Here is a 54,320-nt window from a genome sequence, read left to right as displayed (position 1 = left end):
GCAGACCAGGGCTATCTCAACGCGGGGCACGGGGTGGTCACCCCGAACCGCACCCCGCGCAAACGCTGGGCCGAACCCGAACTGAATGCGGACCAGAAGACCCACGACCTGCTCCTGCGTGGTCTGAGAGGTCGAGGCGAGCGTGGGTTCGCGCTACTGGTCGGACGGTGGAAGGCGTTGCGCCACACCACCGCCAGCCCACGAAAACTCACCCTCATCGTCGCCGCCGCACTGACCTGCACCCACTACGAACACAACTGGAACACCGACCAGACACCTCACTGAGATCACCTCGAGTGTGCTTGCCTGAAAGGAGGCCAAACGGAGAAGAGGGACCCGGACCACCGCAGTAGTTCGCCGTAAACCGGCACCGAGCACTAACGGTCACCGGCCGACAGAGCTCGTCCCCCTCTTTTTTGGAGGCCTGCCCCGCCGGCGAGGCGAGCCCTTCAGCTTTTGACTTTCAGCTCTTCCTCTCTCCCCCCCACCCCCCAAACCCCTACCCCCCAGACCGCCGCACGATCAACCGCTGCAACACGATGAACGCCAACAACAACCCACCGATCACGATCTTCGTCCACCACGAGCTCAACGTCCCCTGGAACGAGATCAACGTCTGCACGGTCCCGAGCACCAGCACCCCGGCCACCGACCCGACCACGAACCCGACCCCGCCCGACAACAAACTCCCGCCCACCACCACAGCCGCGATGGCGTCCAACTCCATCCCAACCCCGTGCAGGCTGTACCCCGACAGCATGTACAACGCGAACAACAACCCCGCCAACGAAGAGCAGAACCCGCTGATCACGTAAACCCCGACCTTGACCCGCCCGGTCCGCAACCCCATCAGCCGAGCCGAGGCCTCACTCCCGCCAACCGCGTACACCGTCCGCCCGAACCGCGTCAGGTGCAGCACGTACGCGGCCACCGCCACCACCACCAACGCGATCACCACCGGCGGCGTGATCGTCACCCCACCCGGAAGCTCGATCGTCGCCGTGGCCAACGACCGAAACCCCTTGTCCTTGATGGAAATCGACTCCACGCTGATCACGAAGCACAACCCGCGCGCCAGGAACATCCCCGCCAGCGTCACGATGAACGGCTGCACCCCGAACTTGTGGATCACCACCCCCATCAGGAACCCCAACAACGACCCACTGGCCAGCACCGCCACCACGACCACCACCACCGGCCACCCGGCCCGCAACCCCGCCGCCGCGATCATCGTCGACAGCGCGATCACCGACCCGACCGACAGGTCGATCCCGCCGGTCAGGATCACGAACGTCATCCCGACCGCCAGCACGATCAGGAACGCGTTGTCGATGAACAGGTTCGCCACCACCTGCCCGCTGGCGAACCCCTCGTAGGCCACCGACCCGGCCCCGAACGTCAGCACGAACACCACGAACGTCGCGATCACCGGCAAGAACCGCGACGGCGCCCTCGGCCCGGCCTTCACGGGGAGCTGCGGCTCCAGAACGGTCGTCATGCCGCCACCGCCTCACGTCGCGCGAACACCCGGCTGAGCGCGGGCGCCTGGAGCAGGCACACCGCGATCACCACGATCGCCTTGAACACCAGCGTCACCTCAGGCGGAACGCCGATCGCGTAGACCGTCGTGGTGAGCGTCTGGATCACCAGCGCGCCCAGCAGCGTCCCGGTCAACGAGTACCGCCCGCCCGCCAACGAGGTCCCGCCGATCACCACCGCCAGGATCGCGTCCATCTCGATCCACAGCCCCGCGTTGTTCGCGTCCGCCGCGCTCACGTTCGAGCTGATCATCAACCCGGCCACGCACGCGCACACCGCCGCGAAGACGTACACCGTCCAGATGATCGTGCGGGCGCGCACCCCGGCCAGCCTGCTGGCCTCCGGGTTCACCCCCACCGACTCGATCAACAACCCCAGCGCCGTCCGGCGGGTCACCAGAGCGGTCGCGGCCAGCGCGGCCAGGCTGATCAGGATCGAGATCGGCAAGAACAAGAACCCCGTGCCGATCTCCCGGAACGCCGGGTCGTCGACGGTGATGATCTGCCCCTCGGTCACCAGCATCGCGATGCCCCGACCCGCCGTCATCAGCACCAGCGTCGCGATGATCGGCTGAATCCCCAGCACCGACACCAGGAACCCGTTCCACAGCCCCAGCACCGCGCACAGCACCAGCGCCAGCAGCATCCCGCTGACCGCCCCACCACCACCGGCGATGTGCGTGCAGGTCACCGCGCCCGCGATCGCCGCGACCGCGCCGACCGACAGGTCGATGCCCCTGGTGGCGATCACCAGCGTCATGCCGAGCGCGATCAGCAGCGTGGGCGCGCCGTTGCGCAGCACGTCCACCAGGCTGCCGAACAGGTGCCCGTCCTGGAGCCGCAGCGCGAAGAACGACGGGCTCACCACCAGGTTCAGCAGCAGCAGCGCGGCCAGCGCCAGCAGCGGCCACAGCAACCGCCGGTTCACGACGCGACCCGGTTGTCCGGGGTGGCGGCGATCAGCTCGACCACCTCGTCCACGCCCAGGTCGACCCCGGACAGCTCGGCGACCTTGCGCCGGTCGCGCAGCACGACCACGCGGTCGGAGACGCGCACGACTTCCTCCAGTTCCGCGGAGATGAACAGCACCGCCATGCCCTCGGCGGACAGCTCCGCCACCAGCTTCTGGATCTGCGCCTTCGCGCCGACGTCGATGCCCCTGGTCGGCTCGTCCAGGATCAGCAGCTTCGGCTCGGTCACCAGCCACCGCGCCAGCAGCACCTTCTGCTGGTTGCCGCCGGAGAGCGTGCCGACCAGCGCGTCCGGGTTGGCGGGCCGGATGTCCAGCATCGCCAGGTACTTCGCCACCAGCTCGTCGGCCTGCTTGCGCGGCACGGGCCTGGCCCAGCCGCGCGCGGCCTGCACCGCCAGGATCAGGTTGTCCCGGATGCTCAGGTCCGCGACGACCCCCTCGCCCTTGCGGTCCTCGGAGGAGAACGCGATCCCGGCCGCGATCGCCCCTCGGGGACCCCCGCTGGGACCGCTGAGCCGCAACGGCTTCCCGCCGAACACGATCGTCCCCGAGTCGGCCTTGTCCGCCCCGAACAGCAACCGCGCCAGCTCGGTGCGCCCCGACCCGAGCAGCCCGGCCAGCCCGACCACCTCGCCCGCGTGCACCTCCAGGTCGAACGGCTCGATGGCGCCCTTGCGCCCCAAGCCCTCCGCCACCAGCAGCGCGCCGCCGCTGCGGCCCTTGTCCGCCCGGTGCTCGATCTCCTCCAGCACGCCCAGCTCACGTCCGAGCATCGCGGTCACCAGGTCGATCCGGCTCAGCTCCGCGGTCTTCCACTCGCCGACCACCCGACCGTTGCGCAGCACCGTCATCCGGTCGGAGATCTCGTAGACCTGCTCCAGGAAGTGCGACACGAACAGCACCGCGACGCCCTCGTCGCGCAGCACCCGCACGATGCGGAACAGCTCGGCGACCTCGTCGGCGTCCAGGCTGGAGGTCGGCTCGTCCAGCACCAGCACCCGCGCGTCCACGGCGACCGCGCGGGCGATCGCGACCAGCTGCCGCACCGCGATGGGGTGGCTGGCCAGCACCGACTTGGGATCGATGTCGAGCCCGATGCGGGCGAGCAGCTCCCGCGCCCGCGCGCGCATCGCGCGCCCGTCGATCGCGCCGAACCGGCGGGGTTCGCGCCCCAGCAGGATGTTCTCGGCCACGGTGAGGTTCGCGCACAGCGCGACCTCCTGGTACACGGTGCTGATCCCGGCGTCCTGGGCCTGGGCGGGTCCGCTGAACGAGACCCCCTCCCCGCCGAGGGTGATCTCCCCGGCCGCCAGCGGGTGCACGCCGGTCAACGCCTTGATCAGGGTGGACTTCCCAGCCCCGTTCTCGCCCATCAGCGCGTGGACCTCGCCGGGCAGCAGCCGGAAGTCCACCTCCTGCAACGCCTTCACACCGGGGAACTCGACCGAGATCCCGCGCATGTCGACGACCGGTCCGGTCATGTGGTCAGCCTCCACCGCTGGGGGAGAAGTGGGCGCGGTCCCCGCCACCACACCCGGAGGATGGCGGGGACCGCGGCTCGGGGGGAGCCGCCCCGGTCGCGGGGACCGGGGCGGCTCGGCCGCGCTCGCGGCTGTGCGCGCGCCGGGCGCGGCGCCCGGAAGCGCGGCGGCCCGCCGTCGAGCCGCCGCGCGGTGCGGATCAGTACTTGCGGTCGGGCAGCGCGGCCTTGGCCTGCTCGCTGGTGAACGTGGTCTCCTCGGTCACCACGCGGGCCGGGATCTCCTCGCCCGCGACGACCTTCTTGGCCAGGTCCATCAGCTGCTCGCCCAGCAGCGGGTTGCACTCCACGATGAAGTTGATCTCGCCGTTCGCCAGCGCGGTCATGCCGTCCTTGACGGCGTCCACCGTGATGATCTTGATGTCCTCGCCCGGCACCTTGCCCGCGGCCTTGATGGCCTCGATGGCGCCCAGGCCCATGTCGTCGTTGTGCGCGTAGACGACGTTGATCTCCGGGTTGGACTTGAGGAACGCCTCCATGACCTGCTTGCCGCCGGACCGGGTGAAGTCACCGGTCTGCGAGGCCACGACCTTGATGTTCGACTTGCCCGCGATCTTCTCCTCGAACCCGGCCTTGCGGTCGATGGCGGGCGCGGCGCCGGTGGTGCCCTGGAGCTCCGCGACGTTCACCTCGCCCTGCACGTTCGCCACCAGCCAGTCACCGGCCTTGCGGCCCTCCTCGACGAAGTCCGAGCCGAGGAAGGTCTTGTACAGCGAGGTGTCGTCGGAGTCGACCGCGCGGTCGGTGAGGATCACCGGGATGTTGGCGCGCTGGGCCTCCAGCAGCACGGTGTCCCAGCCGGTCTCGACCACCGGGCTGAAGGCGATGACGTCGACCTTCTGCTGGATGTACGACCGGATCGCCTTGAGCTGGTTCTCCTGCTTCTGCTGCGCGTCGGAGAACTTCAGGTCGACACCCGCCGCGGCGGCGGCCTCCTGCACGGACTTGGTGTTCGCGGTGCGCCACCCGCTCTCGGCGCCGACCTGGGCGAACCCCATCGTGATCTTGTCGTCCCCGCCGCCCCCGGAGGAGCCGGAGTCGCCGGAACCGGACGACCCGCAGGCGGTGAGGCTGAGGGCGCCGATCAAGGCGGCGCACGCGGCGGCGGTGATCTTCTTCAGCACGGGCATCCTCCACGTGAACCACGGTGAACTCGCGGACGGCGGGACCGCGTGACCAGGGTCACCTCGGTCACCTGGTGGACAAGAGTGAACGCTCACATACGGTCCGTCAACCCCCCAGAAACCTTGATGTTGCACGCTTGACACGCAGGTTGAGGGCGACCTATGTTAGCGCTCACTTTTGTGACTCAGCGCACGTCAACACCCGGACGTACCTGTTCACGACGCGCGGCCACCTCTGCCGCGCACGACGAGAGCGATGCCCATGGCTCCCGTTCTGCCCCGTCCCCGTCCCCTCGCAGCGGTGTTGGCGCTCGCCCTCGTGCCGCTCGCCCCGGTCATCCCGACGGTCACCCCGGCGGTCGCCTCGGCGGCCACCTCGGGGCCCGGCGGCCTGATCGCCCACTACCCGCTCACCGAGTCCTCCGGGACCACCGCGCACGACGCCTCACCCTCCCGCCGCGACGCCGTGATCAGCGGAGACGCCGTCCCCGGCGGCGCGAACGGCCTCCGCCTCGGCGGCGTCGACGGCCACGTCGACCTGCCCGACGACCTGCTGCGCGGCCTCGACTCGGTCACCGCCTCCATCCAGGTCCGCATCGCGCCCGACCAGGCCACGCCCTACTTCGTCTGGGGCATCGGGAACACGAACGGCAGCGCAGGCGACGGCTACCTGTTCACCACCGGCAACGCCTACCGCAGCTCGATCGCCACCGGGAACTGGTCCACCGAGCAGACCACCACCTCGGGCCGCGACCTGCGGCGCGACGTGTGGAAGACGCTCACCTACACCCAGACCGGGAGCACCGCCGTGCTCTACGAGGACGGCGTGGAGGTGGGCAGGCGCACCGACGTGACGATCCGCCCCGGCGACATCGGCGGCGGGTCCACGAAGGCCAACCACATCGGCCGATCGGTCTACCCCGGCGACCACCGCCTCAAGGGCGAGGTGCGCGACTTCCGGCTGTACGACAGGGCTCTGAGCGCCGACGAGGTGCACGGGCTCGGCTTCACCTCCGACCGTGAACGCGTCCGCCGCGACAGCGCCTCGCTCAAGCTCGGCGACACCTCGCTGATCACCGAGGACCTCGCCCTCCCCACCACAGGCCCGCACGACACCACGATCTCCTGGCACTCCACCAATCCCGGCGCCGTCTCGCCCACCGGCAAGGTGACCCGCCCCCGAGCTGGCCTGCTGCCGTCGTTGGCGCTGCTCACGGCCACCATCGGCAAGGGCTCCGCCAAGCAGGTCAGGGTGTTCGCGGTGACCGTCCGTCCGCAGCCCACCGACCGCGAGAAGGTCGCCGAGGCCGCGCGGGCGCTGACCGTCTGGGACGCCGACGACGTGCGCGGCAACCTCACCCTGCCCACCACCGGCCTGCACGGCACGACGGTGACCTGGACCTCCAGCGCCCCCGCCGTCGTCACGCCCACCGGCGAGGTCACCAGACCCGCGCACGGGCAGCCCGCGCGGCAGGTCCGGCTCACCGCCGCCGTGGGATCGGGAAGCCGAACGGAGCTTCGGCACTTCGCACTCTCCGTCACCCCGATGCCGGAACCGGCCGCGTACGAGGGCTACTTCTTCGGCTACTTCACCGGCGAGGGCACCGCCACCGGCGAGCAGGTGCACTTCGCCGCCTCGCGCGGGAACACCCCGCTGCTCTGGGACGAGCTGGGCGGCGGTCAGCCGGTGCTCACCTCCACGCAGGGCGATCGCGGCGTGCGCGACCCGTTCGTCATCCGCTCGCCCGAGGGCGACAAGTTCTACCTCGTCGCCACCGACCTCAAGATCCACGGCAACGGGAACTGGGACCTGGTGCAGCGCAAGGGGAGCAAGCACGTCGAGGTGTGGGAGTCCACCGACCTCGTCACCTGGTCGCAGCAGCGGCACGTGCGCGTCGCCCCCGACACGGCGGGCAACACCTGGGCGCCCGAGGCCTACTACGACCCGAGCATCGGGGCCTACGTGGTGTTCTGGGCCTCCAAGCTCTACGCCGAGGACGACCCGGAGCACACCGGCAACACCCACAACCGGATGCTCTACGCCACCACCCGCGACTTCCGCACCTTCAGCGAGCCGCAGGTGTGGGTGGACCCCGGCTACTCGGTGATCGACTCCACCGTCGTCGAGCACGGCGGCCAGTACTACCGCTTCACCAAGGACGAGCGGAACAACACGTCCACCACGCCGTGCAGCAAGTTCATCCTCGCCGAGCGCTCCACCTCGCTGCGCTCCACCTCCTACGAGCACGTCGCCGACTGCATCGGCAAGGGGGCGATCGAGCGCGGTGAGGGGCCGACGGTGTTCAAGTCCAACACCGAGGACCGCTGGTACCTGCTGATCGACGAGTTCGGCGGTCGCGGCTACGTGCCGTTCGAGACCACCGACCTGGCGTCCGGCCGGTGGACCCCGTCCACCGACTACCACCTGCCCGCGCGCCCCCGCCACGGCACCGTCCTGCCGGTCACCAAGGCCGAGCTGGACCGGCTGCGCGCGGCGTTCCCGTGATCCCCCGGACCCCGCCGCCGCACCCGCACCGCCGCACCCCGACCGACGCTCCACGACTCGACCCACGACTCGCCGAGGAGTCCACCGGATGAACCGCGCACTGGCGGTCGCCCTTGCCACGAGCCTGCTCGTCGCCGTCCCCGCGACGGGGGCTGCGGCGGAGGCCGACTACACCATGACGATCGACCCGTCCGGCAAGGGCGCGACGATCGACGACACCATGTACGGCGTCTTCTACGAGGACATCAACCGCGCCGCCGACGGCGGCCTGTACGCCGAGCTGGTGCAGAACCGCTCCTTCGAGTACGACCCCGCCGACAACGCGGCCTACACCGGCCTGACCGCGTGGGCGCCCACCGGCGGCGACCCGCAGGTCGTCGACGACGACGGCCGCATGAACGAGCGCAACCGCCGCTACCTCAAGCTCGGGCTGCCCTCCGGCGTCATCAACTCCGGGTACAACAGCGGCGTCAACGTCGAGCAGTCCGCGCGCTACGACTTCTCCGTCTGGGCGCGCACCGACCAGCCCTCCGGCGCCAAGCTCACCGTCGCGCTGACCGACCCGGCGGGCAAGGACCTCGCCCAGTCGCTCAGCCTCACCGTGCGCGGTGACGAGTGGGCCGAGTACACCGGCTCCTTCCGCGCCCGCACCTCGTCCACCACCGGCAGGCTGCTCGTGGGCGGCGCGGGCGCAGGCACGCTGCGGCTGGACATGGTCTCGCTCATCCCGCAGGACACCTTCAAGGGCCACGGGCTGCGCAAGGACCTCGCCCAGAAGATCGCCGACCTCAAGCCAGGCTTCGTCCGCTTCCCCGGCGGCTGCCTGGTCAACACCGGCAGCCACTACGGCTACGACCAGGCGTCGAACTTCGAGCGCCGCCGCTCGTACCAGTGGAAGGACACCGTCGGCCCGGTCGAGACCCGCGCCACCAACTGGAACTTCTGGGGCTACAACCAGTCCTACGGCCTCGGGTACCACGAGTACTTCCAGTTCTCCGAGGACATCGGCGCCACGCCGCTGCCCGTGGTGCCCGCGCTGGTCACCGGCTGCGGCCAGAACCGAGCCACCGACGACCCGCAGCTGCTCCAGCGGCACGTCCAGGACGCGCTCGACCTCATCGAGTACGCCAACGGTCCCGCCGACTCCACCTGGGGCCGCAAGCGCGCCGAGGCGGGCCACCCCAAGCCGTTCAACCTCAAGTACCTGGCCGTCGGCAACGAGGAGAACCTGCCGAACGAGTACTTCGCCAGGTTCGTCGAGTTCAAGCGGGTCATCGAGGCGAAGCACCCGGAGATCACGATCGTCGGCAACTCCGGTCCCGACTCCTCCGGCGCCACGTTCGACCGGCTGTGGGAGCTGAACCGCGCCGAGGGCACCGCGCTGGTGGACGAGCACTACTACCGCGCGCCGGAGTGGTTCCTGGAGAACAACAACCGGTACGACTCGTACGACCGCAACGGGCCCAAGGTGTTCCTCGGCGAGTACGCCTCGCGGGACAACAAGTGGTTCAACGCGCTCTCCGAGGCCGCCTACATGACCGGCCTGGAGCGCAACGCCGACGTGGTCAAGATGGCCTCCTACGCGCCGCTGCTGTCCAACGAGGACTACGTGCAGTGGAAGCCGGACATGATCTGGTTCAACAACCACGCGTCGTGGGGCTCGCCCAGCTACGAGGTGCAGAAGCTGTTCATGACGAACACGGGCGACCACGTCGTGCCCAGCACCGCCTCCGGAACACCTTCCACGCTGGAGCCGATCACCGGCGCGATCGGCCTGTCCACCTGGGCGACCGCCGCCAGCTACGACGACGTCAAGGTCACCGCGCCGGACGGGACCACCCTGTTCTCCGACGACTTCTCCGCCGGGGACGCGAACTGGACCAGGACGTCCGGTGGCAGCTGGGCGGTGCGGGACGGGAAGTTCGCCCAGTCCGACGCGGTCACCGAGAACACCCTCGTCACGGCGGGCGACAAGAGCTGGCGCGACTACGACGTGACCGTCAAGGCCACCAAGCAGTCCGGCAAGGAGGGCTTCCTGCTCGCCTTCGGAGTCAAGGACACCGGCAACTACTACTGGTGGAACGTCGGCGGCTGGAACAACACCCAGTCCGCGATCGAGAAGCACGTCAACGGGGCCAAGAGCGCGGTCATCACCGACTCGACCTCGGTGGAGACCGGTCGCGAGTACGAGCTGAAGGCGCAGGTCCGTGGCCGGAAGGTGACGCTGTTCCTGGACGGCGTGAAGTGGGGCGAGTTCAGCGACGACAAGGTGGTCGAGCCGTTCCGCCAGGTCGTCACCCGCGACGCCAAGACCGGCGAGCTGATCGTCAAGGTGGTCAACGCCCAGGCGAACGCCGCCCGCACGAAGCTCGACTTCGGGTCCAAGGCCAAGATCTCCGGCACGGTCAAGGCCACCGTGCTCAAGGGCTACGCCGATGACGTCAACACCGAGTTCTCCCAGCCGATCCGGCCCACCGAGGAGAAGGTGAAGGTCTCCAACTCCTTCACCCACACGTTCCCGCCGCACTCCGTGACCTTCCTCCGCATCAAGGACAGGAGCCGTCAGTGAGCACGCTCGACCGCAGGTCACTGCTGCGCGCCGGAGGGGCGCTCGCCGCCGCGAGCACGATCCCCGCGCTCGGCGCCACCACCGCGTCGGCCCAGGAGTCGGCGGGAACCGCTGCCGCGCAGGGGGTCTCGGCACAGGGGATCTCGGCACAGGGGATCTCGGCGCAGGCCGTCCCCGGCCAGGCCGCCATCGACGTCACGCCCGCGCTGCCCACCCGCAGCCCGCTGGTCGAGCAGCGCGCCGACCCGTTCGTCACCCCGCCCACCGACGGCATGTACTACCTGACCGGTTCGGTCCCGGAGTACGACCGCATCGTCATCCGGGGAGCGTCCACGTTGGACGGTCTGACGACCGCCCGCGAGCGCACCATCTGGCGGCGGCCGACCTCCGGCAAGATGGGCGGCTACATCTGGGCGCCGGAGCTGCACCGCATCGACGGCAAGTGGTACGTCTACTTCGCGGCGGGCGACTCGAACGAGCCGTTCCGCATCCGCACCTACGTCCTCGAATCGGCCAACGCCGACCCGCGCGCCGACGGCTGGGTGCTGCGCGGTCAGATGACCACCGCCTGGGACACCTTCACCCTGGACGCCACCACGTTCGAGCACCGGGGCAAGCGGTACTTCCTGTGGGCGCAGAGCGAACCGGGCATCGCCACCAACAGCAACCTCTACATCGCCGAGATGGCCTCTCCTCTCGCACTCAAGTCCGCGCCGGTCCGGATCGCCGTTCCCACGCTGAGCTGGGAGGTCCAGGGCTTCAAGGTGAACGAGGGCGCCGCGGTGCTGATCCGCAACGGCCGGGTGTTCGTCACCTACTCGGCCAGCGCCACCGACTCCCGCTACTGCATGGGCCTGCTCACCGCCGACGAGAACGCGAACCTGCTCGACGCGCGCTCGTGGACCAAGACGCAGACCCCGGTCTTCGCCACCAGCGCCGAGACCGGCCAGTACGGGCCCGGCCACAACTCGTTCACCACGGTCGACGGCGCGGACGTCATGGTCTACCACGCCCGCGACTACCGGGACATCACCGGCGACCCGCTGTTCGACCCGAACCGGCACGCCCGCGTGCAGCGGGTGCACTGGAACGACGACGGCACCCCGTCGTTCGGCGTCCCGGTCGGCAAGGGCGGCCCCATCAGCCGCCTGTCGCCGCTCGACGCGCCGAACCTGTTCGTGCGGCACTACGACTACAAGCTGCGGGTGGACGGCAACGTGCGCACCGTCGCCGACTCGCAGTTCCGCTTCGTGCCGGGCTTCTTCGGCGCGGGCACGGTCGCGCTCCAGTCGGTCAACTACCCCAACCGGTACGCGCGGGTGGTCGACGGCGCGACCATCCGGGTCGACCCGTACGAGGACACCGACGCCTACGGGCGCGCGGCCAGCTTCGTCCGGGTCGAGGGGCTCGCCGACAAGACGGCGGTGTCGCTGCGACCGCACGGCAGCGCGGCGGGCTACCTCGCGCACGACAGCGGCAGGCTCGTCGTGGCCGAACCGGGCAACTCCGACGCGCGCAAGCGCGCGACGTTCAAGGTCGGGTGAGCCGGGTGCCGTTGCCGAGGAGGGGTTTCCTGCTCGCGGGAGGCCTCGCGGCGACGGCGCCGCTGGTGGGCGCGGGGGCGGCTTCGGCCGCTCCCGCGTCGCCCACCGGGGGCGCCCCGAACGCCACCGCTGCCGCTGCCGCCAGCGCCACCGCTGCCGCTCGGCCCGCGCTCGACGCCTTCCGGCTCGACCAGGTCGCGCTGCACGACGGCCTGCTCGCCGACAAGCGCGAGCTGGTGCTGGCCCACGCGCGCGGGTACGACGTCAACCGCCTGGTGCAGGTGTTCCGGGCCAACGCCAACCTGCCCACCCTCGGCGCGGTCGCCCCCGGCGGCTGGGAGGGTCTTGACGGCGAGGCGAACGGCAACCTGCGCGGCCACTACACCGGGCACTTCCTGTCGATGCTGGCCCAGGCGGGCGCGAGCACCGGCGAGCGGGTGTTCACCGACAAGATCGACACCATCGTCGGCGCGCTGCACGACAGCCGCGCCGCCCTGCGCGCCGAACCCGGAACCCTCGCCGCGCGGGGGAGGTTCGGCGGAGCGGTCGAGCACCAGCGCGGCTGCCACCAGTACGTGGAGCTGCCCGCGCTGCCCACCGAGCGGTTCACGTTCGCCGCCTGGGTCAAGCCGACCCACGCCTCCAACTGGGCGCGGGTGCTCGACTTCGGCGACGACGACACCCGCTACCTGTACCTGGCCGCCCGCAACGGGAACGGCGTGCCGCGCTTCGCGATCACCGCCACCGGACCCGGCGGCGAGCAGGGCGTCGACGCGCCGAACCCGCTGCCGGTGGGGGAGTGGAGCCACCTCGCGCTCACCGTCGGCGACGGCTCGGCCACCCTCTACGTCGACGGCGCGCCGGTCGGCGGCACCACCGTCACCACCCCGCTCACCGGCCTCGCGCACCACTGGCTCGGCCGCTCGCACTTCGCCGCCGACCCGGTGTTCGCGGGCGCGTTCGACGAGATCAGCGTGTGGTCGCGGGTCCTCGCGCCGGACGAGGTCGCCGCCGCGGCAGGTCGGCCCGCCGACGGCGACGTCGCCGCGTACCCGTGCGACGAGGCCGGTCCGGTGCTGCGCGACCTGCGCGGCCGGGACGCGCCCGTGCGCCGGACCTGGGGCGCGCCAAGCCATCCCGGCTTCCTCGCGGCCTACCCGGAGACCCAGTTCATCACCCTGGAGTCCATGACCTCCTCGAACTACCAGGTGGTCTGGGCCCCGTACTACACCGCGCACAAGATCCTGCGCGGCCTGCTCGACGCGCACACCGCCATCGGCGACCCGCGCGCGCTCGACCTGGCCGACGGCATGGGCGACTGGATGCACTCCAGGCTGTCCCGGCTCACCCCGCAGGTGCGGCAGCGGATGTGGTCGATCTTCTCCAGCGGCGAGTTCGGCGGCGTCGCCGAGGCCGTCGTCGACCTGCACGCCCGCACCGGCAAACCGGAGCACCTCGCGCTGGCGCGGATGTTCGACCTCGACTCGCTGATCGACGCGTGCGCGGAGAACCGGGACGTGCTCACCGGGTTGCACGCCAACCAGCACATCCCCGTCTTCACCGGCCTGGTGCGGCTGCACGAGGCCACCGGCGAGCGGCGGTACCTCGACGCGGCGCGGAACTTCTGGGACATGGTGGTGCCGCGGCGGCTCTACCGGATCGGCGGCACCAGCACCGGTGAGTTCTGGCGCGCGCCCGGCGCGATCGCGGAAACCCTGGCGGGCGACAACGCCGAGACGTGCTGCGCGCACAACATGCTCAAGCTCGGCCGCGCGCTGTTCCGGCACGAGCCGGACGTCAAGTACGCGGAGTACGGAGAACGGGCGCTGTTCAACCAGATCCTCGGTTCCAAGCAGGACTCGCCGAGCGCGGACGTCCCGCTGATGACCTACTTCATCGGACTGGCACCCGGATCGGTGCGGGACTTCACGCCCAAGCAGGGCGCCACGTGCTGCGAGGGAACGGGTCTGGAGAGCGCGACCAAGTACCAGGACTCGGTGTACTTCCACGACGCGGAATCGTTGTACGTGAACCTCTTCGCGCCGACGACCGCGCACTGGAACGGGACCTCGATCACCCAGGAGACCGGTTTTCCCTTTGAGCAGGGCACTTCGCTCAGAATCGGCGGGAGGGGCGGTCGGTTCACGATCAAGGTGCGGGTGCCGTCGTGGGCGCGCGGCAGCAGCGCGTCGCTCAACGGGCGGCCGATCGCGGTGCCCGCCGCGGGCTCCTACCTGTCGGTGGCGCGCGAGTGGCGGCGCGGTGACGTGCTGCGACTGCGCACGCCGTTCCGCCTGGTGGCCGAACCGACGCCGGACCGGCCGGAGGTGCAGGCGCTCGGCTACGGGCCGGTGCACCTGGTCGCCCGCGACGCGCGAGCGGAATTCCTCGAACTCGCGCTGCACCGGCACGCGTCGTTGTCCGGGGACCTCTCACGCGCGCTCGGCCCGATTTCCGGGAAACCGCTGCACTTCACCATCGGCGGGATCGAGTTCGCGCCGTTCCACGAGGGCACGGCCGATCCGTTCCACTCCTACTTCCGCCGGGTGGAACCGGTGATCGCGTTCGGCGGGGTGGATTCAGGGGTGCCCAACGAGAACGGTTTCCTGGACCGGGTGTGGGAAGCCGCGCCGTTCCCGGACCGGGGCGCGTTCCTGCGGCACGTGCACCGGTTGACGCGGGAGCACCCGGATCGGGCGCGCATCCGCGACGCGGCGGAGCGCGGCCGAATGTCGGAACGGGGTGTCCGAACGGTGGACAATGGACGGTGACGGCTCCTACGGTGGTAGACCGTTGTTATCGCTAACACTTGTGGCTTCCCGGCCGATTGGCTGAGTTGCTTGATCAGCTGAGTTGAAGGTGGGGCAGGAGTGGACAACAGGACCACGCGCGATCCCGCGATGACGGACGTCGCGAAGCTGGCGGGCGTGTCCCACCAGACCGTGTCGCGCGTGCTGAACGGCCACCCCAACGTCCGCGAGCAGACCAGGCTGCGGGTGCGGGCCGCGATCGCGGAGCTGGGCTACCGGCCCAACCGCGCGGCCCGCGCCCTGGTCACCGGGCGCTCGCAGGTCATCGGGGTGGTCGCGCAGAACTCCACCCTGTACGGGCCCGCGTGGTTGCTGGCGGCGGTCGAGCAGGCGGCGGCGGAGGCGGGCTTCGCGGTCAGCGTCGGGCTGGTCAAGAGCCTGGACCGGGCGTCGATCTCCGAGGCCATCGAGCGGCACCGGGACCAGCGGGTCGCGGGCATAGTCGTCATCGCGCCGACCGACTCGGCGAGCGAGGCGCTCGCCGACGTGCCGGACGGCGTGCCGCTGGTCGCGGTCGACGGCGATCCGGAGCGGGCCTCGGCGCTGGTGACGGTCGACCAGGAGGCGGGCGCGCTGGCCGCCGTGCGGCACCTGCTGGACCACGGGCACCAGACGGTGTGGCACGTGTCGGGCCCGCCGGACTGGTACGACAGCGAGGGCCGGGTGCGCGGGTGGCGCCGGGCGCTGGAGGAGGCGGGCGCCGAGGTGCCGCCGGTGGTGGCGGCGGACTGGAGCGCGGCGTCCGGGTACCGGGCCGGGCTGATGCTGGCGCGGATGCCGGAGGTGACGGCGATCTTCGCGGCGAACGACCACCTGGCGCTGGGCATCCTGCGGGCGATGAGCGAGCGCGGCAGGCGGGTGCCGGACGACGTGAGCCTGGTGGGGTTCGACGACGTGCCGGAGGCGGCGTTCTTCATCCCGCCGCTGACGACCGTGCGACCGGACTTCGACGCGGTGGCGCGGGAGACGCTGGGGCTGCTGCTGGCGCAGGTGGCGGGGACGGAACTGGGCGAGCCGAGGCGCACGATCGCCCCGAGCCTGGTGCTCCGCGACAGCGTCGCGCCACCTCGGGGGTGAGGGGGCTGGGGTGGGCCGCCTTGGGGTGAGTTGCCTTGGGGTGAGGGGCCTCGGGGGCGCCTCGACTGCGCGGGGCCTTGGGGGCTGAACTGCATCGGGGTGGGAGGTCTGGGGTGTGCGCCGCCTAGGGCGTGAGAGGCCTCGGGGTGAGGCGCTTGGGACGTGAAGGGCGGCGAGGCGTTGGACGCGGTGGCCGGGCGGGGGATGTGAACCGTGCGGCCTGATGTGCGGGGGAGTTGAACCCGACCGCTCCCGCTGTCCCCGCCGGGGGGATTTGAACCGCGCGACCGGGTCTCCGGGGGATTTGAACCCCGCTGCTCTCGCTGTCCCCGCTGGGGGAGAGTTGAACTGCGCGACCGAGTGCCTGGGGGAGTTGAACCCCGCCACTGCCGTCGCCCGCACCACGGGTGAGTTGAACCCCGCCGCTGTTGTCGCCCGCGCTACGGGGGAGTTGAACCGCGTCGTCCCGGCTGCGGGGGAGTTGAACCGCGTCGCCCGGTGTGGCGGGGACTTGAACCGGCGGGTCGGTTCATCGGCTGGGTGTACGCCGTCCCGGCTTCAGTCCGACCTCGTGCTGCCCGCCCGGCTTCGTGCTGCCCGGCCTTGCGCTACCCGGCCCAGCTCTGCCCGGCCTCACGTTGTTCGCCCAGCTCTGCCCGCCTGCGTTGCCCGCCCGGCGCTGCCCGACTCCGTGCGGTACGGCGTTCAAGTGCGTCCCTCCGCCCGTCATCCTCCGCCCGCCCCTGCCTGTCCCCGTCGTTCGTGTTCCGCGCCCGCCTCCCGCGCCCGCCTCCCACATCCCGCGCCCGCCTCCCGCGGTCCGCCTCCCGCTTCCCGCCGTCCGCGTCCGCCTCCCGCCTCCCGCGTCCCGCCATCCGCGTCCACATCCCGCGCCCGCCTCCCGCGTCCACACCCCAGTCGCCCCTACCCCGTTCGGCCGTCCCACCACCCATCCAGTCGTCCCCCATCCGAGGGTTTCTACCTCCACCCGGCGGGGAACCTGTGCCTGGAAGTGATCACGTCACCCCACATCGGTGACGCTTCCGACCCAACCGTCGCCCGTTTCGGTACCCAGCGTGACCAAGTTGTAGCCCTGGGGGAGTAGCGTGTGTCACACGCCCCCTGTCCAGGACCAACCGCGCCGGGTAACGCGCGGGTTACTCGTGTGCCCTCCGCAGCCGTGCGCGTTCACATCACGGTTAAGTCCACGTTGCACCGGGGTCTTGACGGGCCGAATGTTAGCGATAACACTCCTCGCTCATGGCGAATGATCCCCTGGTCGTGGGAGTCGATTTCGGCACGCTGTCCGGCCGCGCCGTCGTGGTCCGGGTCAGCGATGGCGCCGAGCTCGGCACCGCGGTGCACGAATACCGGCACGGTGTGCTCGACCGGACCACCCCCGGTGGACGGGCGCTGCCCCCCGAGTGGGCCCTCCAGGTCCCGCAGGACTACGTCGACGTCCTGCGCAACGCGATCCCCGCCGCGATCGCGGACGCGGGCGTCGACGCCGCCGACGTCATCGGCGTGGGCACCGACTTCACCGCCTGCACGATGGTCCCGGTGAACGCGCAGGGCACGCCGCTGTGCGAGCTGCCCGAGTTCGCCGACCACCCGCACGCCTTCGTCAAGCTCTGGAAGCACCACGCCGCCCAGGGCCAGGCCGACCGGATCAACCGGCTCGCCGAGGAGCGCGGCGAGTCCTGGCTGCCCCGCTACGGCGGCCTGATCTCCTCCGAGTGGGAGTTCGCCAAGGGCCTGCAGATCCTCGAAGAGGCCCCCGACGTCTACGCCGCGATCGACCACTGGGTCGAGGCCGCCGACTGGATCGTCTGGCAGCTCACCGGCACGTACGTCCGCAACGCCTGCACCGCCGGCTACAAGGGCATCTACCAGGACGGCGGCTACCCGTCCCCGGAGTTCCTGGCCGCCCTCAACCCCGGCTTCGCCGACTTCGTCTCCACCAAGCTGGACCACCCCCTCGGCCAGCTCGGCGACCGCGCGGGCGGCCTGTCCGCGCAGGCCGCCGCCTGGACCGGCCTGACCGAGGGCATCGCGGTCTCCGTCGGCAACGTCGACGCGCACGTCACCGCGCCCGCCGCGCAGGCCGTCGAGCCCGGCCAGATGGTCGCCATCATGGGCACCTCCACCTGCCACGTCATGAACGGCGACCACCTCGCCGAGGTGCCCGGCATGTGCGGCGTCGTCGAGGGCGGCATCGTCCCCGGCCTGTGGGGCTACGAGGCCGGTCAGAGCGGTGTCGGCGACATCTTCGGCTGGTTCGTCCAGCACCAGGTGCCCGCCTCGTACCACGAGACCGCCCGCGAGCGCGGCATCTCCACCCACGAGCTGCTCACCGAGCTGGCCGCCGAGCAGAAGATCGGCCAGCACGGCCTGGTCGCGCTCGACTGGCACAGCGGCAACCGCTCGGTCCTGGTCGACCACGAGCTGTCCGGCGTCGTCGTGGGCCAGACCCTGGCCACCCGCGCCGAGGACACCTACCGCGCCCTGCTGGAGGCCACCGCCTTCGGCACCCGCGTCATCGTCGACACCTTCACCGACGCGGGCGTCCCGGTGACCGAGCTGGTGATCGCGGGCGGCCTGCTGCGCAACAAGCTGCTCATGCAGATCTACGCCGACGTCACCAACCTGCCGCTGTCGGTCATCGGCTCCGAGCAGGGCCCCGCGCTCGGCTCCGCGCTGCACGCCGCCGTCGCCGCGGGCGCCTACCCGGACATCCGGGCCGCCGCGCTGGCCATGGGCTCCCTGCTCAAGGGCGTCTACCAGCCGATCGAGGCGAACGTGCAGGCGTACGAGCGCCTGTTCACCGAGTACCAGGAGCTGCACGACTACTTCGGCCGCGGCGCCAACGAGGTCATGCACCGCCTGAAGGCCGGCCGCCGCGAGGCGCTGGGGGAGGAGAGCTGACCGTGTCCGCCATCGCAGACATCCGGAAGACCGTCGCGTCCCTGCACGCCCAGCTGACCAAGTACGAGCTGGTCATCTGGACGGCGGGCAACGTCTCGGCGCGCGTGCCCGACCAGGACCTGATGGTCATCAAGCCCTCCGGCGTCTCCTACGACGACCTCGGGCCCGAGGCCATGGTCGTCACCGACCTGCACGGCAACCTCGTCGAGGGCGACCACTCGCCGTCCTCCGACACCGCCGCGCACGCCTACGTGTACCGGCACATGCCCCACGTGGGCGGCGTCGTGCACACCCACTCCACGTTCGCCGCCGCGTGGGCCGCGCGCGGCGAGTCGATCCCGTGCGTCATCACGATGATGGCCGACGAGTTCGGCGGGGACATCCCGGTCGGGCCGTTCGCGCTCATCGGCGACGACTCGATCGGCCAGGGCATCGTCGAGACCCTGCGGGACAGCCGCTCGCGAGCGGTCCTCATGCACGGCCACGGCCCGTTCACCATCGGCAAGGACGCCAAGGACGCGGTGAAGGCGGCCGTGATGCTGGAGGACGTGGCGCGCACCGTGCACCACGCCTTCCAGCTCGGCAAGCCCGAGCGGATCGCGCAGGAGCACATCGACAGCCTGTACGCCCGCTACCAGAACGTCTACGGGCAATGAGCCCGCGAGGAGGACGCACGATGCCCGCAGCGGCGACGCCCCAGGTCTGGTTCCTCACCGGCTCCCAGCACCTGTACGGCCCGGAGACCCTGGACCAGGTCGCCGACCAGTCCCTGCAGATCCAGCGGATGCTGGCCGACGCGGGCCGGATCTCGGCCGAGATCGTCAGCAAGCCCGTGCTCACCGACTCCGGCGCCATCCGCAAGGTGATGCTGGAGGCGAACGCCGACCCGAGCTGCATCGGCGTGATCGCGTGGATGCACACGTTCTCGCCCGCCAAGATGTGGATCACCGGGCTGGACGCGCTGCGCAAGCCGCTGCTGCACCTGCACACCCAGCTCAACGAGTCCCTGCCGTGGTCGACCATCGACATGGACTTCATGAACCTGAACCAGGCCGCCCACGGCGACCGCGAGTTCGCGTTCATCCAGACCAGGCTGGGCGTGCCGCGCAAGACCGTCGTCGGCCACGCCACCGACCCGCGCGTGCTCAGCCGGGTCGACGCGTGGGTGCGGGCGGCCACGGGCCACAACACGCTGCGGAACCTGCGACTGGCGCGCTTCGGCGACAACATGCGCGACGTCGCGGTCACCGAGGGCGACAAGGTCGAGGCCGAGCTGCGCTTCGGCGTCTCGGTCAACACCTACGGCGTCAACGACCTGGTGGCCGTGGTCGACGCGGTCGGCGAGGACGAGATCGACTCGCTGGTCGCCGACTACGCCGAGCTGTACCGGCTGGCGCCCGAGCTGGCCAAGGGCGGCGACCGGCACGACTCGCTGCGCTACGCGGCCCGCGTCGAGGCCGGGATGCGCCGCTTCCTGGTCGACGGCGGCTTCGGCGCGTTCACCACGAACTTCGAGGACCTGGGCGGGCTCCGCCAGCTCCCCGGCCTCGCGGTCCAGCGCCTGATGGCCGACGGCTACGGCTTCGGCGGCGAGGGCGACTGGAAGACCTCGGTGCTGCTCACCGCCATCAAGGCCATGGGCGAGGGCACCGGCAAGGGCACCTCCTTCATGGAGGACTACACCTACCACCTGGTGCCCGGCGAGGAGAAGATCCTCGGCGCGCACATGCTGGAGGTCTGCCCGACCATCGCCAAGGACACCCCGTCCTGCGAGATCCACCCGCTGGGCATCGGCGGGCGCGAGGACCCGGTCCGCCTGGTCTTCGACGCCGTCGAGGGCCCGGCCACCGTGATCGGCATGTCCGACCTCGGCGACCGCTTCCGCCTGGTGGCCAACGACATCGACGTCGTGGCCCCGGACGAGCCCCTCCCCGCCCTCCCGGTGGCGCGCGCGGTCTGGAAGCCCGCGCCGTCGCTGGCCGTGTCCGCCGAGTCCTGGCTGACCGCGGGCGGGCCGCACCACACCGTGCTGACGCAGGCCGTCGGCTCCGAGGTCCTGCGGGACTTCGCCCAGATGTCGGAAACCGAACTGGTGCTGATCGATCAGAACACCACCACGGAGCAGTTCGCGGACCGGCTCCGCTGGAACCAGGCGTACTACCGCCTGGCGCAGGGGCTCCGCTAACGAGCCCGGTCGAACCCCGCTGGTCCAGACCACTACTCTGCGTCGTCAGGAACGGTCGTCAGGACCGGCGGGGTTCGCCACCCTCGGCACCACCGCGCCAGCACCACCGGCGCGGGCAACACCGCCACGCAACACCCGGAGGAGAAACAATGAAGTTTCCGAAGATCGTCGCGGCGTTCAGCGCCGCGGCGCTGGCTGTGTCACTGTCGGCCTGCGGGTCGGCGGAGAAGACCGTGGACCAGAAGGGTGGGGACACCGAGGGCGCCCTCGTCGGCGTCACGATGCCCACCAAGTCGTCCGAGCGCTGGGTGCACGACGGGGACAACATCAAGAAGGCCCTGGAGGACAAGGGCTACAAGGTCGACCTCCAGTACGCCGAGAACCAGATCCCGACCCAGGCCAACCAGCTGGAGAACCAGATCACCAAGGGGGCCAAGCTCCTGATCGTGGCCTCCATCGACGGCAAGGCGCTCAGCAACCAGCTGGAGCAGGCCAAGGCCCAGAACATCCCGGTCATCTCCTACGACCGGCTCATCCTGGACTCGCCGAACGTCGACTACTACGCCTCGTTCGACAACTTCAAGGTCGGCGTCCAGCAGGGCACCTCGCTGCTGACCGGCCTCAAGGTCATCAACGCCGATGGCTCCCCCGGCTCCGCGACCGGCCCGCTGAACATCGAGCTGTTCGGCGGCTCGCCGGACGACAACAACGCGCCGTTCTTCTTCAAGGGCGCGATGTCCGTCCTCCAGCCGCACATCGACAAGGGCACCCTCGTCGTCAAGAGCGGCCAGAAGGACTTCGACATCGCGGCCACCCTGCGCTGGGACCCGGCCACCGCGCAGCGCCGCATGGAGGACCTGATCACCTCCACCTACTCCGGCGGTGAGAAGATCGCGGGCGTGCTGTCCCCGTACGACGGCATCTCCATCGGCATCCTCTCGGCCCTCAAGTCCAGCGGCTACGGCACGGCGGGCCAGCCCTGGCCGATCGTGACCGGCCAGGACGCCGAGGTCGCCTCGGTCAAGTCGATCATCGCGGGCGAGCAGTACGCCACCGTGCACAAGGACACCCGCAAGCTGGCCGACGTCACGGTCAAGATGGCGGAGTCGCTGCTCAAGGGCGAGAAGCCCGAGGTCAACAACGAGACCGACTACAACAACGGCAAGAAGGTCGTCCCGGCCTACCTGCTCGACTTCGTCGCCATCGACAAGTCGAACTGGGAGAAGGAGCTCGTGGAGACCGGCTACTACACGGCGGATGAGCTGAAGTAACGATGACCGACGACATCCTGGTGATGCGCGGCATCACCAAGAGGTTCGCGGGGGTCACCGCGCTGAGCGACGTCAACTTCGCCGTTCAGCGCGGTGAGATCCACGCGATCTGCGGGGAGAACGGCGCTGGCAAGTCCACGCTGATGAAGGTGCTCTCCGGGGTGCACCCGCACGGCTCCTACGAAGGCGAGATCGTCTACGACGGGCAGCCGGTCGCGTTCTCGACCGTCCGCGACAGCGAGCGGCTCGGCATCGTGATCATTCACCAGGAGTTGGCGCTCGCCCCGCAGCTCTCCATCGCGGAGAACATGTTCCTGGGCAACGAGCGCGCCTCCAAGGGCCTGATCGACTGGAACAGGACCAACCACGAGGCAGCCGAGCTGCTGGCCCGCGTCGGCCTCCGGGAGAACCCGGTGACGCAGGTCAGCGACATCGGCGTGGGCAAGCAGCAGCTGGTGGAGATCGCGAAGGCCCTGTCGAAGGAGGTGAAGCTGCTCATCCTCGACGAGCCCACCGCGGCGCTCAACGACGAGGACTCGGCCCACCTCCTCGACCTGCTCGAAGGGCTGCGCGACGAGGGGATCACCTCGGTGATCATCTCGCACAAGCTCAACGAGATCACGCGGATCGCGGACAACATCACGATCCTGCGCGACGGCAGGACCATCGAGACGCTGCCCGCCGAGGGGCTCAGCGAGGACCGGATCATCTCCGGCATGGTCGGCCGCGACCTGGAGAACCGCTACCCGCCCCGCGAGCCGAAGATCGGCGACGAGGTGCTGCGGATCGAGGACTGGACGGTGCACAGCCCCGTCCAGGCCGACCGGGTCGTGGTGGACAAGGCCTCGCTCACCCTGCGGCGCGGCGAGATCGTCGGTCTCGCCGGGCTCATGGGCGCGGGCCGCACCGAGCTGGCGATGAGCCTGTTCGGCCGGTCCTACGGCGCCAACATCTCCGGCAAGGTCTTCAAGAACGGCCAGGAGATCAGCACCAAGACCGTCGACCAGGCGATCGCCCACGGCATCGCCTACGTCAGCGAGGACCGCAAGCGGTACGGGCTCAACCTGATCGCCGACGTCCAGCGCAACATCTCCGCCGCCGCGCTCCGCAAGCTCGCGCCCAAGAAGTGGGTGAACGAGAACGAGGAGCACGCGGTCGCCGAGAAGTACCGGCGGAGCATGAACATCAAGACGTCCAGCGTGGCGACCACGGTCGGCACGCTGTCCGGCGGTAACCAGCAGAAGGTCGTGCTGGCCAAGTGGATGTTCACCGACCCCGAGGTGCTGATCCTCGACGAGCCGACCCGAGGCATCGACGTCGGCGCGAAGTACGAGATCTACACGATCATCAACGAGCTGGCCGAGCAGGGCCTCGCGGTGCTGGTGATCTCCTCGGAGCTGCCGGAGCTGCTCGGCCTGTGCGACCGCGTGTACGCGCTGTCGTCCGGTCGGATCACCGGTGAGCTGGACCGCGCCGAAGCAACCCAGGAACGCCTGATGCAGCACATGACCCAGGGACAGATGACATGAGCACCGCCAAACTCGATCCGCCGGTCGCCCCCGCGGCTCCCGGCGCCAGGAACAAGTTCTCGATCAACATCCGCCAGTCCGGCATCTACGTGGCGTTCGCGTTCATCGTGGTGCTGTTCTCGGTGCTGACCGACGGCGCGCTGCTCACGCCCCAGAACATCTCCAACATCATCGTCCAGAACTCCTACGTGCTGATCCTCGCGATCGGCATGATCCTGGTGATCATCGGCGGGCACATCGACCTGTCGGTCGGCTCGGTGGTGGCGGTGACCGGCGCGGTCTGCGCCGTGCTCACCGTGAAGATGGGGATGGCCTGGCCGCTCGCGGTGCTCATCACGCTCCTGGTGGGCGCGATGATCGGCGCGGCGCAGGGCTACTGGATCGCGTACTTCGGCATCCCCGCGTTCATCGTGACGCTCGCGGGCATGCTGGTCTTCCGCGCCCTCACCATGACCGTCCTGGGCAACCAGGGCATCGGCCCGTTCCCGGACCCGATCCGGACGCTGGCCAACGGCTTCACCGAGGGCTACCTGGGCAACGTGGCGCTCGGCCCGCTGGGCGGCGCGGACCTGGTGTCCCTGCTGGTCGGCCTCGCCTGCGTCACGGCCTACGCGTTCTCGCAGCTGCGCAAGCGCCAGGCGCGCCTGGGCTACAAGCAGACCGTCGAGCCGATGGGCGTGTTCATCGCCAAGATCGTCGGCATGGCGGTGATCGTGCTGGCCGTCGTGGTGCAGCTGGCCCGCTTCCGCAACCTGCCGTGGGTGCTCGTGCTGCTCGCGGCGCTGGCCCTGGGCTACTCGCTGCTGGCCAACCGCTCGGTGTTCGGCCGCCACATCTACGCGATCGGCGGCAACCTCCAGGCGGCGCAGCTGTCCGGCGTGAAGACCAAGCAGGTCACGTTCTGGCTGTTCGTCAACATGGGGATGCTGGCCGCGCTCGCGGGCGTCATCTTCGCGGGCAGGCTCAACCAGGCCGGTCCGACGGCGGGCAACTCGTTCGAGCTCGACGCGATCGCGGCGGCCTTCATCGGCGGCGCGGCCGTGCAGGGCGGTGTCGGCAAGGTGGTCGGCGCGATCACCGGCGGCATGATCATGGGCGTCATCAACAACGGCATGTCCCTGATCGGCTCGCCCAGCGAGCAGGTGATGCTCGTCAAGGGCCTCGTCCTGCTGGCCGCCGTCGCCTACGACGTGTGGACCAAGCGCCGCTCGTGACCTGACCCGGTCGGGTGTTTACCACCACCGCGCCCGCCGCGACAATCTCCCACATGAGATTGCTCGCGGCGGGCGCGGTGCTGTGCGCGGTGGTGTTGTCGGTGTCGGCGACGACCGCCGTCGCCGCGCGGTCGGGGGGATCAGTGGACTACCACGAGTGGAGCGCGGGCTCGCTGCGCCAGGGCGTGTTCGAGGGCGTCCTGGTCGGGCCCGGCGGGCTGGAGCTGGTCCGGCCGGTGGGGCGGGTCGAGCGGGAGGGGCGGGAGTACGAGTACGCGCGCTGGACCTCGCCGGTGCGGCGGCTCGGCTTCCCGGCGACCCAGGCGGTGGCCTCCTGGAACGCGCGCACGCCCGCCGGGACCTGGATCCAGGTCGAGTTCCGCTCGGTGGGCGGCGCCGGGCCCAGCGGGTGGTTCGTGCTGGGGCGCTGGGCCTACGGGGACGCGGACATCAAGCGCGCCACCGTGTCCGGGCAGTCCGACGAGCACGGCTCGGTGGACGTCGACACGTTCGTCGCGGGGGAACCGCTGGTGGCGCACCAGGTCCGGGTGACCCTGCACCGCGCGGTCGGGCAGGTCGCGGCGCCCTCGGTGTCGCTGGTCGGCGTGATGGCGTCGGCGGTGCCCGACCGGTTCACCGTGCCCGCCAGCAAACCGGGACCCGCGCGCGGGATCGAGCTGGCCGTGCCCCGGTACTCGCAGAACGTGCACCTGGGGGAGTACCCGGAGTACGACGGCGGCGGCGAGGCGTGGTGCAGCCCCTCGTCCACCGAGATGGTCGTGGAGTACTGGGGACGCGGGCCGACACCGGAGGAGACCTCGTGGGTCGACCCGGCGTACGCGGACCCGACGGTGGACCACGCGGCCAGGCACACCTACGACTACGACTACCGGGGCGCCGGGAACTGGCCGTTCAACACGGCGTACGCGGCGCACTTCGGGCTCAGGGCGCACATCACCCGGCTGACCTCGCTGCCCGAGCTGGAGCGCTACATCGCGCGCGGCATCCCGGTGATCACCTCGCAGGCGTTCCAGGCCGACGAGCTGCCGGGGTCGGGGTACTCGACCGGCGGGCACATCATGGTCGTGGTCGGGTTCACCGAGCGCGGTGACGTGATCGCCAACGACCCGGCCTCGCCGGACAACCCGTCGGTGCGGCGGGTGTACCCGAGGCGGGCGTTCGAGAACGTGTGGCTGCGGACCCAGCGGCCCCTGCCCGGCGGTGGGGTCGGCGGCGGGTCCGGCGGGATCGCGTACATCATCCAGCCTTGAGCGGCTGGTTTGAGCTGCCTGGTTTGAGCGGCCAGGCCTGAGTGATCCGGCTTGAGCGGAACCGCACCGCCGCACGCCCTCCGCCCTCCGCTCGCCGCGCCGCCGACCGCCCACACATACATACCGCCGGGTGCCGCCGCCGAACGCCGCCGCACCCCCGCACGCCCCCCGTATGCAGCGCTGCCGAACGCCCCCGTCCCCAGGTCGACGAACGCCCCCACCCCCCGAGTCGAACGGCGCGGGGCCCGTTGTCGAACGCCGATCGCCGTCGAGAAAGCGCTTTCCAGAAGGGGTTGACCCGTCGTGTCCGAATCCGCTTCACTCGGTTCTCACATGGGAGCGTTCCCAGAAGCGAGATGAAGGAGCAACGGTGCTCACCAACTCGTTCCGCGCGCGGTTGGGCGCGGCGATCGCCGCCGCCACCGCGCTGAGCGGCGGACTGGTCGTCGTGGGCACGGCCTCGGCCGCCCCAGCCTGCAAGGTCGACTACACCGTGCAGAACCAGTGGCAGGGCGGCTTCTCCGCCAACGTCACCGTCAACAACCTCGGCGACCCGGTCGACGGGTGGTCCCTGGTCTGGAACCTCGCCTCCGGCGAGAAGGTCGACCAGGGCTGGAACGCGGCGTTCTCGTCCTCGGGCGCGACGGTCACCGCGTCCAACGTGGACTGGAACAAGGCCATCCCCACCGGCGGGTCGGTCTCGTTCGGGTTCAACGGGTCCAGGACCGGCGAGCCGGTCGTCCCGTCGAGCTTCGCGCTCAACGGCAGCGCGTGCACCGGCGGCGTCGCGCCCACCACGACCACCACCACGACCACGACCACCGGCGGCCCCACCACCACGACCACCGGTGGCGGCACCGCGCCGCTGCCCGACCCGACCGGGCGCAAGCAGGTCGAGCGGCTCGACCGGGGCCTGATCAGCGTCCGCTCCGGCAGCGGGAACCTGGTCAGCTGGCGGCTCCTGGGCGGCGACCCGCAGAACGTCGCGTTCAACGTCTACCGGGGCAGCACCAAGCTGAACGCCTCGCCGATCACCGGGTCCACGAACCACCTGGACAGCGGCGCGGCGGCGGACGCCTCCTACACGGTCCGCGCGGTGGTCAACGGGGCCGAGCAGCCCGCGTCCCCAGCCTCGCTGGCCTTCGGCAACGGCTACCGGGACGTGCCGATCCAGCCGCCGTCGAGCGCCTACGCCGCGAACGACGCGAGCGTCGGCGACCTGGACGGCGACGGGGTCTACGAATTCATTCTTAAATGGGAGCCCAACAACGCCAAGGACAACTCCCAGTCCGGCACCACGGACGTCGTCTACGTCGACGCCTACAAGCTCAACGGCACCAGGCTGTGGCGGATCAACCTGGGCCGCAACATCCGGGCGGGCGCGCACTACACCCAGTTCCAGGTCTACGACTACGACGGCGACGGCAAGGCCGAGGTGGCCATGAAGACCGCCGACGCCACCGTCGACGGGCGCGGCACGGTGATCGGCAACGCCTCCGCCGACCACCGCAACTCCTCCGGCTACGTGCTCGCGGGCCCCGAGTACCTGACCATGTTCAACGGCCAGACCGGCGCCGCGATGTCCACGGTCAACTACGACCCGCCGCGCGGGACCGTGTCCGACTGGGGCGACAACTACGGCAACCGGGTCGACCGGTTCCTCGCCGGGACCGCCTACCTGGACGGCGCCCGCCCCTCGCTGATCATGGCGCGCGGCTACTACACCCGCGCGGTCATCGCGGCCTGGGACTTCCGCAACGGCGCGCTCACCAAGCGCTGGGTCTTCGACTCCAAGGCCTCCGGCAACAGCGGCTACGCGGGCCAGGGCAACCACTCGCTCACCATCGGCGACGTCGACGCGGACGGCCGGGACGAGATCGTCTACGGCGCTGCGGCCATCGACGACAGCGGCAAGGGCCTGTGGAACACCGGCCTCGGCCACGGGGACGCCGCGCACCTGGGCGACCTCGACCCGTCGCGGGCGGGCCTGGAGTACTTCAAGGTCGACGAGGACACCTCCAAGCCCGGCTCGTTCTTCGCCGACGCCCGCACCGGTTCCCGCGTGTGGACCACCGCGTCCGGCGGCGACAACGGGCGCGGCGTCGCGGGCGACATCTGGGCGGGCAGCCCTGGGGCCGAGGCGTGGTCGGCGCGGGACGCGAACCTGCGCAGCGCCAAGGGGGCCGAGATCGGGCGCAAGCCCAGCTCGATCAACTTCCTGGCCTGGTGGGACGGCGACCCGGTGCGCGAGCTGGTGGACCAGACCCGGATCGACAAGTACGGCACCGGCGGCGACACCCGCCTGCTGACCGCGTCCGACGTGCACAGCAACAACGGCACCAAGGCCACCCCGTCGCTGTCCGGCGACCTGTTCGGCGACTGGCGCGAGGAGGTGGTGTGGCCCACCGCGAACAACACCGCGCTGCGGATCTACTCCACCCCGCACCAGACCGACCGGCGCATCCCGACCCTGATGCACGACACCATGTACCGGGTCGCGATCGCCTGGCAGAACACGGCCTACAACCAGCCGCCGCACCCGAGCTTCTTCATCGGCGACGGCATGGCCACCCCGCCCTGGCCGGACATCCACTACTGAGCCCAGGGCGGCTCCGGCAGAACCGTTGGTGAACCGAACGTTCCCGGCGCCCGTTGACCCCAGCGGGCGCCGGGAGCGGCAAGCCCGTCTCCGCCGCCGCGAGGAAACGTCCCCTAGCGAGGAGAACCGGCTCATGGTGAGGAAGAAGGTCAGCGGAGCAGCCGCCGCGATCGGCGCCGCGGTGCTCGGCGCGGCGCTCGTCCACGGCGCGGTCGACCCGGCCCCGGCGTCGGCCGCGGACTGCGGGAGCGGCACGTACCACGCCGAGGTGACCAAGTCCGGCAGCACCTGGACCGCCAAGCGCGGCAGCACGACCGTGCACACCGGCACCGACATGCGCGCCGCCATGCAGGCCGCCGTCGGCGCGCTCACGTCCGGGCGCACCAGCAAGGAGCGCCTGGTGGTGCGCGGGTCCGGCACGATGAGCGCGGGGTCGCGGTTCTCGCTGCCCAGCTACACGGTGCTCGACGTGTGCGGCACGATCAACGTCACCGGCAGCGGCACCGGCGACCAGGCCCCGGTGTACGCGCGCGGCGTCACCGACGTCGAGATCCAGCACCTCAACGTCACCGGGACGCCGCTGTACGGCATCTTCATCCGCAACGCCACCAACGTCGTGCTCGGCCAGATCGACATGCGGCTGTCCAGCGGGCTCGGCGTGCGGATCGACAACCGGGGCGACACCTCGGTGCGCACCAGGAACGTGCGCATCGACAACGTGTACGTGTCCGGCGCGTCCAGCCACGCCGTGGAGACCTACGGCCTTGACGGGCTCACCGTCGGCACGGTGACCGCGCGCAACGTCGGCGAGTCCGGGCTGCTGCTCAACGACACCATCAACGCGAACGTCACCCTGGTCGACGCGGACGGCGCGGGGACCGGCACCGGGTACGCGGCGTTCCGCACCGCCAACCGGAACGGGCGGATCAACAACGCCTACCCGATCAACGTCCGGGTCGGGCAGGTGATCGCGCGCGGCGGCGGGCGCGGGGTGTTCTGCGTGTCCGAGAGCGGCGGGTTGCAGATCGACCGGGTGGACATCGCGAACACCGGCAACAACGCGATCCTGATCGAGAACTGCTACAACGTGAACCTGGCCGCGCAGAGCGGGACGGTGACCGGGCCCGGCGACATCAGGCTGGCCTCGCGGTCGGAGTTCCCGGTGACCAAGGACGTCGTGGTGCAGAACCTGCGGGTGACCAACTCGGCGATCACCGAGAACCCGTGCGGCACGAACACCACGTTCCGCAACAACACCCTCGTCAACAGCAAGCAGACGATCTGCTAGTCCTCAGTGGACGGTGGGGGCCCCGGCGCGCGATCGCCGGGGCCCTCGCGCGTGGTCAGCCGTTCTTGACGGCCAGCTCGCCCAGCTCGTGCCAGGTGTTCTGCGGGACCTTGGTGTTGATGATCCTCGGGGTCTCCACCAGGTAGGGCGGCAGCTCCTCCTGGGCGTTCTTGAAGTGCGCCGAGTTCACGTGCACGACGGCCGCGTCGTCGTCCTCGAACGCCTCGACCAGCACGTACTCGTTCGGCACGTCCAAGCTGCGGGACCAGTCGTACCAGAGGCACCCGGCCTCGGCGCGGGTCGCCTCGGTGAACGCCCGGCTGATCTCCGGCCAGTTGTCGGCGTGCTCGGGCTTGACCAGGAACTTGGCGGTGATGAAGATCATGACGCTCCCTCGGCGTTGGCCGTCCGAACGGTTCGGGCCTCGGCTCGATCCTCGCACAGCGGGTGAGCGCGGGCGCATCCGGTCAACCGGTTACCGGGCGTGCGCGGGCCGCCCGTCCCCGCTGCTCTCCCGCACCCGCAGGGCGAACGGCACGCCGACCTCGCGCGGCCCGCCCGCCTCGCCCGCCGCCCGCCGGTGCAGCAGGTCCACCGCCTCCCGCGCGATCGCCGCCTTGTCCGGGGCGACCGTGGTCAGCGACGGCAGGCTGTACGCGCTCTCCTCGGTGTTGTCGAAGCCGACCACCGCCACGTCCTGCGGCACCCGCGCGCCGCGCTCGGCCGCCGCCCGCAGCGCGCCGGTCGCCAGCAGGTCGTTGAAGCAGAACACCGCGTCCGGCGGCCGGGGCAGCGCCAGCAGGGCCGCCATCGCCCGCGCGCCGTCACCCCGGTGGTAGTTCCGCACCCGCGCCACCAGCTCGTCCCGCGCGGGCAGCCCGGCCGCCGCCAGCGCCTCCCGGTAGCCGGTCAACCGCTGCGCCGCCGTGCCGCGCGTGGGGTGCGCGCCGATCGCGGCGATCCTGGTCCGGCCCACCGCCACCAGGTGCGCCACCGCCGCGCGGGCCGCCTCGACGTTGTCGATGCCCACCCGGTCCAGGTCCGCGCGCACCGAGTGCTCGCCCAGCAGCACCACCGGAACGGCGGGCTCGCCGAAGTCGGCCGCCGTCAGCGCCTCCGGGCTCACCAGCGCCCCGTCCACCAGGTGCGGGCCCAGCGCGGCCAGCGCGGCGCGCTCGCCCTCCCGCGTGCCCTGGGTCTGCTCGATCAGCACGTTCCAGTCGTGCTCGCGCGCCGCCGTGATCACCTGACCGGCCAGCTCGCCGAAGTACGGGATGCGCAGCTCCGGCACCACCAGCGCCACCGACCCGGTGCGACCCCTGCGCAGGTTCCGCGCGCCCAGGTTCGGCCGGTAGCCGGTCGCGGCCAGCGCCTGCTCGACCCGGCGGCGGTTCTCCGGCTTCACGAAGCTGTGGCCGTTCACCACGTTCGACACCGTCTTGACCGAGACGCCCGCCAAGGTGGCGACGTCCTTGAGGGTTGCGGCCACCCGGCCCCCTTGTCGCTGGTGGGACGGCATCGGGTGGTGATCTTACCGGGCGGTTCGGAGGGTTTACAACGTTGTGCCAACGATGTAAAAAGCGGGGGCGCAACCGTCCAGGGCGTTCTCCCGCCGCAGGCGCCTCCACCCGGCAGATCCACCCCGCGCGTCCGCGTGCGCGGGTCCCTGCAAGCGAGTCCCCCGGACCCACCGGAGCGTCCCCATGCGCAGATCCCTGTCCCGCGCCCTCTTAGCCCCGCTGGCGGCCCTGCTCGTCGTCGGCGCGGCGGTCCCGGCGCTCGCCCAACCGGCCGTCCCGGCGCAGCCCGCCGACGCCGCGCGACCGGCCGACGTGGCGCGGCCCGCCGACACCGCCCAGCCCGACGCCGCGCCCGGCCCGTCCGCCGACGCGGTGTGGCAGCCCAAGCCCGCGCCGCTGACCACGCCGTGGACGAGCCAGGTCTCGCCGACCAACGCCCTGCCCGAGTACCCGCGCCCGCAGCTGGTCCGGCCGGACTGGCAGAACCTCAACGGGGTGTGGGAGTTCGCGGGCGCCGCGAACCTGAACGACCCGCCGATCGGCCGACCGCTCGCCGAGGGCGTCCTGGTGCCCTACGCGATCGAGTCGGCGCTGTCCGGCATCAAGCGGCACGAGGACAGCATGTTCTACCGGCGGACCTTCACCGTCCCGGCGGGCTGGGACGGGCGGCGGGTCAAGCTCAACTTCGGCGCCGTCACCTGGGAGAGCCGGGTCTGGGTCAACGGGACGCAGGTCGGCACGCACACCGGCGGGTTCGACCCGTTCTCGTTCGACGTCACCGGCGCGCTCCGCAGCGGCGGCAACGAGATCGTGGTCGGGGTCAACTCGCCCGTCGACGGCCAGCGCTACCCGATCGGCAAGCAGCGGCGGAACCCGAGCGGCATCTGGTACACGCCCGCGTCCGGGATCTGGCAGACCGTGTGGCTCGAACCCGTGGCCACCAACCACATCACCCGCCTGGACACCACGCCGGACGTGCCCGCCGGGGTGCTGGACCTGGTCGTGCGGGGCAGCGCGGGCCAGCAGGTGCAGGCCCAGGTGCTCAGCGGCGGGCAGGTCGTCGGCACGGCGTCCGGGACGGTCGGGCAGCACCTGCGGGTGCCGGTGCCGAACGCGCGCCTGTGGTCGCCGGACGACCCGTTCCTGTACGACCTGCGCGTCACGATGGCCGGTGGTGACGCGGTCACCGGGTACTTCGGGATGCGCTCGCTCGGCAAGGCCGTCATCGGCGGGGTCACCAGGCCGCTGCTGAACGGGGACTTCGTGTTCCAGCTCGGCACCTTGGACCAGGGCTACTGGCCGGATGGCGTCTACACCGCGCCCACCGACGCGGCGCTGCGCTCGGACCTGGAGCAGCAGAAGGCGTTGGGCTTCAACATGGTCCGCAAGCACATCAAGGTGGAACCGGCCCGCTGGTACTACTGGGCGGACAGGCTCGGGCTGATGGTGTGGCAGGACATGCCGTCGGTCGACTCGGTGGACGAGGCCCCGAACAGCCACGCCAACTACGAGTCCGAGCTGCGCCGCATGATCGACCACCTCAAGGGGATCACGTCGATCGTGCAGTGGGTGCCGTTCAACGAGGGCTGGGGCGAGTACGACGCCGGGCGGATCACGGACCTGGTGCGGTCGCTGGACAACACCCGTCTGATCAACCACAACTCCGGGTCCAACTGCTGCGTCTCCGACCCCGATCCCGGCAACGGCGACGTGATCGACGACCACGCCTACCAGATGTCGTCGGGCACCCGGCAGCCCGACGGGCGGATCGCGGTGCTCGGCGAGTACGGCGGGCTCGGGCGGCGGATCACCGGGCACGAGTACCAGCCGGGCCAGGGCTTCGCGTACGGCGACCTGTTCCCCGACGAGAACTCGCTGACCAGCCGGTACGTGACGATCACCGAGGAGGTCGGGCGGTTCGTGCAGACGCGCGGGCTGTCGGCCTCGGTGTACACCGAGCCGTACGACGTGGAGAACGAGGTCAACGGCTTCTACACCTACGACCGCCAGGTGCTGAAGATGAACGCGGCGCAGGTGCGGGCGGTCAACCAACGGGTCCTGGCGCGCGCCAAGGGGACCGAGGTCGGGCGGGACGAGCTGGTCTCGCTCAAGGTAGCCACCCCCGGCTTCACCACCCGCTTCCTGCGGCACCAGAACTCCCTCGCCCGCACCGACGTGCTCACCCCCGGCAGCGGCGAGGGCGCGACCAAGGACGCCACCTACCGGCTGCGCCCAGGGCTCGCCGACCCGGCCTGCTACTCGTTGGAGTCGCGGAACTTCCCCGGCAGCTACCTGCGGCACGCCTCGTCGCGGGTGCGGTTGGACGCCAACGACGGCAGCGCGCTGTTCGCCGGGGACGCGACGTTCTGCGCCCGCGACGGCTGGGGCGCGACGGCGTTCGAGTCCAAGAACCTGCCCGGCCACTTCCTGCGGCACTACAACGAGGGCGTGTACGTGGCCCGCAGCGGCGGCCCGAACCCGTGGGACGGCGCGGCGAGCTTCACCCAGGACACCGCCTGGAACGTCACGATCCCGCTGTGGCGCAGCGGGGTCGACCTGCCCGTCGACCAGGCCCGCTCGCTGCGGGTGACCACGCCCGGCTTCACCGACCGGTTCCTGCGGCACCGGGACAGCCTGGCCCGCACCGACGTGGTCGGCTCCGCGAGCGACGCGACCACCAAGGGTGACGCGACGTTCGTGGTGCGGCGCGGGCTGGCCGACCCGTCCTGCTACTCGTTCGAGTCGCGGAACCTGCCCGGCCGGTTCCTGCGGCACGCCTCGTACCGGCTGCGCCTGGACACCAACCCGAACACCGACCTCTTCCGCAGGGACGCCACGTTCTGCGCCCAGCCCGGCGCAGGCGGCACGCGGCTGGCCTCGGTGAACGAGCTGGGCGCGAACGTCCGGCACTACAACGCGGAGGTGTGGGCGGCCAGCGACGGCGGGGCCCACGCGTACGACAACCCGGTCTCGTACGCCCAGGACGTGAGCTGGAGCTTCGACTCCCCCTGGACGCCCTGACCCGGTGGGGCGGCGGGGCGCGGGACCGTTCGGGTGCCGCGCCCCGCATCCCACTTCGGTGCTCTGGACGGCCATGAGGTGGTGCGCCACCCTCAGGAAGCGGTCCGGGAACCGAACCGCCTGTTCGACCCTGTTGCTTGACAACGTTGTCACACAGAGAGGCCGTCGACGATGACCCTCCCGCGAGGCAGCACAGCACTGGCCGCCGCAGCACTGCTCGTGCTCGGAGCGGCCGTCCCAGCCCAGGCCCAGCAGCCGACCGGGAGCGCGGCGGAGGACCCCGTCACCCTGGTCAACCCGTTCGTCGGCACCCAGAACTTCGGCAACACCTTCCCCGGCGCGAGCGCCCCGTTCGGCATGGTCCAGGTCAGCCCGGACACCGGCGGCCAGGGCGGCTACGACTACCAGCAGGGCTTCATCCACGGCTTCAGCCAGACCCACCTGTCCGGCGTCGGCTGCCCCGTCGCGGGCGAGCTGCCGATCATGCCCACCACCGGCGCGGTCACCAGCACCGACCACAACGCCTACCGGTCGGCCTACAGCCACGACGACGAGGAGGCCGAACCCGGCTACTACCGCGTGGGCCTCCAGCGGTACGGCATCGGCGTCGAGCTGACCGCCACCCCGCGCACCGGCTGGCAGCGCTACTCGTTCCCGGCGGGCGCGAGCGGCAACGTGCTGCTCAACACCGGCAAGGCCAACCAGCAGGTGCTCGACTCGCAGGTGCGGGTGGTCGACGACCGGACCGTGGAGGGGCGGGTGCGGGCCGGGCGGTTCTGCGCCGGGCTGGACGAGCACACCGTCTACTTCACCGCCTCGTTCGACCGGCCGTTCCAGTCCTTCGGGACCTGGCGCGGCGGCTCGGTCACGCCCGGCGCGCGGGAGGCGTCGGGCAGCGGCGGCAACGGGGCCTACGCCACGTTCGACACCACCGCCGACCGGGACGTCGTGGTCAAGGTCGGCCTGTCCTACACCGGGATCGAGGGCGCGCGGAAGAACCTGGCCGCCGAGACCGACGGCCACGACTTCGACGCCGCCCGCGCCGCGCTGCGGCAGACCTGGCGGGAGCAGCTGGGCCGCGTCGAGATCGGCGGCGGGGAGCTGGAGCGCCGCAAGGCGTTCTACACCTCGCTCTACCACTCGGTGCTGCACCCGAACCTGGCCGGGGACGTGGACGGCCGGTACACCGCGTTCGGCGGGCAGGTGAAGCAGGCGCAGGACTTCACCCCGCACCAGAACTTCTCCCTCTGGGACACCTACCGCCCGCAGAACCAGCTCCTCGAACTCCTCGAACCCGAGGTGGCGCGGGACGTCGCGCTGTCGGTCCTCGCGGCCGGGCGCGACGGCGGCTGGCTGCCGAGGTGGGCGCTGGCCAACAGCGAGACCAACATCATGACCGGCGACCCGGTCACCCCGTTCCTGGTCGAGGCCTGGTCGCGCGGGCTGCTGAAGGGGCACGAGGCCGAGGCGTACGAGCTGCTCAAGCGCAACGCCACCAGCCTGCCGCCGGACGACTCGCCGTACAACGGGCGCTCCGGCGTCGAGCACTACCTGGAGCGCGGCTACGTGCCGTCCGGCCTGGAGAAGGGCGTGGACTGCCCCCACAAGGGCGGCGACAACGACTGCGCCCACCCGGCCTCCGCGACGCTGGAGTACGCGGCGGCCGACGCCGCGCTCGCCCTGATGGCGGAAGGCCTGGGGCAGAAGGAGGACGCGCGCACCTTCGCCGCGCGCGGCAAGTGGTACCGCAACCTCTGGGACTCCGGCACGAAGCACTTCCGGCCGCGCACCCAGGACGGCACCTGGCTCGCGCCGTACGACCCGGTCGAGGCCGGGCACCAGTTCCACGAGGGCGGCGCGTACCAGTACCAGTGGCTCGTGCCGCAGGACCCGGACGGGCTGGTCGACCTGATGGGCGGGCGGCGCGAGACCGAGCGCAGGCTCGACGCGTTCTTCGCCTACGACAAACTGCTCGCCGACCCCGAGGGCACCGCGCGCACCGAGTGGATCACCCAGCCGTACGACTACTACGGCAAGCCGACCTACAACCCGAACAACGAGCCCGACCTGCACGCGCCGTACACCTACCTGTCGGTGGGCGCGCCCGCGAAGACCGCGACCGTGGTGCGGGCGGCCATGACCCTGTTCACCGACGGGCCGGACGGCATGACCGGCAACGACGACCTGGGCACGATGTCCGCCTGGTACGTGTTCTCCTCGCTCGGGCTGTACCCGACGATGAGCGGCGCGAGCTTCTTCGCCCTGTCCAGCCCGCAGTTCCCCAGCGCGACCGTCCACATCGGAGGGACCTCGCTCGCCATCACCGCGCCGGGGGCCAGCGACGCCAACCGCTACGTGCAGCGGGTGGCGCTCAACGGCAAGGACGTGCGCAAGACCTGGCTGTCCTGGGACGACGTGGCGCGCGGCGGCTCGCTCCAGCACCGGCTCGGCACGTCCCCGTCGACCTGGGGCACCTCCGCCGACGCCCGGCCGCCGTCGATCAGCCGGGGCCTGCCGGACACCCGCACGCACCTGGACGCCGCGCTGCGGCCGTCGACCGCCGTGCTGCCCACCTCGGCCGAGCGGCGCACCGTGCCGTTCACGCTCGACGTGCTCGCCCAGTCCCCGCTCGTGCTGCCGGTCTCGTTCACCGCGTCCGCGCCCGATGGCTGGCGGGTTCCGCTGCGCCCCTTGGTGATCCCGTCGTTCACGCTGCCCGCGCAGCGCGAGGTCGAGGTCCCGGTGAGCATCCCGGCGAACACCCCGCCGGGCACGTACGAGGTCTCGGTGACCGCGCGCGGGCCCGGCGCCACCACGGCGAAGGTCGCTGTGGAGATCCGGGAAGCGGTGGCGTGCGCGGCGAGCGGTGACGGGTGGTGCGCGGTCGACCTGTCCGCCGCGCTCAACCACGACGGCGCGGCCACGGTCGCCGCCCCCGGTGAGGGCGACTTCGACGGCGGCGGCTGGAGCTACGACGCGGCCCTGCTGCCCAGCGGCCAGGTCACCTGGGGCGACGTCACCTACACCGCCCCCGACACCTCCGGGACCGCGCCCAACTTCGTGGAGGCGCGCGGGCAGGCGCTGCTGCTGCCCGAGGGGAGGTACCCGGCGCTCAACCTGGTCGGCGCCTCGCACAACGGTCCGGTCGGCACGGCCGTGACCGTTCGCTACACCGACGGGACCAGCGCGTCCGCGCCGGTGGTCGTGGCCGACTGGGCCGGTTCGGGCAGCGCCGCCGTGCTGGAGATGCCGCACCGGATCAAGGCCGGTGTCGGGGTGGACTCGCCGCCGGTGCGGTTGTTCGGCCACCGCGTGGCGCTCGATCCGGCGAAGGTGGTTCAGTCGGTCGTGCTGCCTGCCGATCCCAGGGTCGAGGTGTTCGCGGCCACCCTCGGGTGATCACCGGGCACGCGGAGTCCCAGGGGGGTGAGGGCTGTGGTCGATTCGGGTGGCGTTCGCTGGTGCGAACCGGTGGCTCGTCATGCAGCCCTCGCCCCGGCCTCGGATGATCGAGGCCGAGCGGTAGCAGCGCGGTGGGAGGAGTCGTGCCGGTGTACGGGGTGTGGGACAGCCGCCCGTGGCGTGCCGACCTGCTGAACACCTTCCTGGTGCTCGACGTCCCCGAACTGCCGATGCGGGTGCTCGCGGTCGGAGCGGGCCTCGACCTGCGCCGCGCGGGCGAGGAGCTCAGCGCCGTGCTGGACCTGCCGCTGTGCGACGGCCCGGCCCGGCTGTCCAGGGTCGGCGGCGACCGGTTCCGGCTGCACCCCGAGCCGGTCCCGCCGGACGAGTGGGACGACGCGGCGCTGCTGGTGGCCAGGCGGGTCGGCGAGGACCTGCTGCGCACCCTGGCGAAGGTCGTGCCGGACGTGGCCGGGTTCGACCACGAGTGCGGCACGCTCGCCCTGCCCGAGGCCGAGTTCGCCGACGCGGCGGAGGCGGCGGCCTGGCCGGTGCGGCGACGGTGGCTGCTGCTGGGCGCGGTGCGCGCGGCGGTGAAGGCGGGCTGGCACACCCTGGCGGCGGCGCTGGCCGCGCGCACCTGGGTCGCGGCCTCGGTGGAGGCCGACCCCAAGTGGGCGGAGGAGCTGGCGCACTGGGGCACCGAGGCGGCGATCGAGTCCCGGCGGCCCGAGGCGCTGGCCGGGCTGCTGCGGCTGAGCGCGGTGTGGTTCGCCGACCACGGCGACTTCGTCACCGCCGAGGAGCACGGGGTGCGCGAGCTGCGCGCCCGGCGGCGGCTCGGCGACCCGGACGGCATCGCGGACGTGCTGTGGCGGCGGGCCGAGGTGTACCGGCGCTGGGGCAGGCTGCACCTGGCGCTGGACTGCTACCGGGACCTGGAGTTCCACTACCGCGAGCTGCTCGACGAGCGCGGCGGCGCGCGGGTCCGCGCGGCCACCGGCGTGGTGCTGCTCGCGGCGGCCCGCCCGGAAGCCGCCGCGGCGCAGCTGGAACGGGCGGCGCGGGTGCTCTCGGACCTGCCCGGCGTGGGCGCGGGGGAGCGGGCCGGGGTGCTGGAGGAGCTGGGGAACGCGTTGTGGCGCATGGGTTCCGGGGACAAGGCGGTGCAGCGGTACCGGGACGCGCTGGGACTGCTGGGCGAGCAGGACGAGGAGGCCGCCCGGCGGGTCCGGAGGTTGCTGGAGCGCGCCGAGCGGACGTGACGGGCGGGGGTGACGGACCTGGCGGTGACGGGCGGGGTGTGATGGGCGGGGTGTGACGGGCGGGTGTGATGGGCCCAGGGTCGAAGAGCCAACAGCGGCAGGCGGTTGGCGCCCCGGTCATCGGACTGTGGCCGGTGGTCTCTGACTCGCCCTATTCGGGCGAGCCAGCGAGTCAGCCCTTAAAAGCATCCTCGTCCCTGATCGGCTCACCGGGCGGCTCGGTCGTCAGCAGCCGCAGCACCGGCACGCACAGGAACACCTTCCGGTAGGGCCGGTCGTCCAGCGCCGTCAGCAACCCCAGCTCCACCAACCGCCGCGTCACGTCCGTGGCGGTCTTCGCGGTGAACCCGTAGCGGCGCACCAGGGCCGGGTGGGTCAGCACCGGGCTCGCCACCAGGTCGGCCGCCACCCGCCGGGCGCTGCGCGGGTGCGGCACCAGGTTCAGGTGGTGCGCGCGCAGCGCCGCCAGCTCCTCGATCAGGTTCGTCTGCGCCCTGGCCAGCTCGCGCACCCCGCGCGCGAAGAACTCCACCCACGCCACCGGCGACCCGCGCAGCAGCGCGTCGCGGCGGTCCGCGTGGGTGTCCAGCCACACCGGCAGCGGCAGGATCTGGTCGCGCAGCAGCCCCGACGCGACCAGCCGCAGCGAGGTGACCACGGCGGCGGCGTCCGGGAACGGCGGGTGCAGCGCCAGCAGCCGGTGCTCCAGGGCCAGCCGCGCGATGCGGGGAAGCGGTTCGAGCGCGCGCGTGGACACCGACCAGGTGCGCAGCGCCGACGACCCGGCCAGCGGCGGCGCGCCCCGGCCGCGCGCCCGGACCGCGCCCACCTCGGCCAGCAGGTCCACGTCCAGCGCGCGCCCCCGCGCCAGCAGCTCGGCCCCCAGCTCCAGCGCGGCGAGGTACCGGTCGAACGGCGGGTGCCCGCCCTCCCCGGTCACGTGGTGCGGCGCCCCGTCCTCCTGGTCGTCCTCCTCCGGGGACACCGCGCGCAGCAGCAGGTCCGGCGGCGTCCCGGCGCCGACGTCGGCGAACAGCCAGGCGTCCACCAGGTCCGCGCTGCGGCCCGACCGCGCCGCCGCGCCTCTGGCGTCCCGGATGCGCGCGCAGCGCGCCAGCACCGAGCGGTCCGGGAGGCGCCACGCCGCCTCGTCCAGCCCGCCCAGCGCGTGCTCGGCCTCGCCCAGCAGGCGCTGCACCGGGACGGGCAGCGGCGGGCCCACGAAGTCGGGGTCGGTGGGACCACCCGGTCGGTCGGTCATGGTCGGGAAGGGTGGCCGATGGGCGGTGGGGGCCTCAAGTGGTCACCGCCCCCGGCGTTCGCGGCCGGATCGGGCGCGGTGAACGTGCATCCGCCCGTGCGCCTGCACTCCCGGTGACTGCCTGGGCGATCGACGCAGGTCGAACGCGGTGCACTCGTCACGGACCGCAGTTGTGCGGTGTGCCCGGAGCATCGGCGGTGGAAGCAAAGCGCCTCGGGGGACGAGCGATTCCGGCACGAGACGCATCGGAGTCCACTCGATGGTGTGACGCCCGCGCGGGGTGACCCCGGACTTGGGCACTTATTCACACTGTCAACGGTCGTTCACTCTGAAGTGGCCACTGACGTGCGATTCTGTGTTCGTGTGGTGACCCTGCGCCGCACTTTGCCGGAGAGGATTCCTCGAAAGTGGACACTCGACGTCGTTGGACGACCTGGCACCCGGTGGCGATGCTCACCGCGGTGGCCGCCCTCGCGGCGGCGCTCCTGATCCCCGACCGCGCCGCGTCGGGGGCCGCCGCCCCGCTCACCGTCGCGCAGGCCGTCGCCCAGCAGGGCGGCTCCACGGCCACCGTGCGCGGCTACGTCGTCGGCCAGCCGACGGCCACCAGCACCGTCGTGCGGACGAACTTCCCGAACGACTACGCCCTCGCCCTCGCCGACTCGCCCACCCAGACCTCCACCGGCCAGATGCTCTACGTGCAGATCACCGCGTCGTTCCGCGCCGCGTGGGGTCTCAAGAGCAACCCTGGCCTGCTGGGCGCCCGGATCGACGTCACCGGCCCCCTCAACGCCTACTTCTCGCACGCGGGCCTGACCTCCCCGTCCGCGTTCGCCCGCGCCGACAGCGGCGGCGGCACCACCACGACCACCACGACGCGGGTCACCACGACCACGCCCGGCGCCACCACCACGACCCGGCCCGGCGGCACCGACTCCTACTACCAGGCCGCGCTCGGCAAGACCGGCTCCGCGCTGAAGTCCGCGCTGCACACCATCATCAGCACCGGTGCGCGCAAGCTCAGCTACGACCAGGTGTGGGAAGCGCTGCGCAACACCGACCAGGACCCTGGCAACAGCGGCAACGTCATCCTGCTGTACTCCGGCCGCTCCCAGTCCAAGACCGCCAACGGCGGCAACCCGAACGACTGGAATAGGGAGCACGTGTGGGCCAAGTCGCACGGCGACTTCGGCACCGCCACCGGCCCCGGCACCGACCTGCACCACCTGCGCCCCGAGGACGTGTCGGTCAACTCCGAGCGCGGCAACAAGGACTTCGACAACGGCGGCACCGCCGTCGGCGAGGCCCCCGGCAACCGCACCGACTCCGACTCGTGGGAGCCGCGCGACGCCGTCAAGGGCGACGTGGCCCGGATGATCTTCTACATGGCCGTCCGCTACGAGGGCGCCGACGGCTGGCCGGACCTGGAGGTCAACAACAGCGTCTCCAACGGCAGCAAGCCCAACATCGGCAAGCTGTCCGTGCTGCTCCAGTGGAACGCCCAGGACCCGCCGGACTCCTTCGAGCAGCGCCGGAACCAGGTCATCCAGGACAGCTACCAGGGCAACCGCAACCCCTTCATCGACCACCCGGAGTGGGTTTCCTCCATCTGGGGCTGATCGGGTTAAGGTCGCCCGCGTGATCCTCGGCGACGCGGTGCGGAAGTGGTGCGCGGTCCGGCTCCTCGCGGAGGCGGACGCCGAACCCCTCCCGCGCCGCGTCGCCGCTGTCGTCCCGGGGGCCCGCGCCCGGCTGACCGGCGCCGCGTGGGCCGGCGCCGACCGGACCCGCGCCGCGTGGACCCGCGCCGCGTGGACCCGCGCCGCGTGGACCCGCGCCGACCGGACCCCGGCCGCGTGACCGTCCGCGCCCGCCCCGCCCCCGGACAGGTCGAGGCGGACTTCCTCGACGTCGTCGCCAGGGTCGCCGGACCCGTGCGCGGCGTCGGGCTGGTGCTGCTCAGCTCGTTCGGCGTGCTGTCCGTGCCCGACGCGCGCCTGCCCCAGGCGTTCGCCCTGTTCGCCCTGGTGCTGCTCGGCGCGGTCGTGGACTGCTGGAGCGCGGTCACCGGGCGCGGCGCGGTGCTGGCGTTCGCGTTCGCCGTCGCGCGGGCGGGCGCGGTGTGCGCCACCCAGGACCCGTCGAGCCAGTGGGCGCTCAACGTCCTCACCACCACCGCGATCACCCTGCAGTGGGAGTGGTCGCCGAAGGTCACCGTGCCCGCGACCGCCGCCCTGCTCGCGGTCTACCTCGTCGGCGGCGAGGGCGGCGGCACGGCGGTGCTGCGGGTCGTGGTCGAGTGCGTGCTGGCGCGGCTGGCGTTCGAGCTGCTGCGGCGCTCCACCGGCCGGGTCGACCGGCTGCGCGCGAAGCGGGCCGCGCTGGAGCGGGCCGAGGCGCTCGCGGTGCAGCGGCGCAGGCAGGAGCGCGAGTACCTGGCGCTGCTGCACGACACCGCGTCGGCGACGTTCCTGGTCGTCGCGGTGCACGGCGGCGACCCCGACGAGGTCGCCGGGTACGCGCGGCGCGACCTGGCGGTGCTCACCGCGCCCGGCGGCGGCGAGGCGGGCGGGGTGGTGGACGTCGGGTCGTCGCTGCGCCCGCTGGTCGAGCGCGGCCCGGTGCGGTTCGAGACCCGGTTCGAGGACGCGCTCGCGCCGACCGGGGTGGCGCTGGCGCTGGTCAGGGCGGTGCGCGAGGCGGTGGTGAACGTGGAGCGGCACGCGGGCGTCGAGTCCGCCGAGCTGGTGGTGCGGGCGCGGGGGAGCGGCGGGGTGCTGGTGGAGGTGCGCGACCACGGGCGCGGGTTCGACCCCGGCGCGGTGCCCGAGCACCGGCGCGGCATCCGGGGTTCGCTGGTCGAGCGGATGGCCGCGGTCGGCGGGCGCGCCGAGGTGCGCTCGCGGCCGGGCGCGGGCACCCTCGTGCGGCTGACCTGGGACGGGGAGGCGACCCGTGGCTGAGGCCCCGCCGCCACCGCAGGAGGTCGCCGACCGGGTGTTCGCGAACGTGCGGCTGCTGCTGCTGTGCGTCACCGCCGTGCTCCAGTTCGGCCTGTGCCTGCCGCCGCTGCTGGTGCACGACCACGCCCCGACCGCCTGGCTGGCCTACGCGGCGTTCTCCGCGGTCGTGCTCCTGTGCGCGGTGTGGGTCGCGCCGCGCCGCCCGCTGCCGACGCCGGTGGTGGCGCTCGGCGTGGTCGTGGTGCTGGCCTCCTCGGTGACCGCGACCTCGGCCCTGCCGGACGGCGGCCACTTCCAGGCCCCGCACTGGTCGTTCGGCCTGGTCGGCTGGCACCTGCTCCTGCTGCTGCTCGACCGGGTCCCGCTGCTGCTGTGCGCGTTCGCCGCGCACGTGGTCGACAGCGTCGTGCAGTTCGTGCTCGCCGACCTGCCCAAGCGGGTCGAGATCGGCGCGGCGGGCGCGGTGCTGCTCAGCGTCACCAGCTTCCAGCTCGCCATCCTGTGGATCACCCGCGTGCTGCACCGCAGCTCCCGCCAGGCCGCCGAGGCCGCCGCCGAGCAGGAGCGCGCCGCGACCCGCGCCGCCCTGGCCAGGCAGTCCGAGCTGGACCTGCGCGCCGGGTTCGCCGGGCAGCTCGGCGCGACCCTGCCGCTGCTCGCCGACCTCGCGGACGGCGTGCTCGACCCGCGCGACCCGGACACCCGGTTGCGCTGCTCGCTCGCCGCGACCCAGCTGCGCAGGCTGTTCGCCGAGAACGACGACGTGCCCGACCCGCTGGTGCACGAGGTGACCGCGTGCGTGGACGTCGCCGAGCGGCGCGGGGTCGCGGTGTCGCTGGCGGTCAGCGGGGCTGCGGTGCCGGTGCCCAAGGACGTGCGGCGGGAGCTGACCGGCCCCGTCGCGGTCGCGCTGTCGGCGGCGCGCGAGCGGGCGCGGGTCAGCCTGCTGCGCACCGGCGGCGAGGTGCGCGTGGCGGTGGTCGCGGACGCCGGGGTGCCGGTCGCGGCGCAGTCGCCGCGCGTCGAGGTCGAGTGCGGCACGTACGGTGAGCACACCAGGACGGAGGCGAGGTGGCGGAGCGAGTGAGCGCCGACAGCGGAGGACCCGGCGGGGGAGGCACCGGTGGGGGAGGCCCCGGCTGGGACGCGCCGATCAGCGCGGTCGTGGTGGACGACCACCCGGCGGTGCGGGCGGGCGTGGCGTACTGGCTGCTGTCCGGCACACCGCCGATCGCGGTCGCGGCCAGCGGCGAGGACGTCAAGACCGCCTGGCTGGACGAGGGCGCGCGCGCCGACGTGGTCATCCTCGACCTGCACCTGGGCGGGCCGACCCCGGTGCTCGGCGACCTGCGCAGGCTCGTGGAGGCCGGGCGGCGGGTGGTCGTGTACTCGATGCGCGCCGACGACGACATCGCGCTGCAGTGCCTCGAACTGGGCGCGCTGTGCTACCTGACCAAGGCCGAGGGCGCCGAGCACCTCGTGCAGGCCACCCGCGCGGCGGCGCAGGGGCGGGCGTACACGCCGCCGTCGCTGGCGGGCGCGCTCGCGGGCGACCGCTCGGACACCCGGCCCGCGCTGTCGGCGCGGGAGACCGAGGTGCTGGTGGAGTGGTTCCAGTCCGAGTCGAAGGACTACGTGGCGCAGCGGCTCGGGATCTCGCTGAGCACGGTCAACTCGCACCTGGAGCGCATCCGGATCAAGTACGCGCTGATCGGCCGGGAGGCGCCGACCAAGGCGGCGCTGGTGGCGCGCGCGATCCAGGACGGGCTGATCGGGATCGACGACCTGTGACCCGGTTCCCCAAGATCGCCACGGCTAAACCGAGAGCCTGATCACGGGCGGTTTCCAGGGGTTCCGACGACCTGTGGTGCGAACGACCGACAGCGTGGCGGCCTCGCCGGGAATAGCGTCGGCCCGTCCGACGAGAACCTGAGGAGCCCGGCGTGAAGTCCTTCCGCAGCAGCCTGTTCGCCGCAGTCGGCGCTGCCGCCGTCCTGCTGTCCGCGTGTGGCAGCGAGACGAGCGGCACGGCGCTGCCCGCGGCGGACGCCACCGCGTCCTCCACCGCCGAGGAGAGCGCCCCGACCTCGTCCTCGGCCGCGAAGTCCTCCGCCGCCAAGACCTCCGCCGCCGACGCGCCCCCCGCGTCCGGCGACGTGGCCGCGCCCGGCAGCGAGTTCGAGGTCGGCCAGCGCGCGGTGGTGAACTTCAAGTACGGCACCAGCAAGACCGGCGTCATCGCGATCACGGTCGACTCGATCGAGGCGGGCGACCCGGCGGACCTGGCCAAGTACGGCGACAAGGCCGCGGGCATCACGCCGTTCTACATCCGGGCCACCGTCGAGAACGTCGGCGGCACCGACCTGGCGTACTCGTCGCTGCGGCTGCGCGGCATCAAGGCGGACGGCAAGACCAGCAGCGTGATCATCACCGGCGAGACGGACAACTGCCAGTCCGTCAACGCCAGCAAGGACTTCACCACCGCCGGGGCCACGTTCCAGACCTGCATCCTGCAGGCGGGCAACGCCGCCGAGAAGATCACCGGCGCCAAGTACGACGCCGCCGAGGAGTACACGAAGGCTCCCGTGGTGTGGAAGGGATGACCCGATCGGGGGGTCGGATCGCTGCTAGCGTCCGCAGCGTCAGGTAGCCGAACGCCGGGGAGCCCAGGTCGTGTCCGCTTCCGTGTCCGTCTCTGGTCGGGAAATGGTCGTGTTCGGCGGGAGCGCGCACCCTGGGCTGGCGGAGGAGATCTGCGCCGAGCTGGGGGTGCCGCTGTCGCCGACGAGGGTGACGAGGTTCGCCAACGACTGCCTGGAAGTGCAGTTGCAGGCCAACTGCCGCGAGCGGGACGTGTTCCTCGTCCAGCCGCTCGTGCCTCCGGTGCAGGAGAACCTGGTCGAACTGCTGCTGATGTTGGACGCCGCGAGGGGTGCGTCCGCGTCGCGGACGACCGTGGTGATGCCGCACTTCGCGTACGCCAGGTCCGACAAGAAGGACGCGCCGAGGATCTCGATCGGGGCGCGGCTGGTCGCGGACCTGCTGGTGACGGCCGGGGCGAGCCGGGTGCTGGCGATGACGCTGCACTCGCCGCAGGTGCACGGGTTCTTCTCGGTCCCGGTGGACCACCTGCACGCGCTGCACGAGCTGGCGGTGCACTTCCGGCGCTACGACCTGTCGAACGCGGTGGTGCTGTCCCCGGACCTGGGCAACGCGAAGGCGGCGTCGGCCTTCGCGCGACTGCTCGGGGTGCCGGTGGCGGCGGGGGCGAAGCAGCGGTTCGGCGACGACCGGGTGGTGATCAGCTCGGTGATCGGCGAGGTGCGGGGGCGGGACGTCATCGTGCTGGACGACGAGATCGCCAAGGGGAGCACGGTGATCGAGCTGCTGGACCACCTGGAGGAGTTCGACGTCGCCTCGGTGCGGATCGCCTGCACGCACGGGCTGTTCTCGGACAAGGCGGTCGAGCGGATCGGGGAGCGGGCGGAGGTGCTGGAGATCGTGTGCACGAACACGGTGCCGGTGCCGGAGGAGAAGCGCTCGGAGAAGCTGGAGGTGCTGTCGGTCGCCGGGCCGCTGGCCGAGGCGATGCGGCGCATCCACAACGGGGAATCGGTCAGCGCGCTGTTCGAGCACTGAGGTGCAGTGGTCCCGACGTCAGAGCGGGACCACCGCACCCGGTGGTCAGCGCGTGGTCCGGACGCGGTCCAGGAACGCCCGGAAGGCGCTGGGGGAGAAGGACAACGCGGGCCCGGAGCGGTTCTTGCTGTCCCGGACGGCGAAGCGCTCACCGGAGCCGGTGTGACCGCACTCGACGCACTGCGGGTCGTTGCCACCGTTGGTGTAGCTGCTGGTACGCCACTGCATGGTCTGCGCTCGCTTTCTACGATCGGTTCAGGTCGACGACCCGAGCTTCCAGTATCGCCCTGGACTGCTCCTCGGTCGCTCCCAAGTCCCAGGCGTGCTCGAAGACCAGGCGGAACCGGCTGGGTTTCTTGACGTAGTCGTTCCGGGCGATGTGGCCGACGAAAGCGAGCCATTCGTCAGGTTCCTCGTGCAGCAGCGTGAACGGATTGCTCAACCCGGTCACCGATCCCGCCGAACTCGGGATGATCTTCAAGTGCGCGGTCGGCATGGCGGAGACCGCCAGCAGGTGGTCCAGTTGGCGCGCGCCGATCTCCGGACCGCCGTCCAGCCGATCGAGCGCTGCCTCGCCCAGCGCGACCCACACCTCGGGGCCGTCCGCCCGGAAGATCCGCTGCCCGCGCTCGGCCCGATCACGTGCCAGCGCCTCCACATCGCTGGAGTCCACCAGTGGGGACTGCGACAGCACCGCATAGGCGAATTCGTGGATCTGCAAGAGGCCTGGAATCTCGTTGTAGATCATCCAGACCTTCGAGGCGCTGCGTTCGCGAGCCAGGTACTCGCGGGTGTCCACCCCGGTGCTCACCGGTTGGGCACGGGTGTTCGCCGTCGTCGCCAGCCCTCGTAAGGAGTCCGCTTCGTCGCTCGTGGGCCGGTACTCGCTGATCATCCAGTCGACCTGGGCGGGCTTCGGGGCGATCCGGGCCGTTTCCAGCTTCGACAGCTGGGACGGGTAGCCGCCGATGGCCGTGATCATCGCCGCTTCGGCCGTCCCGGTCTCCAATCCCGCCGCTTCGCGCATTCGCCGTGCCCGCTTGGCGAATTCCAACCTCGCCTCGTAGGCGTCCTGACGTGGTGCTGTCATGGCGCGAAGTCTGCACTACGGCGGATTGCGACCCGCTCGCCACTCGAATGGGTGACATTGAGTTGGCAATGCCGGGTTTCACCCTTCTGGACGCCCTGAAGTTGGCAATGCTGTCTTATTCTTCCGATGACACCGCACCTGCTGACGAGAGGCGTTCACGCATGTCCACCGAGAACCAGTCCTGGCGGATCGCGCCCACCACCGGCACGGTCCTGACCTCCTGGGTCACCCTCAACGGCGACGCCGACCTCCGGGTCACCCCGACCTCCGAGGGGCTCGAACTGAGCTGCGACGACGTGCTCGACCTCGTGCTCACCCCCGAAGCGGCCGAGAGGTTGCGCGGTCTCATCGACGCCAACCTCCCGGCCGTCCGCGAGCTCCAGGCCGCCGAGTCCTAAAAGGACACCCCGCCCGCCGGAACCCCGCCCGCCGGAACGCTGCTCACCTGAACTCCGCTCACCTGAACCCCGCTCACCTGAACTCCGCCGTCACCAACAGCCTCAGGTAAGCCCCCAGCCAGCTCTCCTCACCGGGCGCAGCCGCGAAGGCCGACACGAGCTCCGCCGCCTTCACCAACCCCACCCGCCGCAGCTCCGCAGCCGCCACCGCCAACCGCTCCGGCATGGTCGCGGCCAGGTGCTCCAGCCCCCGGTGCGCCGCCTCCGCGCACAGCGACAGCGCCGACTCCAGCGCCTCCGCCAGCACGTCCCGCTCCAGGTCCACCCCGCCCGCCAACCCGCCCGCCCGACCACCGGCCAGGTCGGGCACCACCGCCCCACCCGGCGTCAGCACCGCGAACGGCGTGATCACCAGCCGTCCGCCGGTCCGGCTCAGCGCCCCGCTCACGTGCGTCGGGCCCGCCGCCAGCGCCTCCGCCAGCGCGTCCAGCGCCGCCGGGGTCGTGCTGCTGTACGTGGCGCGCACCAGCGCCCGCGTCCCGGCCGCGTCCACCACCACCGCCTCCAGCCGCTGCGCGCCGGGGTCGTACCCGACCGTCAGCACCCGCGCGACCTCCACCACCCGCACGTGCTCGGCCTCGACCCTGGCCCGCACCACGCGGGGCGCCAGCGCCGCCAGCTCCGCCCCGGCCGCCGCCAGGTCGCGCACCAGCACCGGGGAGCGCAACCCCGTCCAGGCCGAGCCCAGCGGGGTCACCGACGTCTTCGCCACCCGGCTCGCCGTCAACCGCACCACCCGGCTCGGGCTGCGCACCGCCGACTCCGACACCACGTTCGCCGCCGCCAGCGCGCCCAGCGTCGTGCCGGACAGCCGCCGCCCGGCCAGGTCGTGCCCGGTCGGCCGCTCGTCCTCCCCGAGCTGCCAGCGGTGCCGCAGCACGAGGACCCCGTCGCCGTCCGCGAAGAACACCTCCGCAGTCCGGTCCTCGCTGGTGCCGGTCACCCGGCAGCCCAGCGACGTCAGCCGCACCCGCCGCATCGGGGTCTCGGCCGCCTCGTCGAAGCCCAGCACCGTCGAGCGCGGCCCGGTCGCCCGCGCCCGCGCGCGCACCTCCGCCACCAGCTCGGCGACCCGCTCCACCCGGTGCCGCGCCCCGCGCGCCCGGTACGCCGCCAACTGCTCGGCCAGCTCGCCGACCGCGGCGGCGGGCCAGTGCATCCCGGCCGCCGTCAGCTCCCGCCGCGACCGCTCCAGCGCCGCGTCCAGCACCGGCCCGCTGTGCACGGCCCCCTCGCGCAGCAGCTGACCGGTCAGCTCCACGACCTCGGTCAACGGGCCGTCCGACGGCGCCTCCCCGGACGTGGCGCCACCCGCGTCGAACCGCACCACCGGCTCCGCGAACCCGCGCTCGTCCGCCTCCCGGAACGCCAGCACCGCCAGCGCCACCAGCTGGTCCCGCCGCAGCGCCGCCGCGTCCGTGCTCGCGTACCCCAGCTCGCCGGGCACCAGGAACCGCACCGTCGCCGACGGCAGCTCGGCCGCCGCCACCGGGTCCGCCTCGCTCGCCCTGCGCAGCACCACCGGCACCCCGCCGCGCAGCACCCGCCGCGCCGCCGCCACCGCCCGCTCGCCGAACGCGGCCACCAGCTCCGCGTCCGCCACCGACCCCGGCGACCACGGGACGAACACCTCCTCCTCCGCGCCACCGTGCTCCCGCTGGTACGCCAGCACCACCGCGATCCGGTGCCTGCACGCCCCGCGCGCCCCGCACGAGCACGGCGCCGCGTCCAGCCCCGCGCCCGGCGGCAGCACGGTCGTCACCCCGTCCGGGAACACCCCGGTGACGGCGCCGTCGTCCGCGACGGCCAGCTCGGGCCCGGCCCCCGCCTCCACCTCGCGGGTCGCCCGCTTCACCAGGCCCCGGTTGGCCAGGTCGACCAGCGCGTCGGACGTCAGCGCCAGCAGATCGGCACGCCGCACTACCCCATCCTCTCCGCGACGAACTCCGCCAGCTCACCCGGCGTCATCGCGCCCACGTGCGCGCCGACGTTCGCCAGCCGCTGAGCCATGTCCCGGTCGTACGCGGGCGCCGCGTCCTCGTCCAGCGCCGCCAGCCCGAGCACCTGCGTGCCCTGCGCGGCCAGGTCCCGCACCACCCGCACGAGCGCCCGCTCGTCCCCGCCCTCGTAGAAGTCGGTGATCAGCACGACGATCGACCGCCTCGGGTTCTCCACCAGCCCCGCCGCGTACGCCATCGCCTTCGCGATGTCCGTGCCACCGCCCAGCTGCACCTTCATCAGCAGCTCGACCGGGTCGGTGACGTCGCTGGTCAGGTCCACCACCTGGGTGTCGAACGCGACCAGGTGCGTCTTGAGCCCCGGCAGGTTCCACAGGCACGCCGCCGTCACCGCCGAGTGGATCACCGAACCGGCCATCGAACCGGACTGGTCGACCACCAGCACCAGCTGCCAGGAGTCCAGGTGCTTGCGGGTGCGGGAGGTGAACCTCGGCTCCTCGATCGAGATCCGCCGGGTCTCCGGCTCGTAGTGCGCCAGGTTCGCGCGGATCGTGCCCCGGAAGTCGAAGTTCCTTGCCTGCTTGAAGTTCGACCGCCTGCGCGAGCGCGCCCCGGTGAACGAGCGGCGCACCTCGCGGGCCAGCCGCGCCATCAGGTCGCGCACCACCGCCTCCACGACGCGCCGCGCCATCGCGAGCACCGCCGGGTTCATCAGGTGCTTGGTGCGCATGACCGCGCGCAGCAGCGCCACGCTCGGCTCGACCCGCTCCAGCACGCCGGGGTCGGTGACCACCTCGGTGATGCCGTACGTCTCGACCGCGTCCCGCTCCAACCGCTCGATCGTGCGGCGCGGGAACAGCCGGTGCACGTCGTCCAGCCAGTCCACCACCCGCAGCACCGAGTCGCCGCTGCCCGCGCGCCGCACGTCCCGGCCGTCCAGCCCCTCGTCGCGCTCGTACAGCCAGGCCAGCGCGGCGTCGCGGCTCAGCGCGTCGCCGCCCAGCCCGCCCGCGCACCGGTCGGCGGGGCTGCCCAGGATCAGCCGCCACCGCTCCATCTCGTCGCTCACGCCAACCCCTCCCTCGTCAGCAGCCCGTCCACGAACGCCTCCAGGGTGGTGGCCCGCACGTGCAGCGCCGGGTCCACCCGCGAGCGCACCAGCTCGCGCGCCGACCCGTCCACGCCCCGGTGCTCCAGCAGCAGCCCGGCGATGCGCTCCCGCTCGGCGGGCGGGAAGAACGCGAACGCCTGGCGCAGCGCGGGCAGCGCCTCCAGGAAGTCGTCGCCGGTGAAGCCCTCGACCACCTCGTCCAGCACCGCGACCACGCCCGGCGCGCTCAGCACCTCCTCGCGGGCGAGCGCGAACAGCCCGGCCAGCCAGTCGCCCACGACCGAGGCCGACGACGTGCCGCGCACCGCGCCCTCCGGGTCGGCCCGCGCGCCCAGCGCCCAGGCCAGCCCGAACCCGGCGCCGCGCAGGTCGGGCGGCGAACCGGGGTCGCGGCTGATCCGCAGGCCGACGCCCGCCGCCGCGTCCCGGTCCAGCGCGAGCGCGCCGGGCGCGTGCAGCACGGCGTCGCGGACGGCGGCGAGCGCGGTGAGCCGCTGCGGCTCGGCCGGGGCCGTCGCGCCCCGCACGCCCTCGGCCAGCCACAGCGCGCGCGTCACCCCGGCGTCCAGCACCAGGCCGAGGCGCGGGTCGCGGGCGGAGCCGAACACCCGGTCGTGCCGCCACAGGCCCAGCACGTCGGCCAGGACACCGCCCAGCTCGACCAGGTCGCCCGCGCGGGCGACACCGGCGACGAGCGTGTCGAGCACGTCGTCGGGCAGGTCGCCCACCCCGCACAGGGCGGCGTCGAACAGCAGCGCGGACAACTCCCCGATCCCGGCCTCCCGAGCCCGCTCGCGCAGCACCGCGCCCGCAGCCTCGGCCGGGGTGGCACCGTGCGCGGCGGCCTCGATGAGCGCGGGCACGCGGTTGTCCTCGTCGGCCAGTCGCCACTTCTCCCGCACCTCGGGGTCCCCGCCGCCCGACGGCCCGGACAGCCGGTCGAGGCCGGGGACGTCCAGCACCCGCAACCGGTGCAGCAACCTGCTCCGCTCCAGCCCGCGCGGGTCGGTCAGGACGAGGTCGACGGTCCGGTCGCCGTCGAGGCCGAGCGCGGCCAGCGCCTCGCCGACGCTCGCCACCAGCGGCGGCGCGGGCGTGTCCGGGTGCAACCTGCCGACCCGGTCCCCGCTGAGCGCGGCGACCATCTCGACCACGGCCGGGTGCGCGCCGGGCAGGAGCACGCCGCGCCGCGTCCACGGCGGCGGCTGGGCGAGGTCCTCGGAGACGAGCGCGGAGGTGAGCCCGTCGAGCACGTCGACCCGAGCCGGAACCGGGTGCCCGCGCAGCACGGCGAGCCCCTCGGCCTGCGTGCGCGCCGCGATGAGGTCCGCGGTGGACACCACCTGCTTCCGCAGGCGCAACCGCGTGACCACCGCTTCGAGCAACCCCTCGGCCGCCCCGCGCCTGCCGGACTCCCACAGGCGCTGGTAGTAGGCGGGGGAGGGCATTCCGGACTCGTAGCCGGTGAACGCGTCCAGACGGCGGAAGGAGTACGGGACCAGATAGCTCGCGCCGACCGAGCCGGGAGCGGGCTGCGGCACCTCGGGCCACCCGGATGGGGGAGCGGTGGGGGTCGGGGAACCGATGTCGATCTTCGGGGGGCCGAAGTCGGTGGTGGGGGTGGGGGCGGAGCCGGGCGCGGGGGCAGAACCGGGCACCGTGGCGGAACTGGGGACGGGGCCTACCCCGCCGGGCGCGTCCGCGCTCTCGGGAACCGCGCCGCCTCGCGCAGCACTCACGCCCGAGCCGCCACCCACCAGACCGCCGCCGGCCGAGCTACTGCCCGCCGGGCCATTACTGGCCGAGCCGTCGCCCGGCGAACCCCCGCCCGGCGTGCCGCCGCCATCGCCGTCCGTCAACGCGGCCACGCCCTTCGAGCCGTCGGCCCGGAGCGGCGCGACCCCCGCGCCCAGCCCGGCGTCCTGCGCCTGCCCGGCACTGCCCCCGTCGAAGGGAGCCACTTCCGGCGCACCCCCCACCTTCGCCGCAGGTGGCCCACCCCCCACCTTCACCGCAGGTGGCACCAGAGCCCCGTGGTCCACGTGGTCCGGGATGTGCCTGCCCTCCACCAGGGCGCGCAGCGCGGGCGTGTGGAAGCCGCCCGTCACCACGACCACCGGCTCGTCGCCCGCGTCCGCCAGCGCCGCGCGGACCCACGACGCCATGTGCTCCTCGCGCGTCCGGTTGCCCTCGCTCGCCTCGGTCCCACCTCGCAGCAGGTCGAAGTACGCGTCCAGGCGCTCCGCCAGGCCGTCGCGGTCCGGGATCTCGAACAGGTGGTCCCACAGCGCGTCCACGTTGTCCACCGCGAACTCCGCGCACAGCAGCTCCACCGCGTCCGCGTGCCCCGCCTCCGCGTCCGCGTACCGGTTCCGCACGTCCCAGAACGCCGGGTGCCACGAGGGCAGGTCGATGAACCGCACCTGCGCGCCCACCTCCCGGCCCGCGTTCAGCGCCACCCACTCCGGCGAGTACTCGCAGAACGGGCTCCACGACGCGTGCGCCCGCTGCTCGTCGCGCCGGTAGCTGTACAGCGCGATCGGCAGCTCGTGGCCCAGCAGCAGCTCGTCCAACCGCCCGTTGACGTCGGCGGGCCCCTCCACCAGCACGTGCGCGGGCCGCAACCGCCGGATCACCTCGTCGACCAGCGCGCTGCACGCCGGGCTGTG

General features: G+C 72.1%; 37 protein-coding genes and 1 pseudogene (1 of these 38 only partly in view). 26 read left to right on the top strand and 12 right to left on the bottom strand.

Going from position 1 to position 54,320, the window contains the following annotated elements; translation table 11 throughout:
- Positions 1–285 (top strand): annotated as a pseudogene (locus LV78_RS36185) (hypothetical protein); the annotation flags it as partial.
- 214 nt (positions 286–499) lie between these two features.
- On the opposite strand, the gene yjfF reads toward LV78_RS36185, so the two are convergent.
- The 4 genes from yjfF to LV78_RS36165 all read right to left on the bottom strand — a co-directional run bounded on the left by yjfF (position 500) and on the right by LV78_RS36165 (position 5,175).
- Complete coding sequence (gene yjfF, locus LV78_RS36180) at positions 500–1,498, bottom strand: galactofuranose ABC transporter, permease protein YjfF (RefSeq protein WP_253850610.1); 999 nt, start codon at positions 1,496–1,498, stop codon at positions 500–502.
- Positions 1,495–2,466, bottom strand: coding sequence for an ABC transporter permease (locus tag LV78_RS36175; RefSeq protein ID WP_253850609.1), 972 nt, complete (start codon positions 2,464–2,466; stop codon positions 1,495–1,497). Before LV78_RS36175 ends, yjfF begins: the two co-directional genes overlap by 4 nt.
- The gene (locus LV78_RS36170; protein WP_253850608.1) at positions 2,463–3,992 is read right to left on the bottom strand and encodes a sugar ABC transporter ATP-binding protein; all 1,530 of its coding nucleotides are present in this window, start codon (positions 3,990–3,992) and stop codon (positions 2,463–2,465) included. Before LV78_RS36170 ends, LV78_RS36175 begins: the two co-directional genes overlap by 4 nt.
- A 199-nt stretch (positions 3,993–4,191) precedes the next feature.
- Entirely contained in the window at positions 4,192–5,175 is a 984-nt protein-coding gene (locus LV78_RS36165; RefSeq protein WP_253850607.1) for an ABC transporter substrate-binding protein, read from the bottom strand.
- 262 nt (positions 5,176–5,437) lie between these two features.
- Between LV78_RS36165 and LV78_RS36160 the strand changes: the two genes are divergently transcribed.
- The 14 genes from LV78_RS36160 (at position 5,438) to LV78_RS36090 (ending at position 29,963) form a co-directional block, all read left to right on the top strand.
- Positions 5,438–7,681, top strand: coding sequence for an immunoglobulin-like domain-containing protein (locus LV78_RS36160; protein ID WP_253850606.1), 2,244 nt, complete (start codon positions 5,438–5,440; stop codon positions 7,679–7,681).
- A gap of 88 nt (positions 7,682–7,769) precedes the next feature.
- Positions 7,770–10,250, top strand: a complete 2,481-nt coding sequence (locus LV78_RS36155) for an alpha-L-arabinofuranosidase family protein (RefSeq protein ID WP_253850605.1) — start codon at positions 7,770–7,772, stop codon at positions 10,248–10,250.
- The gene (locus LV78_RS36150) at positions 10,247–11,794 is read left to right on the top strand and encodes a family 43 glycosylhydrolase (protein WP_253850604.1); all 1,548 of its coding nucleotides are present in this window, start codon (positions 10,247–10,249) and stop codon (positions 11,792–11,794) included. Before LV78_RS36155 ends, LV78_RS36150 begins: the two co-directional genes overlap by 4 nt.
- Positions 11,795–11,799: 5 nt before the next feature.
- A complete protein-coding gene (locus LV78_RS36145; protein ID WP_253850603.1) occupies positions 11,800–14,565 on the top strand; it encodes a beta-L-arabinofuranosidase domain-containing protein in 2,766 nt (921 codons plus the stop codon).
- Between the two features lie 99 nt (positions 14,566–14,664).
- A complete protein-coding gene (locus LV78_RS36140; protein WP_253850602.1) occupies positions 14,665–15,681 on the top strand; it encodes a LacI family DNA-binding transcriptional regulator in 1,017 nt (338 codons plus the stop codon).
- A 1,260-nt stretch (positions 15,682–16,941) separates the two neighbouring features.
- A complete protein-coding gene (araB, locus tag LV78_RS36135) occupies positions 16,942–18,606 on the top strand; it encodes a ribulokinase (protein ID WP_253850601.1) in 1,665 nt (554 codons plus the stop codon).
- Positions 18,607–18,608: 2 nt separating this feature from the next.
- Positions 18,609–19,262 (top strand): L-ribulose-5-phosphate 4-epimerase, encoded by a 654-nt coding sequence (locus LV78_RS36130; RefSeq protein WP_372495025.1) that lies wholly within the window; start codon positions 18,609–18,611, stop codon positions 19,260–19,262.
- A 20-nt stretch (positions 19,263–19,282) separates the two neighbouring features.
- Positions 19,283–20,791, top strand: coding sequence for an L-arabinose isomerase (gene araA, locus LV78_RS36125; protein ID WP_253850600.1), 1,509 nt, complete (start codon positions 19,283–19,285; stop codon positions 20,789–20,791).
- 149 nt (positions 20,792–20,940) lie between these two features.
- On the top strand, positions 20,941–22,062 hold the full coding sequence (gene chvE / locus LV78_RS36120) for a multiple monosaccharide ABC transporter substrate-binding protein (RefSeq protein WP_015800701.1): 1,122 nt from the start codon (positions 20,941–20,943) through the stop codon (positions 22,060–22,062).
- Between the two features lie 2 nt (positions 22,063–22,064).
- Positions 22,065–23,591: a multiple monosaccharide ABC transporter ATP-binding protein gene (gene mmsA / locus LV78_RS36115; protein ID WP_253850599.1), complete on the top strand. Its 1,527-nt coding sequence runs from the start codon at positions 22,065–22,067 to the stop codon at positions 23,589–23,591.
- Positions 23,588–24,805: a multiple monosaccharide ABC transporter permease gene (gene mmsB / locus LV78_RS36110; RefSeq protein ID WP_253850598.1), complete on the top strand. Its 1,218-nt coding sequence runs from the start codon at positions 23,588–23,590 to the stop codon at positions 24,803–24,805. Before mmsA ends, mmsB begins: the two co-directional genes overlap by 4 nt.
- Positions 24,806–24,858: 53 nt before the next feature.
- The gene (locus tag LV78_RS36105) at positions 24,859–26,076 is read left to right on the top strand and encodes a C39 family peptidase (RefSeq protein ID WP_253850597.1); all 1,218 of its coding nucleotides are present in this window, start codon (positions 24,859–24,861) and stop codon (positions 26,074–26,076) included.
- Positions 26,077–26,446: 370 nt separating this feature from the next.
- A complete protein-coding gene (locus LV78_RS36095) occupies positions 26,447–28,675 on the top strand; it encodes a rhamnogalacturonan lyase family protein (protein WP_308208794.1) in 2,229 nt (742 codons plus the stop codon).
- Between the two features lie 133 nt (positions 28,676–28,808).
- Positions 28,809–29,963, top strand: a complete 1,155-nt coding sequence (locus LV78_RS36090) for a hypothetical protein (RefSeq protein WP_253850596.1) — start codon at positions 28,809–28,811, stop codon at positions 29,961–29,963.
- Between the two features lie 55 nt (positions 29,964–30,018).
- Here the strand turns inward: LV78_RS36090 and LV78_RS36085 are convergent, their stop codons facing one another.
- A complete protein-coding gene (locus LV78_RS36085; protein WP_253850595.1) occupies positions 30,019–30,348 on the bottom strand; it encodes a putative quinol monooxygenase in 330 nt (109 codons plus the stop codon).
- Between the two features lie 90 nt (positions 30,349–30,438).
- A complete protein-coding gene (locus LV78_RS36080) occupies positions 30,439–31,452 on the bottom strand; it encodes a LacI family DNA-binding transcriptional regulator (RefSeq protein ID WP_253850594.1) in 1,014 nt (337 codons plus the stop codon).
- A 214-nt stretch (positions 31,453–31,666) separates the two neighbouring features.
- Here LV78_RS36080 and LV78_RS36075 point away from each other — a divergent pair, with 214 nt between their 5' ends.
- From LV78_RS36075 to LV78_RS36065, 3 genes are all read left to right on the top strand, one after another.
- On the top strand, positions 31,667–34,504 hold the full coding sequence (locus tag LV78_RS36075) for an AbfB domain-containing protein (RefSeq protein ID WP_253850593.1): 2,838 nt from the start codon (positions 31,667–31,669) through the stop codon (positions 34,502–34,504).
- Positions 34,505–34,675: 171 nt separating this feature from the next.
- Positions 34,676–37,903: a GH92 family glycosyl hydrolase gene (locus tag LV78_RS36070; protein WP_253850592.1), complete on the top strand. Its 3,228-nt coding sequence runs from the start codon at positions 34,676–34,678 to the stop codon at positions 37,901–37,903.
- 146 nt (positions 37,904–38,049) lie between these two features.
- Positions 38,050–39,171: a hypothetical protein gene (locus LV78_RS36065; RefSeq protein ID WP_253850591.1), complete on the top strand. Its 1,122-nt coding sequence runs from the start codon at positions 38,050–38,052 to the stop codon at positions 39,169–39,171.
- A 172-nt stretch (positions 39,172–39,343) separates the two neighbouring features.
- On the opposite strand, the gene LV78_RS36060 is transcribed toward LV78_RS36065, so the two are convergent.
- Positions 39,344–40,432, bottom strand: coding sequence for a Fic family protein (locus LV78_RS36060; RefSeq protein WP_253850590.1), 1,089 nt, complete (start codon positions 40,430–40,432; stop codon positions 39,344–39,346).
- A gap of 407 nt (positions 40,433–40,839) precedes the next feature.
- On the opposite strand from LV78_RS36060, the gene LV78_RS36055 reads away from it, so the two are divergent.
- The 7 genes from LV78_RS36055 (at position 40,840) to LV78_RS36025 (ending at position 47,034) form a co-directional block, all read left to right on the top strand.
- Positions 40,840–42,051, top strand: coding sequence for an endonuclease (locus tag LV78_RS36055; protein ID WP_253850589.1), 1,212 nt, complete (start codon positions 40,840–40,842; stop codon positions 42,049–42,051).
- 19 nt (positions 42,052–42,070) lie between these two features.
- Complete coding sequence (locus LV78_RS36050; RefSeq protein ID WP_253850588.1) at positions 42,071–42,292, top strand: hypothetical protein; 222 nt, start codon at positions 42,071–42,073, stop codon at positions 42,290–42,292.
- The gene (locus LV78_RS36045; RefSeq protein ID WP_253850587.1) at positions 42,289–43,395 is read left to right on the top strand and encodes a sensor histidine kinase; all 1,107 of its coding nucleotides are present in this window, start codon (positions 42,289–42,291) and stop codon (positions 43,393–43,395) included. Before LV78_RS36050 ends, LV78_RS36045 begins: the two co-directional genes overlap by 4 nt.
- A complete protein-coding gene (locus tag LV78_RS36040; protein WP_253850586.1) occupies positions 43,388–44,482 on the top strand; it encodes a hypothetical protein in 1,095 nt (364 codons plus the stop codon). The genes LV78_RS36045 and LV78_RS36040 overlap by 8 nt, the downstream gene beginning before the upstream one ends.
- 65 nt (positions 44,483–44,547) lie before the next feature.
- A complete protein-coding gene (locus LV78_RS36035) occupies positions 44,548–45,186 on the top strand; it encodes a response regulator (protein WP_253850615.1) in 639 nt (212 codons plus the stop codon).
- A gap of 152 nt (positions 45,187–45,338) precedes the next feature.
- Positions 45,339–45,998: a hypothetical protein gene (locus LV78_RS36030; RefSeq protein ID WP_253850585.1), complete on the top strand. Its 660-nt coding sequence runs from the start codon at positions 45,339–45,341 to the stop codon at positions 45,996–45,998.
- 103 nt (positions 45,999–46,101) lie between these two features.
- Entirely contained in the window at positions 46,102–47,034 is a 933-nt protein-coding gene (locus tag LV78_RS36025) for a ribose-phosphate diphosphokinase (protein ID WP_253850614.1), read from the top strand.
- Positions 47,035–47,079: 45 nt separating this feature from the next.
- Here the strand turns inward: LV78_RS36025 and LV78_RS36020 are convergent, their stop codons facing one another.
- Together LV78_RS36020 and LV78_RS36015 are read right to left on the bottom strand one after the other, a co-directional pair.
- Positions 47,080–47,262, bottom strand: a complete 183-nt coding sequence (locus tag LV78_RS36020; protein WP_253850584.1) for a DUF397 domain-containing protein — start codon at positions 47,260–47,262, stop codon at positions 47,080–47,082.
- A gap of 16 nt (positions 47,263–47,278) precedes the next feature.
- On the bottom strand, positions 47,279–48,124 hold the full coding sequence (locus tag LV78_RS36015) for a DUF5753 domain-containing protein (protein WP_253850583.1): 846 nt from the start codon (positions 48,122–48,124) through the stop codon (positions 47,279–47,281).
- Positions 48,125–48,285: 161 nt separating this feature from the next.
- On the opposite strand from LV78_RS36015, the gene LV78_RS36010 reads away from it, so the two are divergent.
- Positions 48,286–48,522 (top strand): hypothetical protein, encoded by a 237-nt coding sequence (locus tag LV78_RS36010; protein WP_253850582.1) that lies wholly within the window; start codon positions 48,286–48,288, stop codon positions 48,520–48,522.
- Positions 48,523–48,595: 73 nt separating this feature from the next.
- On the opposite strand, the gene LV78_RS36005 is transcribed toward LV78_RS36010, so the two are convergent.
- The 3 genes in view from LV78_RS36005 to LV78_RS35995 are tightly spaced (each overlapping or abutting the next) and all read right to left on the bottom strand, a layout consistent with a single transcriptional unit that may run on beyond the window.
- Positions 48,596–50,503 carry a YehQ family protein gene (locus LV78_RS36005; RefSeq protein WP_253850581.1) on the bottom strand — a complete coding sequence of 636 codons (1,908 nt, stop codon included), beginning with the start codon at positions 50,501–50,503 and terminating at the stop codon, positions 48,596–48,598.
- Complete coding sequence (locus LV78_RS36000; RefSeq protein WP_253850580.1) at positions 50,503–51,609, bottom strand: VWA domain-containing protein; 1,107 nt, start codon at positions 51,607–51,609, stop codon at positions 50,503–50,505. Before LV78_RS36000 ends, LV78_RS36005 begins: the two co-directional genes overlap by 1 nt.
- Positions 51,606–54,320, bottom strand: the 3' portion of a protein-coding gene (locus LV78_RS35995) for a DUF5682 family protein (RefSeq protein WP_253850579.1). It continues 30 nt past the right edge of the window; only the last 2,715 of its 2,745 coding nucleotides appear in the window; its start codon lies beyond the right edge, outside the window; the stop codon is at positions 51,606–51,608. Before LV78_RS35995 ends, LV78_RS36000 begins: the two co-directional genes overlap by 4 nt.

Origin of the sequence: Actinosynnema pretiosum (assembly GCF_024171695.1) — a bacterium.
GTDB classification, from domain to species: domain Bacteria; phylum Actinomycetota; class Actinomycetes; order Mycobacteriales; family Pseudonocardiaceae; genus Actinosynnema; species Actinosynnema pretiosum.
This window is presented reverse-complemented; position numbering and strand designations above follow the sequence as displayed.

What these genes read in the sequence shown, in the direction of transcription:
- chvE (WP_015800701.1), top strand. Translation starts at nt 20,941, where the DNA reads ATGAAGTTTCCGAAGATCGTCGCGGCGTTCAGCGCCGCGGCGCTGGCT.
- araB (WP_253850601.1), top strand. Translation starts at nt 16,942, where the DNA reads ATGGCGAATGATCCCCTGGTCGTGGGAGTCGATTTCGGCACGCTGTCC.
- LV78_RS36155 (WP_253850605.1), top strand. Translation starts at nt 7,770, where the DNA reads ATGAACCGCGCACTGGCGGTCGCCCTTGCCACGAGCCTGCTCGTCGCC.
- araA (WP_253850600.1), top strand. Translation starts at nt 19,283, where the DNA reads ATGCCCGCAGCGGCGACGCCCCAGGTCTGGTTCCTCACCGGCTCCCAG.
- LV78_RS36075 (WP_253850593.1), top strand. Translation starts at nt 31,667, where the DNA reads ATGCGCAGATCCCTGTCCCGCGCCCTCTTAGCCCCGCTGGCGGCCCTG.
- yjfF (WP_253850610.1), bottom strand. Translation starts at nt 1,498, where the DNA reads ATGACGACCGTTCTGGAGCCGCAGCTCCCCGTGAAGGCCGGGCCGAGG.
- mmsA (WP_253850599.1), top strand. Translation starts at nt 22,065, where the DNA reads ATGACCGACGACATCCTGGTGATGCGCGGCATCACCAAGAGGTTCGCG.
- LV78_RS36060 (WP_253850590.1), bottom strand. Translation starts at nt 40,432, where the DNA reads ATGACCGACCGACCGGGTGGTCCCACCGACCCCGACTTCGTGGGCCCG.
- LV78_RS36010 (WP_253850582.1), top strand. Translation starts at nt 48,286, where the DNA reads ATGTCCACCGAGAACCAGTCCTGGCGGATCGCGCCCACCACCGGCACG.
- LV78_RS36015 (WP_253850583.1), bottom strand. Translation starts at nt 48,124, where the DNA reads ATGACAGCACCACGTCAGGACGCCTACGAGGCGAGGTTGGAATTCGCC.
- LV78_RS36170 (WP_253850608.1), bottom strand. Translation starts at nt 3,992, where the DNA reads ATGACCGGACCGGTCGTCGACATGCGCGGGATCTCGGTCGAGTTCCCC.
- LV78_RS36020 (WP_253850584.1), bottom strand. Translation starts at nt 47,262, where the DNA reads ATGCAGTGGCGTACCAGCAGCTACACCAACGGTGGCAACGACCCGCAG.
- LV78_RS36025 (WP_253850614.1), top strand. Translation starts at nt 46,102, where the DNA reads ATGGTCGTGTTCGGCGGGAGCGCGCACCCTGGGCTGGCGGAGGAGATC.
- LV78_RS36085 (WP_253850595.1), bottom strand. Translation starts at nt 30,348, where the DNA reads ATGATCTTCATCACCGCCAAGTTCCTGGTCAAGCCCGAGCACGCCGAC.
- LV78_RS36105 (WP_253850597.1), top strand. Translation starts at nt 24,859, where the DNA reads ATGAGATTGCTCGCGGCGGGCGCGGTGCTGTGCGCGGTGGTGTTGTCG.
- mmsB (WP_253850598.1), top strand. Translation starts at nt 23,588, where the DNA reads ATGAGCACCGCCAAACTCGATCCGCCGGTCGCCCCCGCGGCTCCCGGC.
- LV78_RS36070 (WP_253850592.1), top strand. Translation starts at nt 34,676, where the DNA reads ATGACCCTCCCGCGAGGCAGCACAGCACTGGCCGCCGCAGCACTGCTC.
- LV78_RS36160 (WP_253850606.1), top strand. Translation starts at nt 5,438, where the DNA reads ATGGCTCCCGTTCTGCCCCGTCCCCGTCCCCTCGCAGCGGTGTTGGCG.
- LV78_RS36090 (WP_253850596.1), top strand. Translation starts at nt 28,809, where the DNA reads ATGGTGAGGAAGAAGGTCAGCGGAGCAGCCGCCGCGATCGGCGCCGCG.